Origin of the sequence: Paenibacillus sp. FSL H8-0175, assembly GCF_045040615.1 — a bacterium.
GTDB lineage: Bacteria > Bacillota > Bacilli > Paenibacillales > Paenibacillaceae > Paenibacillus_AQ > Paenibacillus_AQ odorifer.
Genome location: NZ_CP150299.1, coordinates 1038089 through 1095759, shown reverse-complemented (window position 1 = coordinate 1095759; position 57671 = coordinate 1038089). Strand labels below are relative to the sequence as shown.

The window sequence follows — 57671 nt, the reverse complement described above, 5'->3', positions numbered from 1 at the left end:
TTTTGCCATATACGGCTGAGAATAAATAATGAATGAAGTTACGTACTGTTCTTTTATCAAAAAGCGGCACACGCTGGAACGGCTGGCGCTCCACGCTTTCTGCGTAAAGGTCCTCAAGCTCCTCCTGCATGGAGAGAATCGCGGAACGCAGGCCTGCCATATGCTGACGTAAAAGATGGAGCACACTTCCGGCTTCATCACGATCTGCCGTCCACTCCGCAAGCTGATAAAAGCTTACCGCTGGCGTAGATGTTTCCTGTGCCGCCAGCATAGTGCGCCATTGGCGTAATGGATTCATTCCCTCTACTCTCCGGTTTGACTCTGCCACAAAGTTATTGCGGAAATAAGCTTCGCCCCCGTCACCGAACAACTGCCGTTCAGCTTCACGAAGTGACAGCTGCTTCAGTTCATTATAGGAAGGGCGTCCGTGACTCATTAACCCCGTCATTTCATTCAGGCCGTCTTTCTCCGGAAGTAGCTGTACCGCGTGTTCCCGCAAGCTGTCAGGGTCCAGCCCTAACAAAGCCTGCCGCTCACGTATAGTCCACGAACTGCCCTCACGCATATCGGAGACAAGCCGCCGAAACGCATGATACAGCACCGCCAAAGCAATTTGAACATTAGGTCTTCTTACCCCGGAAAAGCCAGCAGAGGCGTAGCCTTGTCTTCCAGTGCTGCCCCTGATGCCGCTTTTAAAGGTCATATTGTTATATCCGCCATGACCAGTAGCCTGATCAGAAGCCGGGCGGACCCGATTTTTGAGCAGACTAATATGAGAAATAATCTCGTAGTTGTCATCCATACCGTGTGCAGACATCATACCGCGCTCATTCTTATCGGAGAGCAGATACACAAGGTCAAATAATGCGGAAGGACCATGGGCAACTGGAATCGACAGACCGTCTTCCGTCACAAGTAGCGGCGCATTAAACTTATAGTCCGTAGCTTGCATTCTGTCCAATTCACGCAGAAAAGCCAGCCCTACTGAGCTGGAATACCCAAAATTATCCCCTTGCTCCCGCTCATTGATCAGAGCGTAGAGATCTGTCTGTACGGACTTAAAGGACTGGCCAAGTACTGCACGAGCCAGCAGTGTAATTTCCGGCAGCAATACATTAAGCGGATCATCAACCCGCGTAATGATAGAGAGATGGATGACGTCAAAAGATGAATATAGACGTCCATAATCCGCTATACTGTTGCTCAGCCGCCGGATAACTTTATTCATTTCAGCAAGATAACGTGTATCCTCATGAAACTTGCGGTAAAGTTCATGGCGCACAGTGCGTGGATCTGACCCTGCCGTTTCCGGCAAGGCCATGGCCAGCACCCGGTCTTTTCCTCCCGCAACAGATCCACTTATACTTCCGTCTATTCCCTCTTTTGCCGCACCTGACACAGCATGTAATGCCATAACACCGCCGGCGTTATCCCATTTTCGTTCGCAGCTATCCAGCACCGGACCGATGGCCGGAGCAACCTTGTCGCCTACGAACAGAAACAGGGCAGGGTAATGGATGCTGCTGCGTCCATCCCCTTTGCTGCGCTGTGCCTCTTCCTGTACCGCATATTGTTCACCATAAGATAATGCCTGTGTTTTGATCATAGGCCTATTTCAACTTTCTGCGGATACTGCCGAGCTTGCTAGTCATGCTCTTGTAGAATCCGTACATCTCATCGCCGCTCTCATACTCTACCCGTTCGTACTCCAAGCTATCGCGTGCTTCCAGGAATGATACATACAGTCCTTCCAGCTTATAAAGCAGCGGGGTAACGTCTTCAGCGGCAGTCATTTCACCTGCACGACGTGCTGCCTTACGCAGCAGTACGCTGCGGCTCTTCTCATCCAGCTCCCGGAAGTGCCGATACACGGCATACTCTACGTAGCTGCGCTCTTTCATCAAATTAGCAAACGGCTCCCAAGCGTCCTCTTCTTCATCACGGTCATAAACGTAGAGTGCGCCTTTTTTGATAATGCTGTCCGTATACAAAGCTTCAATGAACTGATCCATCCACTTATCTTCGTCCAGATATTGATGAAGCACACCTTCAAGCTCAGCTGCTTTGGCAGTCAGTTCAGCATATTTAGCCAGCTCCACACGAACACGTGAAATCAGCTGCGGTGAACGAATGAGATTCTCCTGCGCCATGTCCTTGTTGATGCTGCCAAAGATATCTTTAATGCCTTCCCGCTCCAAGCCCTTCTCACGCAGGCTCTTCAGCTCATCAACCGCCTTCTTCACTTCACCGAGATTTGGGCGTGTGGATTGCAGCTGCATATCGAAACCGTTCAAAATGGCGTCCAGATCAAAAGGTTTGGTGAACACAACAGAATATCTGTTACTTGTGTTCTCATCTACACCTTTTTCAATAATGACTCCACTTGCCAGCGCTTTTGCAAAGTCTGCACGCACTCTAGCGTTATAATCACGTACACGAGAATTGACGTAAGTGTCGCCCCATGATTTTTCTGGAATCGGAGAAGGCAGGTACGTCCAGTTGTTCTTATCCGTCATCACGAGATGGCGACCGATCCCTTCCTTGTCGAGAATGGTCCGCTCATAGTTCTCTTCAAACACCCGCAGCGGCGTGTATACGAAAAGTGGCACACCATTACGTGTATTAAGCCAGAAAATACGATTTTTCACTTGGCTTTCCTTGATCGTAAATTGCGATTTGCCAAGCGCATTATTCTGATAATTACGAATCCCTTTTAGGATACCCGGCGCTTTAACAGGCACGGAAACGAAACCCCATGATGGGAAATGTAAGCTACCCGAGCTATTGCTAAGGTGGAAGGTAGGCACAGCCTCTTCGTCCAATTTACCGGCAATAATCCGCTCAACGAATTTATCCAGCGGCTCTTCATGGCCGAATTTCATCACAAGGAAATCCTCCATCGAACGGGTAATCAGATCCCCAAACTTATCGCTAAGGAATTCCGAAATTGAGCGAACGATATCAATCTCCTGCTCTTTGACCCAACGTCCGGAATGCTTCAGCATTTCACGGGTGAAGTCACGAATCAGGTCGTCGCCGTCCTTCTGATCCATGATCTTGGAGATAGTCGCCGAAATATCCGGCACGTTCACAATGTTCCAATAATAAGTTTTGTTTCCTTTATAGTCTGCCTGCTCTTCGCCATTGATAAGGATGTCCCCGTTCTTGGCAAAAATCGAGCTAAGCGCACTAAGAATCTCTGTAAACACACCGTAAATCCGGCTGTTCTCATCGTTTAAGAGCTCATATAAGTCCTCGTAAAATTGAATCATTTGCTCAGTGCGTTCTACATCGGCGTGCAGCCAATACTCATTGATTTTAGCCTCAATATAGGCATTTTTCTTCTTCTCTTTGGAGACAAAAGCACTGCGGGCATCGCTCAGCTTCTCATCCGCACTGTCCTGCGCTGTCTCAATATCACGTGGCAAACGCAACAAGCTTTCACGTAAAGCCTCAATATAAGACTGAATCAGCTTCAAAATACAGAAGCCCTTCTCGGTATACAGCAAGCGGGAAACGTAGAACGGCCCTTGCTCTGGATGCAGGAAGATGCGCTCCAGCTCTTCACTGAAACGTCCCACAATTTCGCCAGGCAGCTGCTTTTTCGATTTGATATATTCTTCACGGGCACGAGCCAGGAAGTTCTGCTCCAGCTCTGTATCCATGCTTACCACTTGATTCTTAACAACATTGGCATGGCTCAAGCGTTCGCTGTTCTCGTAGCCTGGCAACGGCTCAGGCACACGGGATTCAAACGTCTTGATCATACTGTCGAGATCAATTCCAAGCTTACGTGCGAATTTCTCTACATCCTCTTGACCTGGCGCCTGCTGGAACATTTTTTCCATTTTATCAAACAAGCGGAAAGCCAGGTAAGTCGTCATTTCCTCAATCGGAAGCACAGCGGACGAGGCACCGATAATGTTGTATTCATAGTTAGCTGGGTAGGTCTTGTTCATCTGCGCAATGTTGGTGCGGATATTACTGATATAGTCATGGATGGCGAATTCTTCACCAGACTGTTTTTCTTCACTCGCCATAAAGTTCGTGATGTTCTCCGCCGTTACGTTCATACAGTAATCGTACGCATTCTCCAGCAGCTTACCCTCGGTATTCGTTGCAGAGATCAAATGACATAGATTAAATGGAGGCAGCGGTGAATTTACCGTCAAAATATTACCGTATTGCTGCTGGAACCGCTCACCACGACTGTCCACATTCATCCAGTAATCCAGCTCTTTTAGCGCTGCATAACCGTTCTTGCGAATATATTCACGCGTGTGCTCGCTTAGACTTTTATTAGACAGGTTCACGTCAGGTGTAAAGAGATAACCCAGTGTGTTCACACGGTCAATACCGGCTGATCCGTAGTCACGTTCAATAATACCGCGTACGATATAGGCAATATCCAAGAAAGCCCCACTGCCTGTACCGCCCGACAGACCTGTCAGCAGAAAGACCATCAGCTTTTTGTTAGTGCCTACGGATAACGTCTTGATCTTCTTATCAATCGCTCCTACAACCTGATTAATCTTGGTGAACAAAAGCAGACGTCCAGCCTGCCGCACACCAGCAGCACCATTCATACCATCTGTAATACTCAGCTCAGGTGACAGCCAATCCGTAATATAGGAATCGAGGATACTGCGGTTCTGCAACAATCCACCGATTTCGGCATTCGCCAACAGTACAAATTCATTTTGCGGGTCCAGCCCAATGCCTTTGTATTTTTTTCCACGATCCTGTTCATTCGTCTCAAAAGCTAGAAATTCCACATTATCCGGCTTGTCCCGTTTCTTCTTGGATATCGGATCCTCCGGCAGCTTAAAGCGGCGGTTAATCTGATATTTAAGACGCAGCAGAGCATCAATGCCCGTGCCGCCTAGTCCAATGATCAGGATCGGATTATCAATCGTATCCACCCTGATCTTATCGCTGACAATCCCGCCGCCTAGTGATACATCCAATTGCTGTATATGCTCTCTTACTACTGGTTTCATATGCTTATCCTCCTAAAAGTTTTGCGGAAGCTGTACTTCAGATATCTTGCAGCAAAACTGTTTCTGCGGCATACATTGCCATTGCCTACTATACTAAATATTCCAGATAAATCGTCTTATCTACCGTCTGTAGAGATACTGAAACGCGGTCCCCACTCTTCAGTTCAAGACCACGCGAAGCATCCGCAGCACGTCCGGATCTCTCCACAGTAACACCTTCTCCGCTGCGTAACAGCAATCGGTCATTCTTGGCCGGTGTGAAAATAACAGTTTCGCTCTCCTTCAGTTCAGGCGCCAATTGCAGCAGCTGATGAAGGGTGAACTTGCCCTTGAAGCCTGCAAGCTTCTTATATTGTGGGTAGGTCTTCTCACCCGTATTGCTGTCTTTAACCTCTACTACCAGCTGTCCAACAAAACCACGTGCCGATTTCTTATTCAGCACATACCATGCTGCACCCGCTGCCAGCACTAAAAGAATGCCCCCTATAATGTAATACAGGGTATTGGATGAGGCTTCCTTCAGGGGTTCTTCGTTGCCAGTCCCTGTAGAAGGTGCTGTTGTTGCTGCTCCGCCTGTCTTCGCGCTGATCTGGACAGGTGCACTTTCCCGATAAAAGCTGCTTTCCTCTGCCCGTACCTTCAACTCGTAGTTATGGCTTTCTTTTACCTCAAAGGTACCCTTGAAGACAGCTCCGGAGTTATCCAGTTCGATTTCTTGCACATCACCTGTATCAATATCTGTAGCAAGCAGTACCGCCTTCATATCTTGATACAAATTACTGAGTGTTACCTGAGTACCGTTGCTGAACAGATGCGAGGTGATGTCGATTTTATCACCCTTTTTATAGGTTGCTGATGGCAGCGCATCGATCTTAAGCTCCAGGTCATAGTTAAAGACTAGATTAATATCAATCTTATCCTTTGGCACACCTTTAACCTGAAGTTTCCAATCTCCTTCCTCCGGTGACAGTAGCTTAATCAAGCTATAAGTAGAAGACTTGGACAGCAGGACATTGTTTGAGGGGATCGCAACTTCTTTCCCTGACGGGTCCGTTAATTTCGCTGTCACAGGCTGTGAAGACATAATTGAGATATTGGCTTCCAAAACACTGCCGTTAGGCACGTTGACGGTCACGTCCTGATAATCGCCATTTGCAGTAATCGACTGCACAGGCACTACCTTCAGCTTCAAATGGCTGGCAAAAATCTCACTCAGGATTTGCGGCAGATCGTCTGCTGAGTCCGTCGAAAATGCTTTACCACCCGTCTCGTTGGACAGGTCGGCGAGGCTTTGTTTATTCAGCTTGCCATCTGCATTAAGTCCAATGGTATAGATGGGATAGCCATTCTTTTTGGCAACCTCTACGGCCGCCTTCAGCTCTTTATCTGATTCACTTTGCGTCCGGCCTGTCGCTTTGTTGAAATCGTTATTGCCGTCAGCGAGCATTACAATGATAGGCTCATGGGAAGGGTCACTTCCATTCTGCAGAACCTTTACAGCTTCCTCTACGCCAATAGCGATATCGGTGTAAGCTCCTCGGTCCAAACCATCAATAAAATCCTTCAAATCCTGCTTATCGCTCTCCGAGCTAATTTGCAGCAGGGCCTTTTCCCGTTGCACCTTGTCGGTATAGGCAACAATACCTACTTTATCACCTTGGGTGGATAACATATCTATGAACATTTTCATCGCTTCGTTGGCGATTTTGTTCTTGTCACTAGTCTTCATGGAGTTGCTGACATCAATAAGAAGCACAGCGTCAATGTGAGATTGCGCCGACGTTGCCGCATAGGCCTTAACAGCTGCAAAAGGCGAGGCAGCTAGACAAAGAGCCAGGAGCAATGCCGGAAAGATACGTAGAAAGAGAGTCTTGGTTGTTCTAATACTTTGATATTTACGAAGCATAAATAGGGCTCCTCTTGTGTTATATTAGGCACATATGACAGGTTCAGCACTATCGCTAAAATCTGTAAATAGCATGCCATTATGATATAATTAAACCTTGTAAACTTCAACTTTAGGACCGCCGGACCCAGTGCATTGATGCATAGAAGATTATCATTCTAAAAGCCATCTGGACTGCAGAGCGTCCATGAGAAAGGATTGTTCCATGATTTCATACGTCATTCTTGGGATTACGTTCCTAATTGCCGTAATTCAGATTTCCATTTATGCCGCACATCAGCGCAAACCACTGACACGTGATGATATTAACGATCGACTGCTAGCCGCTTTGAACGGAGGCGATAAAGGCCGTGAATAAGAAAAGACCCGTTACCTTCCGGCCTTTCAAGGCCCCGCGTTACGCTTATGACAAGCTGCGCATCTGTCGCCAATGCGGGCGGTATACCGCTCTTGGCGAAGACCGCTGTAGCAAATGTGGCAGAGCCTCACTTATTGCTGTAGAGCAGCACGCAGCATCACTAGCCAGACGGAAGATGCATACCCGCCTACTATTCATCTTACTGCTCACACTAGCCTCTGTCTATTTTGGAAATAGCATCCAACAAATGATATTGTGTGGTGCCGGGGGTCTTGTGCTTGCTGGACTATTGTACTATACGCAGCGAAAAGTAAGGCAGAACGAGAATCTTCGTTCTCTCAATGAGCTGCTTGGTCGTGGGATCGGCATCATCAAGGAAGGGCTGGAGGTCAACCGTCAGGAAGCTGTCTCCGTACTCCGTGAGGATGATGTTCTTGCCTATGAGAAGCTGCGGGAGCTCTCCATCCTGCTTCGCGGCGACCGGATCGCGCGGCAGCGAGTGGCTTTGCTGCATGGATTTTTACTCCGCAAGGATATGGATCTAGAACTGGAGCAGCTTCTTCTAAAAGACTTCGAACCACTGCTAGCCGAATATATCGGCGAGATCGCTAAAGTCCGTCCCGATCTCATTAAGGATCGTACACTACGCTACGTGAAGAACTATGAAGTGGAGATTCGCCAGATGGCTAACGGCTTAACCATCCTTACGAGCGTTGCAGGAGCGGCGGTAAGAATGAAGCGTTATGCCCTGCTCTACTCCAATATGATTGGCCGATACGTGCAAGATCTGCCCAAGGACCGTTTCTTGCGGTTGTCCAAACTCATTGCTGCGAATCCCCATGAACCTTGGAACGGCTTAGACCTCAGGGTAGCTGACATTCGTGAAGCCAAATATCGCTGGGACCCGGAGGTCCAATAGACCTGAAAGCTAAGATGAACCAATATAAAGCAAACATCCTTATTGATGACAACCAACCGTTTCTCAAAGAAATATAAGGATGATGTATACCGTAAAACTTATACTTTCTTAGGCTTTCTTATATTTTGAAAAAAGAGGCTACTCTATATGACGTTCAAACAATTAATAACCCTGCGAAACTTTATGATCATTTTGTGTATATGCATGCTTGTGCTGCTTGGACAGAAGGTTTTTCTCATCGCAGATAAAATACAAATCACCAAAGAAGCCGACCGTCTCTACGCTGCCGGGGATCTGATTAATGCAGAGGATCAGTACCGTCAAGCAGCGGCCAACTATTCCATTGATTACCAGGAAGAAAGAGTCGCAAAACGTCTGGATGAATTAGCTCCAATCACAGACATCCGCAAAGTTCTGAATGATTTGGTAGCCTCTACTAAGGAGGAAGCAGCGACTAAGGATTTTGCCGGATTTATGAAAAGCTATCAAGCTCTGCTCAGTTTAAAAGCTACATATATGAAGCCAGGCGGTCCCTATGAATCCTATTATCGCCAGTTATCGTCGGCCTCAGGCATTTCAGACCAGTTCACCTCTTATTTCCGTCAGTTTAAGGAGCAGTTCCTTGCCGATCTTGCCCAGAACCAGAGCGGAGGGGTGAGTAATGAAGAGAACTTCAAATGGAATCTTTTGCAGATTCCCGATGCTTATTATGGAAGTGCAGCTTCCAAAGAGGATTTACTAGCCTCAAAGTTTAAAAGCCATGACACAGCTATATTAAAATCCTTAGCAGGAGCAGGAAACTATACCGGCATGTTGGAAAGCACCCTGTCCCTAGTGAGTGCTTATAGCCAGCATAATTACGAAGCTCCTTGGGTACTTCAACAAGCAGAAAGCAGCGGGAAGATCATCCTGAACAAGGATCTTGAAGGTGACAATATCACAGCTTTTGCTGGGCATGCTGTAGCCTATCGTAATTTTGCAGGATCGGCAGGCATCACGTCATCCAAGGTGCTGACTTTGATCGATACTAGTAAGGCTAAGCTACTAAAAAATGCCAACCGTCTGACTACTAAAGGTCAATATGCTGAAGCGATACAATTATACGGAGATCTTGCCCCGCTAGAAGATACTTCGACAAACATTGCCGCTACTAGGCTGGCTTGGAATATCGCAGAGCCTGTTCGCCTCCTTCCTGGCGGTGAAGAGCAAGACAAATACAACAACGTCATCTCCCGCAAAGGACTATTGGGCACAAAAGTGATCGTTGCCGGGACGGATAATAGTGGCGTGCTCTATTATGCCGCGATGAATAACGACGACAATGTGGTCACATTAACCGGAAACAGCTTGCCACGCTTCGAGAGTCTGCGCAGTCTTACTTTTAATGAACAGTTGGCAACCTCTTCAGGTGTACCTGTAGTTTTAGCCCAATCTGAGGTTGAAGGTGGACGCACCCTTTTCACAGCGTATGAGATGAAATCGAATGGTATTTCGCAGTTATTTTCTTTAGCTGGTGATAGTTATGAACTGCAGCCGGATGACTCTATTCTCGTGCCTAATGCGGATCTTGGAGACGGTGTTGACGGGCAAACGGCACTTTACCGTAAAGTAGACGGCAGCTATCAATTCGCGGAGATTGTTCAGGAGTATGCTGTAATCTCAGCTGCGGATCTTACCACTCATCCTTTTGAAAAGGTCTCTTTTCATTGTGAGATCATCGTAGATAACTTCGGCAATAGTCTTGCTTACTCGGATGGGATTTATATTTTGCTCCAAGGAGAAGTGGGTTCCGTTACAGGTAACGCGTTAGTTAGTGGCCAATATCAGAATGGCTATGAGCTCGTTGGAACAGACATGGGCGAGCAATATGTGCCTGTGTTTATAGTGGAATCCGTAGGTAGCATGAGCTTTGGGCGGTAGGGATTTGGGATACAGGATACGGGATACGGCATACGGGATAACCTTGTCTTTGTGTCGGCTCGACGATCCTGTAAGCTCCACCACTTATAGCAACTAGCGTTGGACAGCGCTTCGATGGTTAATAGGTAGGTAATGCCATGAAGATCACATAGCTCGTTAATCATTCGTAATTATCCTGTAGTCTAAGTCTCGTTAATTTACCTATTGTGGATGTTTTTAACAATCCATTGAACTTTCAAGTAATCTGCTCTAGACGCTTTCACACCATTGGTTACGCATCATCCCTTATGTGATCTACGTTTGATGTAACATCTTCAAGCAAATTTGCCATTGTTAGCAGTACCTGTTGCTAGACAAAAAGACACTAACCGGGGGTTGGTGTCTTTTTTTCCATGTACTAGCAGTCTATGGATAGCTGAAAAAAATCAAAAAGTAACCTGTTACGGGATAATGTCGTATTGCATTAAGCACGGTGACTTTTACTCAGCTACTCAATTGGCACTTTTAATTTCTAAAGCACTTCTATATAGGTCCCACAAACACTCCAAGGAAATAAAATTGTGAACCGTAGTAACAGATATCTTAACCATTTTTTTGATGAAATCAAATTCAAAGGTTTAAATCGGTGTTCTCGTTTACATAGAGCTCGCTGGGTTCAATTCGATGTTGGTGAGTATGCAACAGCTCTGGCAAACGCCCCATCCGCTCAGCCAAACGGGATAGCTTTTGCTCATGAAAATTAGATAATCCCGTATGAATCCGGTCTTGGAAAGGCTCAAGCCATCTTGTTTCCAGGCTGTCAGAACCGAAATAAACCCCGAGCAGAGAGCCTGCTGTTGCTCCAAAGCTATCCGTATCGTTGCCTTGCATCACCTGCTTGCATATCCCGTCACCGACATTGTCTGCAAATCGAAATGTATTAATTAAGGTACCTATTTCCTGATAAACCTGACAGTGACCATAATTTGCATACTTATGGTTAATGCTCTGATAAGCTTCCAGCCAGTTATCTGCATTCGCTACCCTCTGCAGGCAATCCTGAGTAATCTCATAGAATCGGCTCCTTCTAGGTACGAATTGCAGTGCAGTACTTATTATTTTAATAGGATCGCGCAGTACTTGCGCAACTGCAATCGCAGCGGCGATGAACATCGTGGCGTAGATCCCCGTCCGGCGATGTGTAAAACTTGCATCACGCCAAGCTAGCTCAGCGGCAAGAGCGGGTTGACCGGGGCAGGCATAACCGTAAGCATCTGCGCGAATCGCTGCTCCGCATAGTTCTGTATCTTGCACCATGAAGTCGGGCCAAGCCTCTATTTCAGAATGATTGAATAGTTCTCTATCATGCTCCAGATAGCTAATCCCCGATCGAAGCAAGATGGCCCTCTCCGGCCCCCAAGTAGTACTTATCGGAAGATGATTTATCCATAAATCTCTTAAATTTCTTTTCGTAAAACCATCGCCAAATTGTTCTAACGCCATCATTCCCATTAATGTGTAATTGATATCATCATCAGGTGCCACATAACGAATTCGCCCCCGCGTCGTCTCAAACCAAGACCAATGTCGACGATCTAAAGCATGGAGAACTTCATCAGAAATGTAATCATTCAGTGGCCATTCCCCTACAGAAGTTAAAGCTTTACGCAATTCCGACAAGCTGGGGTTTACCTCAATCGGTTTGCCTAGCATTGAACCACAGACTGAAGCGAGGAATCCCGCCTCCACACGCTTGGAGCTATCCTTAAGATTCAAGATGCCGACCTGGCCTAAAGGTCGTGCCGGATCGCATTCCTGCCATATCTCTTGTAAATCGTTTGGTTCATAGTAAGGCCAATCTTCCCTCATTGGGATGGCAACCAAGCTATGAGCGAATTCCAGATAGGCATCATAGCTTGCGGGAAGCTGTTCCAGCTTGGCTAAATAACCCGAGGTTTGATGCCCCTGTGCAAATTTATTGCGTAAAATTCCCTCTAATTGACGATTAAGAAATGTGAGTGATGGCAGCATGCTGTATCTCCTTTGTCCGTTTATTAATCTACGTAAAATAACTTCTACATGAGAATGTAAACGATGATAGATGGAAAAGCAGCCCATCCCATCGCCTTCATTATAAGTTTAAATAAACGAGCATGCGATGATAGAAATAACAGTAAAAGCAATAAGTTTAATAGACTATTAAATAGGGAAAGACACTCTAAAAAACCCTCCAATGGGATGCCAAATGAATCGTCACCCTTATGTCCTTCATTTTTTTGATTACGGGATTACAGGATTACGGATTAAGGAATTACTTGTCGCGTTCAATTAGCTTATTACTTTGCCTAATGAGATCGAATGTAATGGTTTATAGCATACACTGTATCCACCTAGTGAACATTTATAATGGTAGTCAAGCAACTATAGCGACTTGGGTGTACATATACGAAGCAGACAACTTTGAACGACTTGGGTAAACAATCCCTACGGATAGTACGCTCCTTCTGCTGACCATGAGAATGGGAACTCCTGTCTGGTCAGTTTTTTTGTCCAAGAGGTGTGGGTAGCCCGTCTATACTCTTTGTGTTTTTCTCTTGTCTATATTCTCTCAGCCCTGCCTCACCCTTTTGGATAGACCAACGCTGCAACGTATCCCGCTCACCCTCATAACTCATGAATGGGACCGAAAATCCGCAGGAAGTCTGTACTTTATGAACATCTATCAAAATGATCTGTCTAGCTCCAGGCAGAGATGTAAACAATGGGGACAGTGTTTCCCATTCTGCTGATTCAGGCAAAATCACAGCCCCTGTTCCATACAGTCTTAAAATATTAGGCGGCCCCTCAAACGCACAAAACATAACCGTCACTCTTCCATTTTCCAGCAGATGCGCGCTCGTCTCATTACCGCTGCCAGTCATGTCTAGATAAGCCACCTGATTAGGAGACAATATCCGAAAACAATCATGTCCCTTCGGCGAAAGGTTAACATGCCCATCTTCTGAAAGCGGCGCCGACCCTACGAAAAAAAGATGCTGCCGAAGAATAAACTCTTCATGTACAGGTAGTATAGCGGTAAATTGTATTCCCATTTGGCATTCTCCATTTCTGTATATTTGTGTGTTGGCTAATTGGTCATCTCTACTCAACTCTATCGGATCCGCCGACTCAATGAGTTCCATGAACTACATGAACTACATGAACTACATGAACTACATGAACTACATGAACTACATGAACTACAGCAGCTTCACCAATTATCTCAGTTCCATCAACCACATTTGCTTAACTAACTAGCTTTGCCGACTACATTAACTTCTATAGTTACATTAGCTCTATCAACTCCGTTAGTTTCACCAACTGGATCAGTTCCAAAAGTGCATTAACTCCATTAACAATACCCACTCCAATAGCTCCTCCATCAAACTAACTTTGACTAGGTCCAAGCGGCGTTTGCCGCTAATGTAGGGCATTTTTGTCTCTCTTTATTGCTACTTTGGCTCGGGGCGGCTAATGTAGAGCAATTTCGCCTCTCTTTCTTGCTACTTTAGCTCGGGGCGGCTAATGTAGAGCACTTTTGCCTCTCTTTCTTGCTACTTTAGCTCGGGGCGGCTAATGTAAGGCATTTTTGCTCCTATTTCTGACTAATTCGACGCTATGCAGCTGATGTAGAGTATTTTTACCATTCATCGCGCCACTTGAGCCCAATCTAGCAAATCTACGGGATTTTTACCGTTCATTCGCGCCACTTGAGCCCAATCCAGCAAATCTACGGGATTTCCCCGTACATCCCTGCCACTTCTGCCCAATCCAGCAAATCTACGGGATTTTTACCGTACATCCCCGCCACTTTGGCTCAACCCAGCAATTCTACGGGATTTTTACCGTTCATTCTCGCCACTTGAGCCCAATCCAGCAAATCTACGGGATTTTTACCGTACATCCCCGCCACTTCTGCCCAATCCAGCAAATATACGGGATTTTTACCGTATATTTTTCCGCAGACACATTAGTTAAGTATATATACTCTAGGGCTTCTCTTATGTCTCCCCCCGTCTGCCTAAATGCAAGCCTCAGCAAAGATTAACAACACATCCCGATAATTTTAAGCTGTTTATATTCTCTTCCACTGTCAAGTAACCCTTCTCCCCGATACCTAGCCGTCAGCAAAAATAGGGACTGCCTCTCGGCAGCCCCCCTTTCTCTCGCAAGCTGCTTGATACTACTATCAGAAGCAACTCCCTTAAATCCCTTTTTCCCTTTAAAACACATCCCTTTAAACACTTTTCTATAACACTTCCTATAACACTTTTCCCTAAAAAATCTCCCGCTTAAGCACTTAACCCACTAAGCACACAAAACCATCCTTCCCCTATCTATTCAATCGCAATATAAATCTCAACCTGCGTGTCAGCAGGGTCGAAATTCCGTGAATCATAAATCTCAAAATCCCCCGTGTAAGTTCTTACCTCCCCAGACTCCTTAAAGTACGCCCAAATCTCCCCCCACGCTTGCGCGACTACTTCAAATACCGGACCTTTTTTCGTCTTAAAAACCATGTATTTGCTCTCCGGTACAGCCGCATAGGTGAACTGGTTTTCCACTAGTTCGCTTTCCTCTAGCTCGTTTTCCTCTAGCTTGCTTTCCTCTAGCTCGTTTTCCTCTAGCTCGCCTTCCTCTAGCTGCCTTCCCTCTAAATGTCTCTCCTCAGCTACTTCATGCCCGATCACAACGGTATACGCTCCGCTCGCATCACTCTCATAATCCGTATACAAAGCATAGATGTACTCAGGATTTACCGTAGCTTTCTGCCCCGCAATATTACTCTGAAAATAAGTTTCCCACAGCTGCGACAAACCTCCATCAGGTCCCATTTCTGCTTCATTAGTTGTGCGTATGCTAACCCCCGCCAAGGTCATTTTTGCTTTCTCTACAAAATAAGTATTCATCCATTCTCCCTCATTTCCTGTGATTGAACTTAGTATACACAGGCAAAGTGGACATCTGTCTGTCCAGTTCGAATAGATTGATTTCATTCTGGGTTATAAAGACACCATTAGGGTAATTAATAGTATGGAACTACACTCGAAGGGAATGACTACAGCATGCCAAAAATCAAATTAGCTGTCATCTACTACAGTGCCACAGGAACTAACTACCAGCTAGCACAATGGGCCGCGGAAAGCGCAGAAAAAGCAGGAGCTGAGGTAAAACTTCTGAAGGTGCAGGAACTCGTCCCCGAGGACAAAATTCAAGCAAATCCAGCCATGAAAGCCCTAGCTGAGAAAACAAAAGATATCCCAGTTGCCACACCCGACGATATAGTCGAAGCGGATGCGATTATTTTCAGTTCCCCAACCCGTTACGGTAACATTGCTTCCCAGATGAAGCAGTTCATTGATACAACCGGTGGCATTTGGGGCAAAGGACTAACAGTAAACAAAGTCGTCAGCGCCATGAGCTCAGCACAGAACCCGCATGGTGGACAAGAAGCTACGATTTTGGCACTCTATACGTCGATGTATCACTGGGGAGCCATTGTTGCAGCACCCGGTTATACCGATCCAGTCACATTTGGTGCGGGAGGCAACCCTTACGGAACAAGTGTCAGTGTAGATGGAGACGGTAAAATGATCGAAGATCAGGATCGGATCCGTGACGCTGTTTTTCATCAAGCGAAGCGTACCGTTGAAGTGGCCGGCTGGGTTCAGGCAGGCAAAAACGCCAATAATCAGAACTAGCGCAGCTTAGTTAATATAACAACACCCCTCGGAGCTACTTGTGTAGCACTGCACCGAGGGGTGTTTAATTTATATTTTAATTACTCTCCAGGGTATTTAAGCCCCCACTGTGCACGCACTTGATCCAGCAGTTTCAGAATCGCTAACGATTCATCCAATGTCATCACCGGACTCTCTGTAAGCCCCGCCTGAAGACAACGTCCTACTTCCTCCGCTTCAAAACAATATCCAATAGAAGCACGGTCGTCCACAAAGCTCTCTACCTTCTCATCTCCTATATAAAGCGCAGCCGATTTCGGGTTCACTAATGTACCCTCTACAATAATACGGCCTTCTGTGCCAAACACATGCGCTTCCTCCAACATGTTAAGACGAATACCACCGTTCAACGAAGCGGTTTTCCCGTTACCATATGACAACAGCATCGAGAAATGCTCGTCCACTCCAGTCTCACCTATGTGCACTGTGCTGGAAATAGACTCAGGATGAGGTCCAAACAACATGGAGGCAAAAGAAACCGGATAAATCCCCACATCCAGCAGCGCACCCCCGCCCAGCTGCGGATTCAGCAATCTGCCTTCCGGATTCCAGTCGGTACGAAACCCTAGGTCTGCCTTCACCAAACGAACATCACCGATTCTACCCTCAGCAATCCATTCTCTAACCTTCACAATCGCCGGGATGTAGCGACTCCACATTGCCTCCATCAGGAATAGCTTATGTGCTCTAGCATAGGCCACAACTTCTTCCAATTCACCGCTGTTTACGGTAAAAGGTTTCTCACACAGGACAGCTTTGCCTGCACGCAGCGCCATTAAAGCATTTTCTTTGTGAAAAGGATGCGGCGTTCCAATATATACCGCGTCTACATTCGGGTCATTCAGCAATTCCTCATAGGTTGCATAGGCATGCGGAATCCCATGATTTTCAGCAAATTCATCGGCACTTTCCTGAGATCTTGACCCAACGGCATAAGCCACACCATTACTGGCATGCGCCAAATCAGTAACAAATTGATGAGCAATCCAGCCTGTGCTAATAATTCCCCATCTCACCTTGTAAGCGTTGTCCATTTTCATTTGCATGTTCCTCCTAATCCTTCTGCTAAGTCTCTTTAATTCTATCAGACCATTCTAATGAATGTATAGGAACTGATGCCAGCAAACACCACCGTCACCACCAAAATAGCAATATTCCAGATCTTGCTCAAGGCCGCTGAGTGCTCGTTAGAGCTTTGAATAAACGCTTTTTGCAAAAGGAACTGTAAAAGCTTCATGATTATGAATCCCAAACAACCCAGCCCGCTTTGCAAAATAACCTCCAGACTAGCTTTACTTACAAATCGATCAGCCATGTTCCCATCATAATGAATCGGCACGGTATCCGGCATTTTGGAATAAAGGAATAAATAAATAGCTACAGGAATCAAGGCCACCACACTGCTTAAGATCATCGTCAGTTTGGTTTTGAACAACGTTTTACCCTCCTTGTGCGGAAAAATAATCTCCCCGTTATTCTCCTTCCACTTCAATCAGATATATCCCCTTCTTAAATCCACCGCGACGTTTAGCTTTCTCTGCACGTTGCTTCTCCAGCTCCACGCTATTGCTCCCGTGTGTCTCCGCCAGAGCCTGAATCACTTCCATCATATCGGCAAGCTCCTCCAGAGCTTCTTCATCACTTGCTGCCTGAAAATATTCCTTCGACTCTTCTTGCAATTTTTTACGTAGTTCAGTTATGTATTCTTTGGACTCTAATATCCTTGTGTTAAAATCTTTACCTTGAGAAGCTATCAAATCGGGGATGCCGTCACGCACTAGCTTTTCATATACAGGCATTTAAGCTCTTCCTTTCTTCTATATTATATTATATCTCCCTTCAATCCGGCTTTGATTCCATCACTAGACGTTCTACAAAAGGAAGATCTGCCGGAGCAAACATGAACTGATCCAGTTCAGCCGGAAGCACCCACCTATGTTCGTCGTGATCCACCAGATCAATTACACCTCCCTGATACCGCGCTTTCCAAGCAATCAATTGGATCTTTATCTCTCCATAGTTATGCTCGTTCATGCCAAAGCTCTCATAGGGAAGGATTGTGATCCCCATCTCTTCCTGAAGCTCTCTTTGCAGACACTCTGCGATGCTCTCATCCTGCTCTATTTTGCCACCAGGAAATTCCCACAGACCTGCCTGCGATTTACCTTGCCGCCGCCGGGCAATAAGAATCTGCCCTTCTTCATTATGTATAATTGCTGCCGCCACCTTGATCACAAAGAACACCTCCACTATTGCTAGTTATTCGACAGATACTACTATTAAAACATACAATTCATTCCAAACCAAAGAGACTCTCCCAAAAGCCAACACGGCCTGGGAAAATCTCTTCAGTACAGTCTCTCTATAAATTTCACAGCAGCGTTATCCTTACGAAAGAGCTACTATTTTGTCAGCACAAGCTCCAAGCGAACCTCAAGATTATTTTCTGTATCCAGCACAACGGTGTGGGGATTGCTTAGACCAAAGTCAGAAAAGGCCACTGTTGTCGTTCCCGACAGCATCAACTGTCCCCCGCTATACGCCGCTTGCGACTGAAAGGTGACGTCCTTTTCTACTCCTTTTACGGTAAGCGTCCCCTGCATTTCAACAGGCACAGTTGCTCCTTCAGTCCATTCTGCCGGCAGCTCCGAAAATGACTTCACTACAAACGTGGATTGTGGAAATTCCGTAACGGATAGAAAATCCTCTCCTTTTACATGCTCGTCCCGTTGGCTATTGCCAGAATCCAGAGCGCTCATATCCACTGTCCCTTCCCCGGCCATCGAAGTAGAATCCTCTATATTTACCTTCCAGGTACCCTGAACTTTGTTGTCTACGAAGTTTACTGTTTCTTTAGAGGTCGTCACTGACCAATAGACTTTAGAGGTTTCCCCAAGGGTCCAATCCCCGTTTAATTGTTCGGCTGTGACCGCCACCCCTGCTGATGCTCCAGTGTTATTTGTTGTCTCTCCAGCATCTGCTGTGGTTGCTTGATTTGGAATCACGGACTCGATCTCTACATTATTGCCCAGCGATTTATCCAGTAATGTATAACCTGTGACTACTCCTACGATAATAACTCCTGCAGCGATCAAGGCTATTCTTTTTCTCTTCATCCTGTTCCCTCCAATATTCATAATTTCTGTATGCTTTCAAGCTCGTCCCTCATTCTAACAAAGCAATATGTCGGGAAGAAGTCAGAGCAGAACGGGCTATGATGTGTTAAACTTGTCGTAAATTTTATGGACTGGAGGTACTCCAATTTGACGAAATCCATTCTTGTTGTAGAAGATGAAGAAGCCATCTCTAGGGTCCTCAGTGCTTATCTGAAAAAAGCAGGCTTTCAAGTCACCCGTGTAGCTGATGGACGCGCTGCGCTGGAGTCTTTTGCTATATCTCCTCCTTCATTAGTATTACTAGACATCATGCTGCCAAACATGGACGGCTTTGAACTGCTTAAGCTCATCCGTGAAAAAAGCAGCTGCCCTGTGATCATGCTGACGGCAAGAGATGGGATCAATGACCGGCTAGCCGGTCTCGACGGTGGTGCGGATGATTATATGTCTAAACCTTTTATTCCCGAGGAGGTGGTAGCACGCGTGAACGCTGTCTTACGCCGTCCCTCGCAGTGGTCTGATGGCAGCCGTAAACGGCATTATGGCAGTTTGTTTATCGACTTCACAGCACGTGCTGTCTTTTTAAATGGGGCTGAGCTGAGTCTTAGTCCTCGGGATATGTCAGTGCTGTTATTTCTCGCTGAAAGGCCTAATCAGATTTGTACGCGTGAGCAATTAATAGAATTTGTATGGGAAATGGATTATGAAGGAAGCGACCGGGCGGTAGATTTGTCGATCAAAAGACTACGCCAAGCGTTGTCGCACTGGCCTACTAGTGAGGGGGAAATCCGTACCCTAAGGGGGACGGGATATCAATTATGGACAACTTAAAGAGAAACAACCCCAAACGCACCTCTATCCTTTCTTACTGGACGATACGTTATCTGCTCATTATTAGTGTAGGCCTGCTCCTCACAGCTTTAGCTACATTATGGTGGATCCGTCAGGAGGCTATGAGCAATCGTCTGCAGACTGCGGGGCTTTTGGCACAGGAGATTGCAGATCGCAGCTTAAATATGGAAGGCTCCATTGAAATCAGCCAAAATCTCGAAAAACTGATCGAAGACCGGAAGCGGTTTTTCAAGTTAACCATAGAGATGTGCGTGATCATTACTGATCAACAAGGTCAAATGCTATTCTCCCTGCCACCTCTAACTGACAAGGAAATGAGATATAAGCTAAATGATAGCTTGAACGACTCCCGCAGTCCGGAGTTCAAAGCTGCTGTGGCTCCCATAAATTCGGATGACAAAACACTGGGACAGGTTATTGTCCTGCAATCCAAAAAATCGCTGCGGCATATTCCACAGGAGGAGATCATATTTTTCTCCATACTGCTGCTGTTTCTAATCATCTTAAGTTGGCTAACCATTTACCTCTTATCTCGTAAACTGGCAAAACCCATTCAGAAGGTAGTCGAGGCTGCGGCTCAAATCAGCCATGGCCGTTATGATATCGTTCTAGATAAGGATGCTAAAGAGCGGGAAATTCATGAGCTGATGATGTCTTTTGAAGAGATGGCAGGCAAGTTACAGCAATTTGAGCAGTCTCGAGCCGTAATGCTGGCCGGAGTCTCCCATGAGTTGAAAACACCCGTAACTTCTATTAAAGGCTTGGTGCATGCTGTACGCGAAGGGGTCGTTGAAGGTGATGAAGCTGCGGAATTTCTGGATATTGCCCTGCTGGAGGCTGGACGGTTGCAGCGAATGGTAGCCGACCTTCTGGATTACAATGCCCTGACTGCAGGAATGGTTTCTGTTCGTCACGACCGACTGGATGCCGTACCACTACTATCAGAAATCGTATATCAATGGAAACTGACACAGGCGGAAGATGTTGCTGAACCCGTGCTTCATATGCCGATTAATCCCTTATTTTTGCGTGGGGACTCCCTTCGTATCCAGCAGATAATCGTCAATCTACTTAATAACAGTGTACAAGCCAAAGCTCCGGATCGAAAGGTGCAGCTTACAATAGAACTGCTGGATCAGCAAGGTCATGGCTTTGCCGAAATCCGTGTTCAAGATAATGGGCTTGGCATCTCATCCAATCATAGTGAGCATGTCTTCGAAGCCTTCTTCCGGGGCAGCGATAAGCAGAGCACACTGCGTGGTCTAGGACTCGGCCTAACCTTCAGCCGTCTGTTGGCCGAATCTATGAATGGAAGCCTCGTGCTTGAGGCGCACTCAGACAAAGGCTGCACCTTCGTGCTGTCTCTGCCGCTTGATGATTAAAAAATAGTCTGCGATCCATCGACATGGTATAATCATGTGCACAATCACACCGAAAACCGGAGGCTGTATATGCTTACTTTTGAACAAAAATTAGCGATTCTCGACTCTTACCCCCAGCTGGAACGCAAAAATGTATCCCTTGGGCGCGTGAACTATCACTACGAGGAAAGCCAGCATGATAAGAAAACCGTGGCTTTTCACCTGCATCCAAATGGTAATGGCTATGTGTTCGCAGGCTTACTGCGGGGCTACGAGACAGACGATAAGGGCTTCGTGAATATTCGCGACTACTCGGAATCCGAGCTGCGTAGTTTGCTGGATGCCTCCATCACCTCACTGTCTATTTACATTCCTGATGCTCCTGTAGCCAGCAAAAGAAAGAAAAAGGCTGCGGCAACTGCCGATACACTCTGGACTAATGATGAGGGCCAAACCCTAACCCTAAAGCTTGAGGATGATTTATGGTATGTCTATGCCGACCTCAATCTGGAGATGGCGTTTGAAACGCTTGAGGAAGCTAAAGAATATTTAGCGGAAGAGGGATTTACAGCAGCGCAGGAGTAATTGTCAGACTTTAATCTACACACTCACAACAAAAGAGGTGTCTGAGCAGCCATTTATTTTGGCCGTTCGGACACCTCTTTTCTAATAAAACGATCCTTAATATACAGGTTCCGTATATATGTAACTATAAATACCCAAATCGAGCTCAGAAACCACTTCATAATCTAGTTGGAATTCTATAGTCTTATTTGATAGACCTCCTACAAAATAACTGCCCTCCACAACCAACCTATCCTTCCCTCCAACTGGGGCGACCAAGATCAGCTGTTCAGCTTTATTGGCTGGGATCACAAAGTTTTGCAGCCCACCCGTCTGATCTTGAATATATTTACGGACAGACACGAGGTTACTGCCTAATTCCGAGAGGCCGGAATTGTTGTTCCGCCATACATCAAGCGCATCTTGTTGGGATTGGTTGGAACTGACACACGCCTGATTAACTGAAAATTCCGGGATTTTATATATATTCCCGCCAATATTATCGATAACTACTTTATGGGTTACTTCCGTACAATTTTCAATTTTCAGAGTCGGCATGGGGTCCTTTTCCTTTGAGAATGTCTTTATGATTTTTTGATCACCGGACTTAAAATTTATTGAGATGTCTTTATTATCCATGTTAGAAAATTCGAGCAAGCTATACAACTGATTATTTTTAATTCCGTAGTGCTTTACGATTATAACAAACCTGTTTCTCTCATCTGATAACGATTTTGATTGCTCTTGGCTTCCTACTGAAATTGTTCTGTTGACCGGGGCAATAATCTTCTCCTCGGCAACTGGTGAGGTTATGTAAATAGATTTTGTACCTTCATCCCAAGTGACACTACTACCCAACACTCCGCTAATAAATCTTAAAGGAACTAGTGTATTATTTTGAAAATTGATACCCTTTAAGACTTGCTCATGCTCTTTGGCGTTTACAATTACTCTTCCTTCCTTGACCAGATAAAAAATGTTAATATCCCCTTTAATCGCTGAGACCGACTTCGCATGATTATCCCATTTAATAGTTGCGCCTAAAGCTTCAAAGATCGCCCGCATAGGTACGTATGTAACTCCATCTTTCAGTATAGGACTTACATTAAAATGTAATTGCTTACCGTCCAAATAACATTTGAGATCACTGTCTTCCGCAAAGGCTTGACTTGAAGATAAAACAGCAAAACTTATCATCACCACAAAAAAAGTGATAATTTTTGAAGCAAAGTTGTGGTTTTTCATGTTCTTAATTTAGCTCCTAATCTAGAAAAATAAAAAAATTACAATGCAGACCTGAATATATCAAATGGCCAATCAAAATGTAAGTCTAAAAAGAAAACTACCAACGACACCCAAATTATGGTTAGATGAAGGAGAAGCCATATCCTAGAGGGAAAGAAGCGTGAACGCATATGAGTTTTGAAATCGTAGAGGCCACCATACCGGACATCCAAGCCGCATTAGAAGCCGGAGAAATTACGTCAAAACAACTAGTTCTCATGTATTATGAACGCATTGCTGATCACGACAAAAACGGCCTGACGATTAACTCTGTACTGGAGATTAATCCTGATGCGTTGTTTATCGCAGAATCTCTGGATGTGGAACGGGCAATTAATGGCCCACGCGGCCCCCTGCACGGGATACCTGTGTTATTGAAAGATAATATCAATACTGGGGACAAAATGCATACAAGTGCGGGTTCGCTGGCTTTGGCGAATTCTTTTGCCGGGGAAGATGCGTTTATAGTTACCAAGCTGCGTGAAGCCGGCGCCATTATTATGGGTAAAGCCAATATGACCGAATTCGCCAATTTTATGACGAACGGCATGCCCTCCGGTTACAGCTCCCGCGGCGGGCAAGTCCTTAACCCCTACAATATTTCTACGCCAACCGGCGGCTCTAGTGCGGGTTCAGCAGTAGCTGTCGCTTGTAATTTCTGTACGGTCTCTGTTGGCACAGAAACTTCGGGATCGATTCTTAATCCCGGTAATTTGGGCTCCATCATCGGCATTAAGCCCACCGTGGGGCTGCTCAGCCGTTCAGGAATCCTGCCGCTCTCCAATACACAAGACACCGCAGGCCCTATGGCTAGAACCGTTCATGATGCCGTGTTACTGCTAAACGCCATGCTGGGCAAGGATCAACGCGATGCAGCTATGGGAACAAATACAGGTAGAATCCACGAGGATTATACTGTATTCCTTGATCCGAATGGTTTGCAGGGCGCTCGAATTGGGATACCACGTGATTATTATTTTGAGGAGCTCACAGATGAGCAGCTTGCTTTGTTCAACGCTTCCGTCGACAGGATGAGAGAGCTTGGAGCGACCATCATTGATCCTGCGGATATTAAGACCGCCCGCAAAATTAGTTACTCTTCGGTGGTATTAAACGAATTCAAAACAGCACTGAATGCTTATTTATCTCATTTGGGCCCCGGAGCACCTATGCGAACCTTGAAGGATATTATTGATTTTAATCATGCACACCCTGTGGAGACTTTGAGATTTGGTCAAGCTACATTAATAGATGCGGAATATACCTCCTCCGGCACACAAAGCGAAGCTCAATATTTACGCCATCGTGCGACTGACCTGAAGCTGTGCAAGGAAGAAGGGATCGATGCCACTATGAAAGAATACAATCTGGATGCCCTGCTGTTCCCTGCCGATTTTGGCGCCAGAATTACTTCCAGAGCAGGATATCCGTCCATCGTCGTTCCTTCTGGATACACGTCGGCCGGCGCTCCCTTTGGTGTAACCTTCTCAGCAAAAGCTTATCAGGAGCCTACGCTTATCAAGCTAGCCTATGCCTATGAGCAGCATTACAAAGTGCGAAAAGCACCTTCGCTAAAAAGCTTCATTGATTAAACCTATTCCTGGAGCGGAACAATACCTAAATGCCTGTTTCCCTCATGGGACAGACTCCATGTACGCACTTCATAGCTACGAATGCCAGACAGCACGTAAGGATCTTTTTCGGCAAGGAGAACGGCTTCTTCGCGTGAGTTCGCTCTTACAATAACCATACCGCCAGGACAATCACTAAAGGGACCACACAGCACTAATTGTCCTTTACGGTCCAGCTCTTGTAAATGCTTAACATGACCACGAATAATCTCCATGTCTCTACGGTCTTGATTCGTCGGGCTAAGCAAAATAACATAACAAATATCTGCTTGATTGACCTCACTCATCCTATTCTCCGCCTCTCGTTCAAATAGAAACTAAAGCCCGTAACGGTGATTTCCCAATGCCGATTCGGGCTTTTTTATTTCGCGATGTCTTCGTTCGTAGCTTTATTCATAATCTCGCTGATTTTCTTCATCGGCAATATTTTGAATCTCATCAGAATGAATAAGAAACAGCTCGTAGTCCCCCTCTGCATGCAGCTTCAGCGCTCGTTCTTTAAAAAACTTCGGGCTGCCTTCCGCCGCATCCTCATCATAAAAGAGCAATATCCCGTCACTTTTGCGGAACAACAAGTCATCTCTGGCCCTGAACTGCCAGCTGCCGTCATAAGGGGCATTACTGACCGCCCTGCAAAAGTCCGCACCCGCAATAATACGTCGGTATTCCTCCTGCTTCTCTTCCTTCCACTTCTCTTCCTGTCCAGTATGCGCCGTAATGATCCCCAATTTCAATTCAGGATATTGAGTCTTGAGTTCACATACCACCTCACAAGCCCAAAGATCGACACCATACTGGCCGGGGGTAATAATCCATTCGACGCCTTCTTCAATTAGCGGCTTTAATCTGTTAGACAGCGCCTTTTTGATATAAGGAATTCCCGGATGCTTATTGTCAAAAATACCGAGCTCATGCGCACGGTAGCCTGTTACGAGTAAATTCTTCATGTACTGCCTCTTTCCTGAACGTTGGTTATGTCTTACAATGACTTATCTTTGTAGAGTTTTATCCCACTTATATGATTATTATATAGCATTTACATGATCTATTTCTTTAGGCAAACTTTCAGCTGATCTTAAGCAACCTTTCAGAACCGTCTGATATATTTCTCCTAATCAATCTAAAACTATTAAGGAGAGAAAATAAATGAAGAAATTAATACCGATTATGATCTCAGGAAGTCTACTCGCTTCTCTACTATTGGCTGGCTGCAGCACCAATTCGGAGTCCGAAGGAACAGCTGTTACTAATAACCAAGCGAACACGGCACCCGCAGATAACACTGAGGCACAGCAATCTCAAGGAAACGGCAATCAACAAAACGGCAGACCCGACATGTCCATGAATTTCGGCAAGATTAAGAGTATTAGCGACAACACAATTACAATCTATACGTCAGAAATGCCTTCCCCGCCCGCACAAGGCACTGGAGATACGGCTGGAGCCGATATGCAGAACGGCCAGGCTGGTACTCCGCCGGAAAGACCCGAAGGTGATCAAGGCTCAGAAAACGGTACACCTCCAGAGGGGGGAATACCGGAAGGTGGAGCCCCTGACGGCGGTGGACAAGGTGGTGGACCACAGGGCGGCGGGATGCAGCAAACCTTCTCCGAGGAAACCACAGATATTACAATTGATGCTGATACCAAAATTGTAACGGTTACCTTCGACAATGGCACGCGTCAGGAGAACACGATCAGCTTAGCTGACCTGAAAGCTGATGACATTATCCAATATACACTTAAATCAGATTCCACTGTGGCGGAGAGCATTACCTTAAGCAGCGGAAACCCCGGCGGATCCGCTCCAGACGGTAGCACGGGCAGCAGCAGCTAATCAGTTTCTTCACAACAAAAAAACTTTCCGGGGACAAGCTATGCCCGGAAAGTTTTTTAAAAATCGTATACTATAAACTATTTTTTATCCGACAAAATCAATACTCCACGACCCGGTACAACTGCTGAACCACTGATTACATTACCTGTCAGTAGATCAGTACGCTCAGCTGCCCCAATATCCGCGCTTAAATCCCCGGCAGTGTGGTTCAGTAAGAACAAGTAAGATACGCCATCCTTCACACGTTGAACAGATTCGATACCTTCCGGTGCAGTTACCAGCGGCTGAATGTTCTTTTCGGCACATAGATTCGCTAGGAATCCTTGTAGGAATCCAGCTTCTGGGCTAGTCGCCACATAATAAGCTTTACCTTCGCCAAATTTATTCACAGTCAACGCAGGCATTCCTTTATAGAAATCAGAACCGTACTCTGCCAAAACTTCTGCCCCTTCGGCATGGATCAGATCGCAGAGCAGATCACATTTATAAGAACCACTCAAGCTACCCCACGTTTTATCCAGCACGAGCTCATTGCTCATACCTGGCAGTAATGCATCGATTTCCTCTGCCCAAATTCCAAGCACTTTACGCAACTCGCCTGGATAACCTCCAACCGTCACGAGGTCGTTCTCATTAACAACACCGCTGAAATAAGTTGTAATGAATGTGCCGCCCGCTTTTACAAAAGCTTCAACCTTCTCTGCAAAACCTGGCTTGACCATGTACATTACGGGTGCGATAACAATTTCATACTTGGACAGGTTCTCTTCGACCCCGATCATGTCGGCTTCGATATTTTGCTGATACAGCGCATCATAATATTTGTGGACTTCATTCACGTAATCCAAGGCAACCGACGGACCGCTTGAGAGATCAAGCGCCCAACGATTTTCCCAATCGTAGATGATCCCTACTTTAGCTGCACTGCGCGCATCCAGTAGTTGATCTCCAAGCTGCTCCAGCTCTTTACCCAGCTCAGCACATTCACGGAATACCCGTGTGTGTTCATGACCCACATGCTCAATTACCGCTCCATGATACTTTTCACAAGCCCCTATCGAACGACGCAGTTGGAAGAACAACACAGTATCTGCACCACGCGCCACAGCCTGATAACTCCATAGACGCATAACGCCTGGACGTTTCAAAGAGTTGTACGGTTGCCAGTTCTGCTGGCTCGGTGTTTGCTCCATCAGCATGAACGGTTGGCCATTTTTTAATCCACGCATAAGATCATGTGTCATTGCTGTAAAGCTGACCGGTGTGTCCAGTGAAGGATAGTTGTCCCAAGAAATTACATCCATATGCTTGGCCCACTCAAAATAATCCAGCTCCGGATAAAAGCCCATCAGGTTCGTTGTAACAGGTACGTTGGTGCTGTGTTCTTTGATCGCTTCGTATTCGATTTTGTAACATTCGAGCAAGCTATAAGACATAAAACGGCGATAGTCCAACGAGATTCCTTGGAAGTTAGTACGGTTACCGTTCCATTCTTCACTCAGCTCATTTGGCACCACAATTTCTTCCCAATCATAAAACGTATGTCCCCAAAAGCGTGTATTCCAAGCCTTGTTCAAAGCATCCAGCGAACCATAACGCTCCTTCAACCAGACACGGAAGGCAGCAGCGGACTGTTCGGAATAATCATAGCCACCATATTCATTAGAAATATGCCAAGCTACCAGTGCCGGATGATCCTTGTAGCGTTCTGCCAGCTTACCAGCCAGCTTCGCTGCATACTTGCGGTAAACTGAACTGTTCGGATTGGAGTTATGACGTCCGCCGAACTTACGTTTTCTGCCCTGCACATCGACACGGGTCACTTCAGGATAACGATGAGCCATCCAAGCTGGATGTGCTCCTGTTCCTGTAGCTAGACATACATAAGTTCCATTTTTATATAGTCTATCCATTAATTCATCCAATGAGGAGAAATCATAAGTATCTTCGGAAGGTTGGATTAAAGCCCAGGAAAACACATTAATTGTGGCAACATCAATTCCCGCCAGCTTGAACATGCGTTCATCCTCAGCCCATACTGGCGCATCCCATTGCTCCGGATTGTAGTCTCCACCGTACCAAATTTTAGGTAATTTATCGTTAATCACACTTCGCACACCCTTTATAGTATAATTATATATCTATTGTAAATGGTTAAGGTTGCCCTTTAAATATAAAATAATATCTCATACATATAAGAATATAGAACTAACAGGAGAGGATAACATTGTCCGAAATCATGCATCGCAGGATCGTATTCGTCCATGAAGGTGGACAGCACTTGCCAATCACTTTAGACAGTATGGGGCACAATCATGATCAGGAAAAAGTATCCCGCCCCGATGGCTATGACACGTATCATTGGCTTCAAACCTCAGAAGGTGAAGGGATCATCCATTTTGACAATAAAACCTTTTCCCTGCCCGAAGGCAGCGGCGTATTACTACTTCCTTATACACCCCATCGTTATGAGGCTTCCACCAAAAACTGGGGTACCTATTATCTAACGTTTGGTGGCGATTCGGCACACTCTATTTTGGAGACGCTTGGGATGAATAGTAATTCTTTTTACCGTTGGGAAAATGAAGCGCCTCTCCCAAATCTGCTGAAGGAAATGCTGGATCGTCATGATGCCTATCAGGATATGTTTGGTCTCGGCGCCTCCACAGATGCTTATCGTTTTTTGCTTACTTTGAGTAAATATGGCCAGCTTCAAAATAATACGGCGATTTCCCGCAATGTAGATAAGCTGCAGCCACTGCTAAAATGGATGGACAGCCATTATGGCGATCCTGATCTTGGACTGAACGATCTAGCCGATGAACTAGGCGTATCTGGGCGCTATCTTAACAACCTATTCGTCCAAACTTTCGGACTCTCGCCTTATGCCTATTTCGTACGGTTACGCATCCGGAAAAGCAAAGAAATGCTCGTAAGCCAACCCGATCTTACGGTAAAAGCTATCTCCCAGCTAGTCGGCTTCCGCGATGTCAGCCATTATGTAGCCACATTTCGCAAGCAATCCGGGACTACGCCGGAGCAATTTAGACGCCTGCATTAAACATGCCCCGCCTGCTGTGGAGAAATTGCTCGCTGGGAATATGCGGCTAGAACGTAGTAAGAGTATGGTATGCGCTACTATTGTGTAGAATTGGGGGGTACGGTGAAGTCGGTGCGGTACGGTACGGTGGCTGGGTGCATTTGGCTGCGAGTGTACGGCACCTGTGAGATGGATCGTGCAGATCTGCACATGGTGGAGTCCTTGTGAAAATCTGCTATGTTGGGGTGCAGCTCTCTTCAGTCAGTATGAGTAAGTCAGACGAAATAATTGCACTTTGTACACTTAAAATAGCCTGCACGGCAGAAATTATCCATATAAGTGTATTCTGTGCAACTATATTCTCGGAATATGGCCTTGCAGCGGGATAAGCCAATTTTCAGCTGCACAAAGTGCAACTAAAACCAATTAAATACTCCAACACTTCAAATAAGTGTACGAAGTGCAACTATTTTCTGTTGTGCTTCTGTTGAAGTTTCTGCATGCCCTACTCCACTCATTTTTTACTCCACACTTCCACTTACTTCACTATTCCTACTCCACACATCCCTCACTCCATCTTCACCAACCTTCACTTCACCCTACTCCACACATCCCTCACTCCATCTTCACCAACCTCACTTCACCCTACTCCACACATCCCCCACTCCATCTTCACCAACCTTCACTTCACCCTACTCCACACATTTCCCACTCCACTTTCCCCTCTCCTGCCACACTCCCAAACCCACTCCAAAATCTCTTTACTCAAAACCACTCAAATCTCCAGCACCTCAACACCATACGGCTCGAGCTGGAGCTCTCCCGATCGAATCTTATTATCCAGCAGGCTGCTGTATTCTCGTGGCAACGGAACGATCACCGACTCGCGGCTCAGATTAAGCAGGAACAAGAAGCTTCCCTGATCTCCAGTCCGCACGGAGGCATGTACTCCGTTTGGCAATCCTTCATAGTATAACAACCCTTTTTCCTTAGCCAGGTTCTCCAATAGAACTGACCAGTATTGCTCTTCCGCATGGGTTCCAAAGTAATAAACCTGACCTTTGCCGAAGGAATTAACAGTAACAGCGGGTGTGCCGCGATAGAAATCATCACCATACCAGGCAATTGGCTGGGCCACTACAGGTCGGAGGATGTCGCACCACTGCGTACATTCATATGGGTTACCCTCCGCATCCACGATGACATGTGTTTCAACGCCAATCGGATCATACTCCAGCACTTCAACGCCGGTACAATAGCTCAGCTGCCCAGGCAGCGGTTGCATGACTGCGATGTTGTTTATATTTTTGACGCCACTACGGTTGGTGATCAGTAAGGTCCCGCCAGCGAGGGCAAAATCCTCCAGATTACGTACGATCTCCTCATCCAGCAAATATAAATTTGGAGCGATTACTACTTTGTATCCATCAAGCGGTTGTCTGAGGTCGATAACATCGCAGCCCATGCCAAGCTTGGTCACCGCCCGGTGAATCTGCTTAATGTTCTCATAATAATCAAAGCCCTCTGCCTGCGGCTGAATATCCAGCGCAGCCTTCTCTTCATGAGAATGGAGGATAGCCACTTCGTTTTTCAGCTTCGTTCCTTGGAGCTTGCCGCTCAGCCCATTAACCTCATGACATAGCTGCGTGAACTCCGCTAATCTGCGTCCGGGAACATTGCTGTGATCAATCAGCCCGTGCCAGAATTGTTCTGCTCCTGAAGTTGCACTTCTCCAGCGAAAATGAACAACAGTATCCGCACCTCTAGCAATCGCCTGCCATGCATAGGCACGAATCAGTCCCGGATAAGGGGTTCGCCACATCGGCATCCAACAACCCGGAGATCCACTCAGCTGCTCCATGATCCAGAAGTTTTGGCGTTTGATGCCACGGGTTACGTCCAATGAAAGTGCTCCGCTATAAGGCGTTGTCTCTTGTTTGGTTGGCGAAGTATTCGGATAATAATCAAACGCAGCCACGTCCAGATCTGCACCCACTGCGTACATATCGAGACGCTGCGGATAGCTGTGAAAGTTATGGGTTATGAAATGCTCTGGACAAATCATACGCAAAATATTGATCTGCGCTGTCTGAAACGCTACCACCGAATCCCACTGAAACCGCTGAAAGTCCAGCAGAAAAGATGGATTCTGATGAGGTGATCCGCCCAACGGCACGGTAAGCTCATTCCAATCGCTGTACTCCCCGCTCCAAACAACGGTTCCCCATTCTGCATTGACCTCAGCCAGTGTTCCGTATTTAGCTTGTACCCATGCTCGAAAAGCAGTATTACAAGCGTCACAATGACAATCCAACATGCCAAATTCATTATCAGTCTGCCAGCCTATGACGGCCGGGTGTTCACTGTAACGTTCGGCAAGACGCAGAATAATACGGCTGCCATACTCACGCAGCGATGTGCTGTTATAGCAGCGGTGTCCACGTACCCCCGGGTGAAAAATCTCTCCATTAGCAAACACCGGAAGCACATCCGGAAATTTCGTCGTTAACCATCTTGGCGGTGTAGCTGTTGGCGTACCCATCACAACCTGCAGATCATATTGATGAAAAAGGTCCAGCGCACGGTCCAGCCACTCAAACTGGTAATTCCCCTCAGTTGGCTCCAGTCGGCTCCATGCGAACTCAGCAACCCGGACTACTTTAACACCTGTTTCTTTCATCAACTTGATATCTGGTTCCCACATGGATTCATCCCAATGCTCCGGGTAATAGTCCACACCCATCTGAACATGATCATATCGTTTCATTGGCGCTTCTCCCCATCCCTTGATAATCAGCCCTGTTTCCCAAAAAAAGCGCTCCCCGTCTCAAATTGATGAGGTATACGGAGAGCGCTTCTGTTAACCACTAATATCCATTAAATCTTCTCTATAATGTGCTTTACTTATTTTTTAAGCTTGTCCCATGCAGCTTGCATACCAGTCATCCAACCGTTAACGTCAACCTTGTCAGCAATGAACTGTTGAATCACGCTGGCAAATTCTTGCGTTACACCATCAGGGAATTTAGAGGATTGCAGGCCATAAACTTTGTTTTCTTTTACGTAGTTCCATACGTCTGCTCCAAGCATACCGATGTCTTCAGGTGTTGCTTCGATTGTGGACAAAGCAGGGATGAATTTCCATTTTTTAACGATGTACTCTTTACCCATATCGGAAGTTACCAACCAGTTCAAGAAAGTTTTGGCTTCTTCTTTAGAACCGGATTCTTTGTTGACTACAAGGTTCGCAGGGATACCAACAGTCATTTTGTCATTCTTCTCAGCATCTTCATTGATTGGCATAGGGAACATACCAATGTTCATATCAGGAGTGATGTTATCAACAAGAGTTTGTGCCCAGTTACCTTCTTGCATCATTGCAGTTTCGCCTTTTGCGAACATTGCCAGGTGAGTGTTAGCATCTGTGGTCAAAGGATTCTTTTGTCCGTATTGTAAAGTCAGTTTGAGATACTTGCTCCACTCTTCAAACGTTTTATTGCCTACAATTGTACCAGTTCCTTCATTCAAACCTTTGATGAATTCATCTACATTATCTTGTTGTGCAAAGGCTACGCTGATCCCTTGGTTACCTAGCAGCCACCATTCCTGATATGCATTACCAAAAGGAGTTACGTCGATAGCTTGCAGCTTTTTAGCTGCTTCTTCAAGCTGTGACAATGTTTTTGGAGTTTCAGTGATTCCCGCTTTAGCGAACAAGTCCTTGTTATACACAATACCGATACCCTCAAGGTTCATTGCCATACCGTATACTTTGCCATCTTTAGTCATAGGCTCTGCAGCCATAGGAATCAGATCTTTTACCCAAGGTTGGTCGGACAGATCTTCCATCTTGTCTCCCCAAAGTTCCATTTCTGCATATCCACCATTGGAGAAAATATCAGGCGCATCGCCGGAAGCGAATTTAGTTTTCAATGCTGCTGCGTAGTCCGCACCACCACCAACTGTTTGGATATCCAGCTTGATGTTAGGGTATTCTTTTTCGAATTCTACCTTAAGCTCATTGAGGCCTTCTACGATTTCAGTTTTGAATTGGAAGATCTTAACGGTCTTCACTTCACCTGAATTTGTGCCAGCGCTTCCATTTTGTGAGTTACTAGAAGCGTTATTATTACCACCACATGCCGTTAGAGCTAAACTCATTGCCATTACTGCTGATAGAGCAACTGCGGAGTGTTTCTTCTTCATTATATATTCCCCCTTAAAATAGTGGACTGCTTAAAAAATATTTGGAACGGAGGGCTCGGTGTTAACCTTTCACCGAGCCAGCCGCTATTCCCTCAACAATGTAACGTTGCATAAACAGGTAGAAAATGATAATTGGTGCGACCCCGATTACGAGAGCCGGAAGTGCCATATCCCATTGTTTGGTGTATTGACCAAAGAAGGAGAAAGTCGCTAGTGGAATGGTCCGAAGCTCTGGTGCCTGAAGAATCAAGGATGGCAACAGATAGTCATTCCATATTCCAAGTGCGTTTAGCACGATTGTTGTCATCACCATTGGCTTCAGCAAAGGAAGCACAATACGGAAGAACACGGTAATAGGATTACATCCATCTACTGTAGCCGCCTCTTCAATTTCAAGAGGAACGGACTTGATAAAGCCATGGAACAGGAAGATCGCCATCGGAACACTGATTCCTAGATTCGTGATAATCAAACCAAGGAAAGAGTTGTTTACTCCAATAACATTTACGACCTTCAGAATAGGAATCATAATCGTTTGGAACGGAACTACCATTGCAGCTACGAAGATAAGCAGCAAGAACTGATTGAATTTCGTATTCGCCCGAACCATACGATAAGATGCCATCGCACTGAACAGAGAGATTAGAATAACACTGATCACTGTGATAATAACCGAGTTTCGGAATGCTTCACCGAAACGGGCTAATTTCCAGGCGGTTGAATAGTTCGACCACATAAATACTTTTGGCCAGCTTGCCGCATCACTCAGAATTTCACCGAAGGATTTCACCGAGTTTGCGAGCAAGAAATAGAATGGAGAGAGAAAGAGCAGGGCCAGAAGGATCATTATTACTTCCGTGCCAATATTCCATCTCTTTTTTTCTGTAGGTTTCATTACGCTTCAACCTCCTTGCTCTTCGTGATACGGACCTGAATCAGAGTAATGATGGCTACAATTACAAAGAACAGCAGCGCTTTTGCAGTACCCAGCCCGTAACGATTGTTCAGGAAGGCTTCATTGTAAATATTCATAGCAACGGATTCCGTAGATTTGAACGGTCCGCCCTTCGTCAAGGACAAGTTAAGGTCAAACATTTTGAATGACCAGGAAATGGCCAAGAATAATCCGATAGTTACAGCAGGCATAATTAGCGGAACTACGATATTGCGTAGCACCTGCCAACGGGAAGCACCATCAATATCAGCCGCTTCTAGTACTTCTTTAGATACGTTACTCAACGAGGCAATGTAGATAACCATTAGATAACCGGAAGACTGCCAAACAAAGACCATTACAATCGCCCAGAATCCTGTTGTGGCATCACCGAGCCAAGGAAGATTAAAGAAGGACCATCCTGTGAGGTCGCCCATAGTGGCGAACCCTTTGATGAAGATAAATTGCCAGATGAAACCAAGCAACAATCCCCCGATAACGTTCGGCATAAAGAAAATAGTCCGAAGCATGTTACGTGTCTTTAAAGGTTTAGTTAACAGATAAGCTAAGAAGAAGCCTACCACGTTAGTCAAAATCACACCTAACACCGTAAATCTTACCGTGAACCAAAAGGAAGACCAGAAGTCAGGGTCATTTGAGAAAATAGTGGAAAAGTTTTGAAATCCGACCCAACTTACATTACCGGATACACCGTTCCAATCTGTGAAAGAGTAATACATCCCCATCAAAAATGGGATAATCGTTATTAAGGTAAAAAACAAAACTGCCGGACCAACGAAAAAAAGCTGTTGACCTAACTGGGACAACTTAGTGCCGCGCATTTATTGCCCCCCCCTTTCTTTTGCTCACTTACTTGTTTATGCTTTATACACATATTATCTGTTTTTTTCAGGGTACCTCACACCTACTAAAGTGATCTTTCAGGTGTAAAATATTGATCGGATGTGACAAATTTCGATGAAATGGAACACGATTCGCACAAAATTGATCGTTTTTATCCTACTGCCAACGTTAATCTGTATTATGGCCACCATGTTTATTAGCTATCACTATAGCACTCAATCCCTAAGAACAAGGGCAGTAGATGAGAATACGAACCTCCTCTTTCAAGGCAATAGAAACATCGAAAGTCTGATTCAGGAGATCAATCGTCTCTCCCTTATCGTCTATTCAGATTCAGATTTCTACAGACTGCTCGAAGCGGGATACGAGGATATGGCAGCAAATACACGAATTTATTCTTCTCTAAATTACATTTCTTCATCCATGCCAGATATATCCCAGGTGTATCTTTACGGTGTAAAGGATAGAAAAGCCACTTTGCTCACCCAAAATACACCCAAACGTTGGCAGGGTATCCCCCCTTATGCCGACTCAGAGATCACTAGCAGTTCTCCTGTGTTTATACAAAGTACACATATAAGTCACAGCTATGGCCTAACTTCACCTATCCCGCAACTCATACCGGAGCCTGTGTTCACATTGCATAGACGAATTGAAAGGATTCCCACTACCACCCCACTCGGCTTCCTGTCGATCGATGTTAAGCTAACGGCTCTTACCGACATCGTCAGCCAGTTATATGATCAGAAGCAGGAGAACATTTGGCTGCTGGATGGCGATGGCAGGATTGTATACGGAAGCAACAGTGAGGAATACGGCAAGCGCCTACACGCTTCTTGGTACAACAAGCAAATCGCCACGAATCAAAGCTCGCAAGGGTATTTTGAAGAGGAAGATGCTGTGTTTATTTACCAAAGAATCGAAACCCAAGGTTTAAATTGGACCCTCGTGAAGCAGATTCCTACGTCCTATCTTTTCCGGGAAGCTAACGAGGCGGCAGCGATCAATATATTCCTCCTTGTTCTACTTTTGATTACAATTGCCACGTTAACGACCCTGATCTCTTTTCGAATCACGGCTCCTATCAAGCAGTTGACTCGTTACATGAATCAGGTGCAGACCGGTAATCTTGATGTTGAAATTCAACCTATGGGCAAAGATGAGATTGGCGTGGTTACCGAGCGATTCCGCAGTATGATGGACACGATCAACAACCTGATTTTAAGAGAGTACAAGCTGGAATTGTCCAATAAGACCAATGAACTGCGGGCACTGCAGGCACAAATCAACCCGCATTTTCTGAATAACACGTTACAGATCATTGGCACGCTGGCCTTAGAGCTTAAAGTGCCCCAAATTTACTCACTTCTTTCAGCTCTAGCCAAAATGATGCGCTACAGCATGTACAATGAGGAGAAGATCGTAACTGTTAAGGATGAGCTGGATCATGTCAAAGCCTACATTGAACTGCAAAAGGAACGTTTTGAAAATAAGTTCAGTTTCCGCTACGATATGGAGGAATCACTTTTAGAGACGTTTATGCCGAAAATGATTTTACAGCCTATTGTAGAAAATTATTTCAAACACGGCTTTAATCTTTCCCGCAGTGACGGATTCATTGAAATCACCGCAGCAAGAGTGGATGACAACCGGATGGAAATCTGTATCCAAAATAACGGAAATGCGATCCCTTCAGCGAAGTTAGATCTTTTAAAGCAGAAGCTACAGCATCCTACTAGAACAGATATAGATTTATTAAGAAATACAGAGCAAACCAAGGAAGCTACAGGATCAGGTATTGGTCTGCCGAACGTTCTGGCTCGACTCAAGTTTGTGTGCGGAGATAGTGCCACTTTAACTGTGGATAACCTTAGAGCAGGCGGAGTAGTAGTGAAATTGGAAATTGAAATTATAGCGGAGCGTGAAAAGATATGAAGGCGTTGATTGTTGATGACGAGGCAAGAGTTAGAAAGGCAGTCAGACTGCTTGTCGACTGGGACGCCCATCAAATAGATGAAATTCTGGAAGCCGGAAATGGAAATGAAGCCATCGAGATCATCCGGCAGGCTAAACCAGCATTAGTCATTATGGATATGATGATGGAATCAGGTAATGGGATAGAGTTAATGACCTGGGTGAACGAATTCGCCGGCAACACTAAGTTTATTGTAGTCAGCGGACATAATGATTTTGAGTTCGTACGGCAGACTGTGCGGCATGGGGGTATTGATTATATCCTGAAACCTATCGAAGCCGAGGCAATCAATGTAGCGGTAGCTAAAGCAGTTGCAGCCTGGCGCTCAGAAGAAGACGACCGAAGCGAACGGCAGAAACAGAGTATTCAGCTTAATGAGTTCAAGCCCATTTATGGGGAAAAGCTATTATCTGCACTAATTGATGATCCGATCAATTCTGATTTATCTTTGCGGAGGTTATGCAGTGATGGTATCATTCCGGAAAACATCCATTCCGCTCGGTTAATATTGGTGCAGACAGATGCGGGTAACAATCCGTTGATTAAACGTTTTGGCGGAGACACCGAGCTAATGAACTACGCTATCGTCAATATTTGTAATGAATTTTTGCACAGTCCGCTTAAGGGTGTTGCTTTTCGTTATTGGGGAGGTCCTCCGGAGATTGCGATTATTCTGTGGGATATTCAACCCTCTGTGGTCGAGCTAATAGGCAGAATCAATCATGGCATCTACTCTACCTTGCAGGTCCGAATGCATTTTGGAATCAGCAGCATCGGCAACTTACCTAAGCAGTTACCTTATCAGCGTGCAGAGGTGGCAGAGGCCTTACAACGCCGAAACTTATTAATTCATGAGGATTACTGCCATTTCTCCTCTTCCTCCGAAGAATTCAGAGATCGTAAAGAGATCGCCAAAGCAGAGGTTCGCGGTAATGTATCAACAACGAACTTTGCTGACGTCAAGGAAGATTGGAAAATGGCAGTCATCAGCGGAAGTCCAGAGATATTATCAACAGCTGCGCAGCACTGGGTAGATGAGCTTAGCCGAGGAGGAGTTGTGACACCAGAAATCCTAAACTCATGGAAAAATGATGCTCTACTATTTCGTTCCCAGCTGGTACGGGAAATGTTAGGCCCTGAAGCTGAAGGCGCACTGGCCGAGCTTGAACAGGCCGACCAGCTTCACCCAGCTCCTTATACGAACGGTTACTCGTTCTCCTTATTCGCTTGGCGTGACTGGTCGTATACCCTAATGCAGGAGCTGGCCGAAGTAATCGCCCTGAAACAAGCTAAAGAACGTAATCCGATGCATGATATCGTCAAATACATCGAGCTTAATTACGCTTCCGACCTGTCCTTACAGGAAGTGGCCGGAAAGTTTTTTGTTAGCCGTGAATATATTTCCCGCCGATTCAAACAGGAATACGGGATTAACTTCTCCGACTTTATTGTTAATATCCGAATAGATAAAGCTAAACTACTATTGCAGAATCCTCGTCTGAAGCTGGCCCAAATCTCCGAAATGGTCGGTTTTCATGATGTTAAATATTTCAGCAAAGTGTTTAAGAAGCAGGTTGGATCTTCACCTAAGGACTACCGGGACACATTTAAGAGTTAATCAATACCAGTTTAAAAAGGCGTCCGCAACCGTCTTACCGGCTATGCCGTTCGGATGCGGGTCGTCTTGTCCACTCATATATTCCGGTCTGATCCGGTGATCGTCTGGTGCAGGCAACGATAATAGGCTTGCTATATCAAACACACGGTCTACTCCAGCGGGTGGGTTAGTCAGGATTTCATGATTCACTCTACGCCAAGTCTCTTCTCTTGCCTCCTGAAAATTAAACGGCGGCACCGTACTTAGAATAATACTAGCATCAGCATTTGCTGTTTTGATCTTAGCAATAATAGTTGTCAGATCACCAAGTAACTCATCTGCAGAGCGGCAGCCAATATCAATATCATTTACGCCGAGGACAATCATCAGTTCATCACTCTGTTTAGCTTTGTGAAGCCAAGGGCCATCCGCAGCCACATCATACGCTCTAGCCCAGCCTGAGCCGAGATTCCATACACCAATCTCTGCACCAAGACCATCCGCAATTCTCGCTGCCCAATATTCGTATCCGTCCTTTAATGTCCGCACACCTTGAGTAATCGAATCTCCCAAAAATACTAGCTTCTTATTCACAGCTTTCTTATATCCGATATAGCTTGGCAGTACCAAAAGCTTGTCAGATTCTGTAAACCCATCGGCTGATTCCTGTGCAGCCAGATTTCCGGGCGCATCATAAGCGGTTGCCAGCATCCCTTCTACGTTGAAAGGAATGGATTTACCCGCAGTAGTTGTCTTAATCGTCCATGTAAACGCTAAGTAATGGCCATCAGGTAGGTTGATGCTTGTCTCATCACTCCAGAAGCATTCACCGGCCGCTACTGACTTGGAGACATTGCCTTCAAAAGTGACAGCATGTTGTGTATGCTCAATAATAGCTCCGTTTGGCTCAGTGCCCCCATCCGCGATAAATGCCGATTCGATCACCCAACTGCCCCCAGGTTCACTGCCCGAAGCTTCAAGCCCTTGGTCCCAGGTGGAATCCACCGCATTGCTATGCCAAAATTTCAGCTGCACCGGGCCGTTTTCCCGTAAACGAATATAAGTCCGGAAGGTATGTGTAAAAGGTTCTTGCCTATTCATAATAAAATTAGCGGCGGTTGAAAGAACCGTAGCAGAGGTATAGTCCGTCTGATTCAAAACTCCACTTCCCTTAATTAAATTAGTATTCATAACGTTTCCCCCGTTATTAGTTAAGATTGTAACACTAAAACCTCTCCTATAAACCAGGGAACGGATCGTTCACCCAGTCTACAAGAGAGGTTATGGCTATATCAATATGCTTTAAGAAATCATCTTATTTCAGTGTAATGGTAAACGATACAGATTTTGCACCTGCGTTTACTTTCACTGTAGTCTCATCCACTTGCTCTGCACCTTCTACGGAAGCGATAGCTCCCAGATCTTTAAGGGAAAGCGAAAATTCTTTACCGCTGCCTTCTGCAGTAACTGTTACGCTGTTGCCTTTGCGGGCAGCCTTCACAGTCAATTCAGGAGCACCTTTAAGATCACGTACGGTTGCAGAAGTAGTAGTACCTTCTTCAAGTGAATACAGGCCAAATTTCACGCCATCCGCAAAGTCATAATCCGGTTTGTTGTCGATGCTGCCGATTGCCAGCAAGGAGTTCTGACGAACGAACAGTGGCAGGCTGAAGAAATCATATTTCTCTTTGCGCCATGATCCGCCTTGTACAGTTTCACCAGATAACAGGTGAGTCCAGCGACCTGCTGGCAGATAGTATTTCACTTCGCCGTTTTCTTGGAAAATAGGCGCTACGAGCAAGGAATCACCCAGCATGTATTGGCGATCGAGCACTTCGCATGTTGGATCTTCCGGGAATTCCATAACCATCGCCCGCATAGAAGCCCAGCCATGCTCTGCAGCCTGCCCAGCCACATCATACAGGTAAGGCATCAAGCTGCATTTAAGCTTCGTGAAGAAGCGGGTAACATCACAAGCTTCATCATCGTACGCCCAAGGCACACGGTACGAAGTGCTGCCGTGCAGACGGCTGTGGCTGGACAACAGTCCAAAAGCTAACCAGCGTTTAAATACATGTGCCGGAGCAGTGTTCTCGAAACCACCGATATCGTGACTCCAGAAACCGAAACCGGACAAGCCCAGAGACAAACCGCCGCGAAGGCTTTCTGCCATGGATTCATAATCTGCGTAGCAATCTCCGCCCCAGTGAACTGGGAATTGTTGGCCGCCAGCAGTTGCAGAACGTGCGAACAATGCTGCCTCATTCTTACCAAGCTTCTCTTCCAATACTTCAAATACAACTTTGTTGTACAGTTGAGTGTAGTAGTTGTGCATTTTCATCGGATCAGATCCGTCGAAATAAACTACATCTGTAGGAATCCGCTCACCGAAGTCTGTCTTGAAGCTGTCTACGCCCATATCTACCAAATCACGCAGGTAGCCGGCATACCATTCACAAGCCGCAGGGTTAGTGAAATCCACCAGTCCCATACCCGCTTGCCACAGGTCACATTGATAAACATCGCCGTTAGGCTTTTTGATCAGGTAGCCGTTTTTCTTGCCTTCTTCAAACAAGCGTGAACGTTGACCAATATAAGAGTTGATCCATACGCAGATCTTCAGACCTTTTTCCTTCAGGCGTTTCAGCATGCCCTCTGGATCTGGGAATACACGTTTATCCCATTCAAAATCAGTCCATTGATACTCACGCATCCAGAAGCAGTCAAAGTGGAATACATGCAGCGGCAGATCACGTTCTGCCATACCTTCTACGAAGGAATTTACAGTCTCTTCATCATAGTTGGTAGTGAACGAAGTTGTCAGCCACAAGCCAAAAGTCCATGCTGGTGGAAGCGCTGGTTTACCAGTAAGAGCAGTATAGTTGCTAATAACGTCTTTAATGGTAGGTCCATCAATCACAAAGTATTCCAAGCTTTCTCCAGCTACGCTGAATTGGGCTTTTTTCACTTTTTCTGAAGCGATTTCATAGGAAACCAATTCCGGATGATTCACGAATACGCCATAACCTTTGCTTGATACGTAGAAAGGAATGTTTTTGTAAGCTTGCTCAGAGCTAGTGCCGCCGTCTTTGTTCCAGATATCAACGGTTTGTCCATTTTTCACGAAAGCGGTAAAACGTTCGCCCAGACCATATACGAATTCGCCTACGCCGAGATCCAGCTCATCACGCATGTACGTGTTACCGTCTTGGTCGGTGATGTAAGCCATGGATTTAAAGCCACTGCCTGTAATACGTTCTTCGCCGCGATAGAAATCCACCGCCCATTGTTCGCCTTTGCGAATCACTACACGAAGTCCGCCGCTGATCAGCACGGTTTCGAGATCCGTTTCTTCAATCTTCACATGATCGCCAGTACCTTTAGTCAGTTCGAAAACCGGACCACGTTCCTGTACACCATCATGATGAATAATTTTAATGCCTACCACGCCTGGAAGCGGAGAATGGAATTTTACAGTAAGCAGGGTTGAATTCAGCGTTGCTGCGCGCCCTGTGATTGGAGTCGTTTGTGTAATTGCTGTTAATCCTTCGGGAGTCTTTTCTACAACATAATTTTGAACTGCGCCGTTAATCGTGATACCTTCACGAACCAGCCAGAGACCATCAGTAAATTTCATTGTGTACTTGCCACCTTTCAATTTGGTGTTTATAGTTGCATTATACCGATAAAAAATGAACAAAACTAATACTATATAGCTCATTTATAACACTATTTTGATGTTTTTCTAAGAAAAGAGGCCTTTATATGGACCGTACAACTCAGAGTTTGCTAAAAGAAAACAGAGTTCATGGAGATAGTATGTTTCCACTCGCAGCTTATTGGATAGAACTTCCATCCGGAACGCATGTACTCGATACACATTGGCATGAAGAAGCGGAGTTCTTTATGCTGCTAGAAGGAGAAATTCTGTTCCAAGTAGACACAGAATATTTTCCACTCCGCGCGGGCGAAGCGGTATTTATCGAATCTGGCGATATACACGCCGCCTATGTGCTGAACGAAGACACCCCCTGCAAATTCTGTGCGCTTGTATTTCTGCCTGATCTTTTGGCTAGCGCCCAGTACGATACGATCCAGCAAAACGCGATTTTGCCACTGCAAGAGAAGCGCCAGAGCTTTCCGAGACATATTACACCCGATGTCCCTTGGCAGCAGGAGCTGCTTCATCATCTGGAGCAAATGATGGAGGCATACGCTAATAAAATGCCCGGATTTGAGACCTTTATGAAAGGAACTTTGCTAATCATGCTTTCCAAGATTACCGCAGAGGGCCGATTTGAGAACCGCAGCCAATCGGATGATGCTGATACCACCAAAATTAACCGCCTTAAAAAGGTGATCCTTTATATCCAAGATAACTATCAGGAACCGATACGTACCCGTGATCTATCAGAGCTTATTCCCATGAGCGAGGGGCAATTCTGCCGCTTCTTCAAAATGATGACTCGTAAAACGCCAGTCGATTACATCAACTCATACCGGATTCGCCAGGCTGCCGATCTGCTGCAACAAAGTGAAAGAAAAATATCCGACATCGCATTCGAGGTCGGATTTGATAATGTAAGCTATTTCATAAAGGTTTTCCGTAAAGCGATGAAATGCTCGCCTTCGGAGTTCAGGAAAGGTGCAGGCTAGTTTCATCTACATCATAAAAAAACGATGGATTCCAAACTGATTTTTAGGAAATACAACCTTTTGGAGGCTCGCGATGAACTCACCGATTCTTAGCTTTATCACACCGCCTATTCCTTATTTCATAGACTGTGGCCGTGCTCACTACAATGCTGGAGACTATCATATCAGTCGTAATTGCATCGGCGTATTTGATCTAATCATTGTTAAAAAGGGGATGTTGCCCATCGCCGAGAACGAGGTGCACTGGGAGCTAAAGGAAGGAGAATTCCTCATCCTTCGTCCAGATGCCCATCACTATGGCTTTGCCCCTTGTCCTATCGAAACAGAAATCATCTGGATTCATTTCCAAACCTTCGGCAGCTGGATCGAGTGTCAGGATATGAACGAATGTCTGGAAAATCAGAGCGAGCTCATCGAAAGCCATAAACAAAAAGCTTATTTAAATCACTGCGATGTATGCTCGATCTTTATTCCGAAGTATACGGAAATATCAGAGAAGGCAATGGAGGTATTAGAGTTCTTTTTCCATCTGGAACAAGAACCCCAGTCGATGCGCAACTGGAAGCGCCAAGCCTCCTTTCAACAGTTCCTGCAATTCTTGGACCGCGATCTGGCCGAGGCATCCGATGCAACCGCCATTCATCTTGCCGAGAAGATTGAATTGTTCATTCGGCAAAATTATACTCGTGATGTCTCTAACTCCTTACTTCAAAAAGAACTTAACTATCATCCCAACTATCTCGCCAAAAACATGCTAAAAATATACGGTGTGACCCCTATGGCCTATCTCCTGTCCTATCGTCTAGAACAATCCAAACGGCTGTTAATTCAAACTTCCTGGTCCATTGCCCGCATCGCTGAAGAGGTTGGCTTCCATCATATTACTTACTACTCTTCCTGCTTCTCCAAGAAAGAAGGCATTTCTCCCTCTAACTTTCGACAAAAATTCACCGGCAAATAGACATAACAAAGCCTGGAATCGAAAATATCTTCCTCTTCCGGGATAGTTTGGACAAAAAAGCTGTTAAGCGTCCATCAAACAACGCTGCGGCTAACAGCTCTCTTTATTAAATATTACTGCTGATTTGCCGATATATTATAGATAGATCTTATCGTCGTAGGAGGATAATGAACCATGCATATAACGAATATGACCTCATCTATGGGAACGAGGTTTAATGTATCTGTTAGTCACCAAACTAATGATAAAACTATGAAATCAAACAGCAATACTAGTGGTAATGGTAATGGAGATAAATTATCAATAAGTAAATCTGCAAAGGCTGCTTTTCAAAATCAATCCAAAATGGACGGAATGGTTAACTCCCTGCTTAAACAAAAACAAAATATCATCGACAGTAAGAACAGTCTGATTGAAAGAACTACCAAAAGTTCACATAATCTCGAATCTATTCAAGATCAACTTAAGGAGTTCGACAAGCAGCTCCAAACGATTGACCAACAAATTGCAAAATACAGCTTCGAAGAGCAACAAAAGAACTTAGAAGATGCTCAAAAAGCTAATCCCAAGGATGAACCTAAAACCGAGCAAGAGATACAGAACGAAAGATTGAATACGATTGTTTCTGTAAGCCAAGATGTTAGCCAAATGGAGGTAGTTTCTTCTACCCACACTAAGATGCGTGGCGAGGCAAAAGTTCTGACCAAGGAAATAGAGCTGGATGAGGCTCGTTCTACTCATTCCGCAACAGCCAAACGGGAACAGTTATCCAAAATCGAAACTAAACTATCGGAAATGAACGAAACGTTAGGCGATGCCATGAAAGACACGGGAGATAAAATTAAAGATCAGATCGATAAAGCAGGTTCAACAGAAATTAAACCTTCTGAAGAGAACACCAATGAGCGGACAGAACAATTAGCTACCTATCAAGAAATTCAACGTTTAGCCGAAGAATCTGATAAGTCGCAGCTAGAAGTACTACTCTAACAAGGGCAAGAATCTCTATATAAAAAAGCAATCGGATCTCCTCCGCATCAGAGGGTCTGCCGATTGCTTTTTTAGATGCAGCTGATGTATTTTTCGGCTATTCCTTCCGAATCACAATAAAGCAGGTGCTGTCCGGCAGCGCCACTTCCTGTCCGCTCTCATCCATGAACCTTACTCTATCACGCAAAGCTTCGGTATAACCTTCTTGCAAGTAATGCCGCAAGACCTCAATCTTTGCCTGCTCTCCTAAAATCTGTTCAATAAATGAAGCAAACTCCGTAGGGGTGAAATAACCAAACTGTTCTTGGACTTCGTGAATATAAGCCTCTTCGCCCCAGGTATAAGTATATAAAAATTCCATGGCATCATTAACGGGCATGAGCACTTCTTGTTCCCCTAATCTCTGAAACTGAATCTGACGTCCAGCAAAATCCTTCGCATAACGCTCCAGCCACACCAGACCATCCTCTTCCAGAAAGCGAACTCTCCGCAGCAATGATGCAGGTTCAGTCATGATCCCATCGCGGATAATGATAACCCCGCCAGCTGACAATACAGCAAAGGCACTTCGCAGAGCTGCGGAGACGGTGTCGTGATTGAACTTATTACCATTTAGCGGCACATAAGAATATAGCTCATGCAAAATCGAAGAGAAAATTACCGTGTCCACCGTTCCGGCCTCCACGAAATCTTTAAGGTTCAACGCATCTCCCTGCAGCACCTCCCAGTGGCGACCTTCCCGCTGCTTGCGTTGCCGCAAGGCTTCCACTACATTGCTTGATATATCAATGCCGATAGGAGTAACCTCGGGCATACGCTCTTCCAGTAAATCCAGCAGCACACCGCCGCCCGGACCGATATCCAACACTTTTTGTCCAGTGACATGATCTAGAATTACAGCTTTATAATCTGCTGTATTATTCATTTGGCTTAAGTAGGTATCTTCATTATGAAAACGGTCAAAAGCATCCCTGCGCAGCTCGAATAGATCGAATAACAGCAATACAGCACGTTCATACAAGGGTGATTTTTCAGCTTCCATACAGAATTCGATCAGCTTCTCTGCCGCTGCCGAGAATTGGAATTGAAAAAATACCGTGTCTGGCAGATGTTCCTTAGAATATTGCCGCAAGAGTAGGTGAGGGTTCTCAGCAGGCAAAGTCCCTTGCTCGATATCCTTCCATGTAAGCTCCGCTAAATATTTTTCGATAATCCGCTTCTTATAAACATTGGTCTTCTTAACACCCTTGTAATCGTAGTAAATGCTGTTCATGACATGCTCGAAGCTGATATGGCTTAAGGATTGATTCTGCGCCCTCTGGGCAGCAAGCACCATCACCTTCAGAAATTGCTCCAGCGAAAAGGTCTGTAGTGCAGATTCCACATACCAGAAGGTAATCTTACTTAATGACTCCAAGCGTTCAGCATGGAAACCTTCCTGCGTCAGCTTAGCCCATTCCGTAGTGAAATCCTCTCCTCTAGAGATCGGACCCAGCCGCATTCTGCGCAGTCGTTCCTTCATCGGCATAGGACTAGCAAGATTGCCTGAAGAAATCAGCTCAATAAGCTGCTTCACTTCATGCTGCACATTCTGCCATAACTCGGGAGACACAGCTCCGATGATGCAATGATTGAGCACGGTCAGCAGGCGTTCCAGTTCCTCCGCGGTCAGCAGTTGATCTTCCACTATATCATGGAGTGGCTTATTGACTTCCGGCGGCACTTCTCCGCGAATTTGCTGTCCTATAAGTCCATGAGTCTCAATAAGCCGCTGAATCATCGCACCTTTCTCGGAGACAGCCCTCCCTAAATATCTCTCATATAACTGTGCGGAACCTAAATTATGTACAAAACAATTGATCCCTTCCTTCTGCCAAACCAGCCGCTCCTTTGCTGTACCTCCCTTAGCCGTTTCTGACCAAATTAACGTTTCTTCCACCAGCTCTTTTATCCAAATAGAACGGGGAAGTTGGTCCAGAATCTGCAAGCTACGTTCCACATAGTCCAGTACGGGATTCCTGCGATCCAGCTCCTCCAGAGATTCCACACGTTCCAAATTTACAATCTGCTCCTCCGCTTGGACAATAAGCTTCAGCCAGAGGTGATCCTCCAAATGATCTTGCACACCTTCACGGTATAAGGCGATGGCTTCCAGTGATTTCAGCATATGCTCCTCCTTCGCTCCAAAGTGGAGACTATAAAGACCTATTATTATATATATACAATCCCGTTAATTAAAAAACAGAACCAGGACTCATGAAATAGCCATGTCCCGGTTCTGTTTGCATTCCAATCATTAGGTTCCGAACCGCTGCCGATACCCACATTTGCGGCACAGCTCCTCCACCGCTTCTCTACGTGAGAAGCCATAGAATAAATTGTTCGCCCGCTCCCCCTCTACAATCTCTGAGAACGGAGTTTCATGGATGTTGCCTAGGTTAATTACTCCTTCACCATCCAGACAGCATGGCACAACCGTGCCATCCACAAGGATTGCCGCTTGGCTCCGCAGGGCATGACAGAACCCTTTTCCGTCATCTTCCGGCTCATTCAGCGCTGGCCAACGGAACTCATGATCCTGATTAAGGTAGATGCGTGGGGCAATCTTGACACCACTGCCAGGCACAACCTTTTCTTCGATCTTGAAATCCAAGTTGTAGGCTTCCTCCAGCAGGGCAAGGGTTTCACGGTTACGGTTTCTCTCCAGATTCGTCAGATTATCCTCCGTCAAATTCCACAAGCGGAAAGAAATAATGACCCCTTGCGCTGAGGCTTCCCGTACAAAAGAAATTATCTCTGAAAGATAGCCTTCACGGTTCTCTGACCCTTCATGCCCATCAAAGCTGTGCAGAGAAAAGTTCATCTGACGCAGTGCGGGCTTACCAAGAATTTTAGGTCCGGCTTTATGAATTAACGTGCCATTGGTTGTAATATTAACCTTGAACCCTTTGGCATGAGCAGCATCCAACAGTTCACCGATCTTGGGATGCAGCAACGGCTCCCCTTTGACGTGAAGATAAATATGATTGCTGTGTGGTTTAATTTCATCCAATATCGTATTAAACGTATCAAGCTTCATGAAATTTTTCGTCCGGGCGGTTTGTGGACAAAAGCTGCAGGCGAGGTTGCAGACGCTTGTTATCTCAATATAAACCTTTTTAAAAGTCTTCAAGTCCTGCTCCCCATTCTATTTATTATAAATCTGAGGCATAGCGGAGACCGATCTGTGCTCTGGCTTCCTCCATAATCTCTGCTGCGGCCATGGAGTTCTCATGAGTATTAATTCTGCTCTCCCGTTCACCATTCTTAATCAAGTTGATGAATTCTTCCACCTCATAATACATAGGTTCAAACACCTGAGGCAACGTAAGCTCCTCAACTGTACCATCACGATAGTAAATTTTCACCTGATAAGGCTCATTGATTTTGTCGATCACCATCGTACCGTTCTCTCCATGAATCTCAGCTGGCAGATAGGAGTCGGAAATCTTGGAGTGCATAACTACCGCATCCATATCGTCATACTTCATAATGAGACTTCCTTCACCATCCACACCTGACGAGAGCATGACACCCACTGCCTGTACTGATTGAGGCTTGCCAAAGAGCACTACCATTGGATACAAACAGTACACTCCAAGATCCATTAACGAGCCATTGGAAAAAGCGGGATTAAACGCATTTAACACAGTCCCCTGCCGGTAGGCATCATATCTGGAGGAGTACTTACAGTAACTTGCAAAATAACGGCGAACTTGGCCGAGTTTATACAAATTATCACGAATCACTCCAAAGTTCGGCATAAAGGTCGATTTCATCGCCTCTACCAGTAGCACATCATTTGTGCGCGCAGCTTCAATCATAGCTTTAAGCTCCGTACTGTTGGATGCAGCCGGTTTCTCGCAGAGCACATGCTTGCCGTGATTTAAGCACATAATCGCTTGTTCTGCATGCATAGAATTTGGGCTGGCAATATATATAGCATCTACATCTTTGCTTTTCACCATATCTTCCAAATTCGTATAAATTGTAGCTCCCGCATATTTAGCAGCAAAGGCCTGACCTTTCTCCATTGTGCGAGAGTACACGGCTGTCAGGATAAACTCCTCATTCTCCAAGCCGGCTTGCACGAAGCGGTCTGTAATAAAGTTTGTTCCAATGACCCCGAAACGAATTGTCATGATGTTATCCCGTCCTTTTTAGTTATTACTAACTCTACATGCTATTTTCTCACTCATAGGTAGTCATGTCTACTTTTTAAGGCAAATTAACGACAATTTCTGATAAATTCAGCAATTCTCTTGTTACTGGCGGAGCACCGCTCATCGTACAACGCAAAAAAAGGCGTATCCCAGCCACCCTTTCATGGCTTTTGAGATACCCTTTTTTTGGAGTTACAATCATTCCCCGAGCTTACAGAACCAGATGAACTCTATATAATTGTCCAGCCGCCATCTACAAACAAGGTCTGACCTGTAGTGTAGCTGGAAGCATCTGAAGCAAAGTAGAGCACGGCGCCGTTTAATTCTCCCGGATTACCAGGGCGCCCCATCGGACACACTGCGTTGTACATTTTTAGCGCTTTTTCTGCAAATAACGTATTCTCAGTCATTTCAGTTTTGAACAAGCTTGGTCCAATCGCATTAACAGTAATACCATGCTTAGCATAAGTTGCCGCCACCCCTCTTGTCAGATGGATCACTCCACCTTTAGCAGCATTGTAAGAATGCGTAGGAACCGAAGCAGAAGCTGTAAGGCCTAGCATTGAGGCTGTATTGACGATTTTGCCGTAATTCCGTTCCTTCATATGCCGGATCACATGTTTTGACATCAGGAAAACACCTTTTAAATCCGTATCCAGTACCCGATCCCAAGCTTCTTCTTCCAGCGCCTCAATCGGAACCGCATCCACCACACCAGCATTATTCAACAGAATATCAATTTTGCCAAAGGCTTCCATAACCTTTTGAACAGCCACAATAATCTGGTCCTCTTTTCTTACATCACACTCGATAGGAATTATTCTGCGTTCAGGGTATTTAGCCCGGATATCCTCGGCTACTGCTACAAGCTTGTCATATCTTCTGGCCAAAATAGCAATGTCTGCTCCTTGCTCAGCAAGCATCTCTGCGAATTGTACCCCGATCCCACTGGATGCTCCTGCGATAATAGCTGTCTTACCCGTCAAATCAAAAAGGTTAGTCATTCTAATTCCTCCTAATGTTTGGTTAGCCGATCCTTCTTCGGTTTCATTTCGTACAAACTCACTTCAAACACGTAGGCTTATACTGAGGAAACAGGTTGCAAATTGTTCTCCCACCAGTCCCAGCGGAGATAGCAGTATGGAAGATACTCCATTGGATTCAGAGGCTCCAGAATTTTACCTTTTTCAAGCACATTTGTACTGACGGTGTAAACCGCGCCCAGCATATTCACAACTTCAAGCTCACTCCAAGGATCATGCGGGGAGTCTTGGAAGGTGATAGAGGCTTCAGCCGCTTTATAGACTTTAACCTCACTTACTAAACGCTGTGTGACCAAGGATGGCATCAGATCGAAGCCGTTTCCGTCAATTGCATTGGCATATTTGATGTTATACAAAGGGATATCTTTGCCGTAATATTCCTCCAGAATCTTCTCGGCCCCATTGTCATTGAAGTGTCCATCCATAGTGGCTTTTACGTTGAAAAAGTCAATGCCATGCCGGCCGATTGCCCCATCAATGCCATCTTCTGAGGTGTTCATACGCACATCGGCCATTTTCTTAGGCAGCCCACATACTTCCCGGCCCATAGCCATCCCGATATCGCTTGTAATAGGCATCGACAGGCAGTAGTTGCCTAATTGTCCGTTATAGTCCGCTAGAACGAACAATCCAGCTTCACGATAAGGTGGACAAAAGTTCGTAGCTGGGTAATTGGCGATAAAAGCATTTACCAGCGGCCGGCTTGTTGGCTTCAGTGGCTTCGGCAACAAACGCTCGATAATCTCTGGTTTGGTCTCCCAATACACCGTCAGCATCTCTGCATCATAAAAGGTGGTTGGCTTGCCTCCGTATTTCTGCATATCTGCGAAACTTTTCACAAAACTCACCATGAATGAACCCTCCTTAGATTAGTAACCCTTTAGTTCAGCACAAAAGCCGTTTCGAATCCAGATTGAATGGCCTGTCCGATTCGGCCTGGCTTGCCTGCATCGCCGATCACCTTCACATTAGGCAGTACCTGCTTCAACTCATCAACAAATGAGCGATCGGGTGTAACACCAATGGATAATACAACAGCATCCGTCTTTTTCAGCGAAGTTTCCCCCGTGGACGTATTCTCAAGCACAATCGCGCCATCCTGCACTTCTACCAGCTTGGTTGATGCTAAGAGCTCCACGCCGTTCTTTTTCAGTCTAGTCACAATGTCGATCAGATTTGGCAGATAGGCATCTGGACCAACCCGCGGCTGCATTTCCACCACCGTGACCTGATTTCCCATATCGGCTAAATATTCAGCCGTTTCCAGCCCTGTCATGCCGGAGCCGATGACCACAGCCTGCTTGTTCTTAATCACAACTGACCCACTAAGTACGTCAACAACGGTGCAGACCGCTGCCTTCTTTACTCCCGGTATAACAGGCACTATAGGCTGTGCCCCAGCAGCAACAAATACCGCATAAGGGTTCAGTTGCTTCAGTTGTTCCAGCGTAGGTTTCGTAGAGAGACGGACATCAACATCCAGATCCTCTAACTGATGCTGCATATTATCAATAAACCAGTTGAGCTTCTCCTTCAATGGTGGCCGGCTTCCCAGCTCCACGCTGCCGCCTAGCACATCTCTGGCTTCGAACAATACAGGTTTAAAATCTCTGAGCGCCAGAATCCGTGCTGCTTCCATACCTGCTGGACCCCCGCCGATCACAGCTACTACTTTGCCATCGCCATCCTTGGTTGGTTCTGCAAATTCAAGCTCCCGGCCCACTCTGGCATTGACAGCACACTTGATTACCTTGCACTCCATCACTTCCTGAATACAGTACAGGCAAGAGATACAGGTTCTTATCTCTGCTTCTTTGCCTGCTGCCGCTTTGTTACCCCACTCCGGATCGGCCAGTTGGGCTCTTCCAAGGGCTACAAAATCCGTATTTCCTTCCTGTAGCAGACTCTCAGCAAATTCAGGCTTACGGATCACATCACAAGCAATCACTGGAATTTGCACCGCTTGCTTAATGGCTGCGGAGAGATGTTTTTTCCAGCCTTGCGGGTAGGATATCGGCTCAATGATTGTATTGGATGATTCATAAGTGCCGGAGCTTACATTTATGCAATCCACTCCGATGCTTTCCAGATGTTTCGCAGTCTGGATAGCCTCATCCAGTGTAATCCCGCCTGAGACAAATTCATCGCCGTCGATTCGCACCGATACAGGGAATCCTGCGCCACAGGTCTTTTTGATGCCAAGCACAATTTCGTTCAGGAATGACATTCTACCTTCCAGTGAACCGCCATATTTATCAGTTCTCAGATTGGTAAGTGGGCTCAGAAACTGTCCTACGAGATAGCCGTGGGCACCATGGATCTCCACACCATCAATACCTGCTGTTTTAGCTATATAAGCTCCGAACACAAATTTACGAACTAACTCTTCTACCTCTTCAGTAGACAGCTCCCGGGGCATTTCCCCAATCGCTGAAGACATCACTGCGCTAGGAGCAACAATTTGTTTGCCTCCAATAAGCCGTCCGTGATTTTGCCGGCCCGGATGCTGGAGCTGAAGGAATATTTTGCTGTCATGACGATGCACAGCTCTTGCCAGTTTCTCCAGACGCGGCACAAACAGCAAGTCACTTGCATTCAGCTGGTTCGGTGTACCTACTCCGGTCTCATTATCCACACGCGTAATTTCCGTAATGATTAGACCACAGCCACCTGCGGCACGTTCCTCATAAAAAGCAATCATTTCATCCGATGCTTCACCACTGGCCGCAGCCAGTGACGTTCCCATAGCCGGCAATACAATTCTATTCTTAAGTTCAAGGCGTCCAATTTTACCTGCTGCAAACAGTTTTTCATATTTCATCTGCTTAGCACCTCCACCTTTAGTTTAAGGCGTCCAATACTTTGTGAATATATTTACAAGCACCAAAAATCACTTCTTTATAGTGCATATTGCACTATTATTGAAACAGGGGGCGATATGAATGGATGTTTCCTTAAATGAGCAAGTATCAGGTAAAATCGAAATGGAGCATTATACCGCATCTTTGTTTACTGCATACATTTCAGGTGCAGGCCTTTCAGCTATCGTACAGACAGCTGCCGAGCTACTGCAGAATCCCGTCATTGTATTTGATTGCAGCTTCAAAATTGTAGCTCACTCTGACCTTTCCGATATCGACGATTACATATGGAGTGATAATATCCGCAAAGGTTATTGCTCTTACGACTTCATTGCGGCTGTGAGCAAAATGAACAGTGTCCAGCGTGGGAAACAAAGCGATGAATCTTATGAGGTAACCTGCGAGGAAACATCAAACTCCAAACTGATCTCCAAAATAAAAGTAGCCGGCAAACAAATCGGCAATGTATTGCTTCTAGGATGCACAAATCCTTTTCGCGCCAGAGATAACGAGCTGCTGTCCATCACCGCTACCATACTTGCCGAAGAGATGGGCAAAAATAGCTACTATCGCAACGCCAAAAATATAAAAGTTGAAGATTTTATCTGCGCATTGCTAGAGGAACAGCTTCAGGACAACCGGATTATTCAGGACAGGATGCGGAGTGCAGGACTAAAGTTCGGGAATCAGCTGCTTGTGCTGCTGTTCGATCTTACCTGGTATGAAGGTTCAGGCCGTTATGATGATTATTTAAGAGAACGTTTGCAACAGCTTTTTCCGGGCAGTCCTTCCACCTATTATGACGGGCAGATTGTAATGATCCATGATGGAAATCTCTCCAAAGAGCTTGTAAATAAGCAGCTGCAGGAATTTCTAGCCCAAACCGGCATCTCGCTTGGCATCAGCAATATGTTCACTAATCTTACGCAATGTAGGAGACACTATCTTCACTCCCGAAACGCTATTCGGATCGGTACCATTCTCAGCCCGCAGCAGCAGCTGACTTACTATTCAGATATCCAGCTCTATGAGATGCTCTCTGCTGATGTTGTGTTTAACGAGGATAATAACTACTACCATCCAGAGCTGCTCAAGCTTCAAGAATACGATACTGTGCACCAGTCCAATCTATATCATACCTTTTACGTTTATCTCAAAAATAACCGGAACATGCAGATTACCTCAGACGAGCTGTACATTCACCGGAATACACTCAGATATAAGCTCGATCTTATCAGCAGACTGCTGGACACCGACTTTACCGATTCTGAAAAAATGCTGTCGTACTATGTCTCTTACAAGGTCGCTGCTTTTTGTGAAAAAGCTAGGGAGCAGACCCGTACGCCGCAACGTTAATGTTAGAAGCTACTATAAACACACAAACAGCCCCCGTTCTTATCCCAAGAACGGGGGCTGTGCTGTGAAGTAGAACAGTATATGATATTACAATCCGTAAAAAGCTTGCAGCTGACGCACGATTTCATCCTTGTCATGATCCACTACGGTTTGATGTTGTGGCATCTCGAACAATGCTTTAATCTGTGCCGGGAATTCCTGCTTAATATCAATCAAAGTAATTGCCTCATCGAACTTAGCTGGATGTGCAGTCGCAAAGGTAATGCCAATCTCATCCGGGCCATTAAAAGCTTCGTAAGCCGCGATTCCACATGCTGTATGTGGATCAAGCAGGTAGCCGTGTTCTTTTTGATACTTAGCGATCGTATTCAAGCATTGATCATTCTTAACACCCAGCGCTGCAAAATCCTTCTGCACCTGCTGAAGCGCCTCGCCTTCAACCGTAATCTTGCCTTCGGTTTGCAGCTTGGACATATACGCGGATAACTTCTCAGAATCCTCGCCTACCAGATAATACAGATACCGTTCGAAATTACTTGCCACTTGGATGTCCATCGAAGGGCTGTAAGTGCTTGTGAAATTACCTGGTTTGTATTCGCCAGTATTCACGAAACGCTCCAAAATATTATTTTCATTCGTAGCAATGATTAGCTTGTTAATAGGAAGCCCCATTTGCTTAGCCAAATAACCCGAGAAAATATTACCGAAGTTACCGGAAGGCACGCTGATATTAATCTTCTTCTCGTTGCTGCCATCGACATGCAGATATGCATAGAAATAATAAACAGTCTGCGCCAGAATCCGCACAAAGTTAATGGAATTAATTGCACGCAGATGATACCGACCTTTAAAGTCCAGATCTGCGAACAGATCCTTAATCACCTTCTGGCAATCATCAAAGTTACCATGAACAGACAGATTCAGTACATTGCTGTCGTCCACCGTAGTCATCTGCAGCTCCTGCACTTTACTTACCTTGCCATGTGGATGGAGAATACAGATCTTGATGCCTTCTTTGCCGCGTACACCTTGAATGGCCGCCGCTCCAGTATCCCCAGAGGTTGCACCGAGGATGTGGATGATTTTGTTTTGTTTTTTGGAAATATATGAATACAACTCACCCATAAACTGCAGCGCTACATCCTTGAAAGCAAAAGTAGGCCCATGGAACAATTCAAGGACATATAAAGAATCATCCACTTGGTGTATAGGCGTTACTTCAGGTGTGCGGAAATTGGCATAACTGGTGTTGACCATTTCCTGCAAATCCTCGTAAGGAATCTCATCATTGGTGTAATAGGCAACAATCTTCAGGAACAACTCCTGATAGCTGAGACTTCTCCACTCTTCCAACGTTGCTGCTGAAACCACTGGAATCTCGGATGGAACCATCAGCCCACCGTCGTCCGCAAGTCCCATCAACACCGTATCAATAAAACCTTTAGGTTCCACATTACCTCTTGTGCTTATAAACTTCATGCTCATCCTCCTGAACCCCTCGTTAATATATGACAAGAATATATGATAAGAAGAAACAACGTTGTCGTCCAATATAGAAGACAACTGTTTCTCGCAGAAATATAAGGCTATTATAGTTGCACCACTTATAAATTCTTATAATTAACTATAAGTTTCACCCTAAACGTTATCCTTAAGCTAGTTAGGGATGATAAAGCTATTTCTGCTTGTTTTCCCTATATACTACCACGTTTACGCGCTAAAGTCCGTTAATTCTTTGTCTTATTTTGCAGCTCTCTCCAGACCGTTTTGTTGCTGTACTGCCGTTCTGTACTAACATCTTTACCGAACCATTCCGGCTCTTTAAAGCTTTCCGCTTCCTCCAGAGATTCAAATTCAACCTCCAATACGGACAATTTCAGCTGGGAATATACGTCGATCTCAACCGTTGTGCCATTCCACACCGCTGTAATTCGCTCTTTGACCAAAGCTACCGCATTTACCGCTTCGATCATCTGATTATATAAACCCTCTGAGATAAAATATTCGATCTCTTCGCGTTTGATCCCTTTGCCATCCTTAAACGTATGCGTGTAGGTTACCTCACCTGAGTCCAGATCCGTAATTTTACGCACACGAAGCTCTTGACCACCATCTATTGCCAGATATGTCTGATCGATATTATGACGGGTAACAATCTTCAATTCTCCCTTTTGAATCAGCTGCTCCGGAAATTCCGGCAGCAGAAACTTGCGTTCGATCTCCAAAGCCATGATGTTTCGCTCCTCTTCGTGTCATATATTTTTATATTAATAATCATCATAGGGGTGTGACAAACCCAAGTCAATGTGGATTATAGGGAAATAGGACATGCTCTAGCTTAAAAAAGGCTACCGTGGTGTTCTTTGTGGGATTTATGGAGGTTGTGGAAAGATAGGGCTCACCATAGATTACTGGAAACTACGGATAATTAGCGAGTCAGCCGGCGATCATTGGAAAGCACCATTCGATGAGTTGCTCCG

The 57671-nt window shown here is 45.5% G+C and carries 45 protein-coding genes (1 of these 45 cut by a window edge); 16 read left to right on the top strand and 29 right to left on the bottom strand.

Going from position 1 to position 57671, the window contains the following annotated elements:
• The 3 genes from MHH46_RS04715 to MHH46_RS04705 form a co-directional block, all read right to left on the bottom strand.
• A protein-coding gene (locus tag MHH46_RS04715) for a transcription initiation factor TFIID (RefSeq protein ID WP_081387959.1) crosses the window boundary here: on the bottom strand, positions 1-1606 show its 5' portion. Its footprint begins 797 nt before the window's first position; only the first 1606 of its 2403 coding nucleotides appear in the window; the start codon lies at positions 1604-1606; the stop codon falls past the left edge of the window.
• Positions 1607-1610: 4 nt separating this feature from the next.
• The gene (locus MHH46_RS04710; protein WP_076194441.1) at positions 1611-5000 is read right to left on the bottom strand and encodes a tubulin-like doman-containing protein; all 3390 of its coding nucleotides are present in this window, start codon (positions 4998-5000) and stop codon (positions 1611-1613) included.
• 88 nt (positions 5001-5088) lie between these two features.
• Entirely contained in the window at positions 5089-6906 is a 1818-nt protein-coding gene (locus MHH46_RS04705; RefSeq protein ID WP_076129590.1) for a VWA domain-containing protein, read from the bottom strand.
• Between the two features lie 205 nt (positions 6907-7111).
• On the opposite strand from MHH46_RS04705, the gene MHH46_RS04700 reads away from it, so the two are divergent.
• The 3 genes from MHH46_RS04700 to MHH46_RS04690 all read left to right on the top strand — a co-directional run bounded on the left by MHH46_RS04700 (position 7112) and on the right by MHH46_RS04690 (position 10103).
• Positions 7112-7264 carry a hypothetical protein gene (locus MHH46_RS04700; RefSeq protein ID WP_155986556.1) on the top strand — a complete coding sequence of 51 codons (153 nt, stop codon included), beginning with the start codon at positions 7112-7114 and terminating at the stop codon, positions 7262-7264.
• Entirely contained in the window at positions 7257-8183 is a 927-nt protein-coding gene (locus tag MHH46_RS04695) for a hypothetical protein (RefSeq protein ID WP_076194438.1), read from the top strand. The genes MHH46_RS04700 and MHH46_RS04695 overlap by 8 nt, the downstream gene beginning before the upstream one ends.
• A 147-nt stretch (positions 8184-8330) precedes the next feature.
• Positions 8331-10103 carry a hypothetical protein gene (locus tag MHH46_RS04690; RefSeq protein WP_076194435.1) on the top strand — a complete coding sequence of 591 codons (1773 nt, stop codon included), beginning with the start codon at positions 8331-8333 and terminating at the stop codon, positions 10101-10103.
• A gap of 609 nt (positions 10104-10712) precedes the next feature.
• Here the strand turns inward: MHH46_RS04690 and MHH46_RS04685 are convergent.
• The 3 genes from MHH46_RS04685 to MHH46_RS04675 form a co-directional block, all read right to left on the bottom strand.
• On the bottom strand, positions 10713-12113 hold the full coding sequence (locus MHH46_RS04685; protein WP_076194432.1) for an ADP-ribosylglycohydrolase family protein: 1401 nt from the start codon (positions 12111-12113) through the stop codon (positions 10713-10715).
• 506 nt (positions 12114-12619) lie between these two features.
• Complete coding sequence (locus tag MHH46_RS04680) at positions 12620-13174, bottom strand: pyridoxamine 5'-phosphate oxidase family protein (protein ID WP_076194429.1); 555 nt, start codon at positions 13172-13174, stop codon at positions 12620-12622.
• Positions 13175-14458: 1284 nt separating this feature from the next.
• Entirely contained in the window at positions 14459-15031 is a 573-nt protein-coding gene (locus MHH46_RS04675) for a GyrI-like domain-containing protein (RefSeq protein WP_076194424.1), read from the bottom strand.
• Positions 15032-15187: 156 nt separating this feature from the next.
• On the opposite strand from MHH46_RS04675, the gene wrbA reads away from it, so the two are divergent.
• Positions 15188-15823, top strand: a complete 636-nt coding sequence (wrbA, locus tag MHH46_RS04670; RefSeq protein WP_076129597.1) for an NAD(P)H:quinone oxidoreductase type IV — start codon at positions 15188-15190, stop codon at positions 15821-15823.
• An 80-nt stretch (positions 15824-15903) separates the two neighbouring features.
• Here wrbA and MHH46_RS04665 read toward each other — a convergent pair whose 3' ends face one another.
• The 5 genes from MHH46_RS04665 to MHH46_RS04645 all read right to left on the bottom strand — a co-directional run bounded on the left by MHH46_RS04665 (position 15904) and on the right by MHH46_RS04645 (position 18978).
• Positions 15904-16902, bottom strand: a complete 999-nt coding sequence (locus tag MHH46_RS04665; protein ID WP_405132573.1) for a Gfo/Idh/MocA family protein — start codon at positions 16900-16902, stop codon at positions 15904-15906.
• A 44-nt stretch (positions 16903-16946) separates the two neighbouring features.
• Positions 16947-17297 (bottom strand): DUF1648 domain-containing protein, encoded by a 351-nt coding sequence (locus MHH46_RS04660; protein WP_081387265.1) that lies wholly within the window; start codon positions 17295-17297, stop codon positions 16947-16949.
• A 37-nt stretch (positions 17298-17334) separates the two neighbouring features.
• Positions 17335-17661, bottom strand: a complete 327-nt coding sequence (locus MHH46_RS04655; RefSeq protein ID WP_076194412.1) for a nucleoside triphosphate pyrophosphohydrolase — start codon at positions 17659-17661, stop codon at positions 17335-17337.
• Positions 17662-17701: 40 nt separating this feature from the next.
• Positions 17702-18097, bottom strand: coding sequence for an 8-oxo-dGTP diphosphatase MutT (gene mutT / locus MHH46_RS04650; RefSeq protein ID WP_076185009.1), 396 nt, complete (start codon positions 18095-18097; stop codon positions 17702-17704).
• Between the two features lie 167 nt (positions 18098-18264).
• On the bottom strand, positions 18265-18978 hold the full coding sequence (locus MHH46_RS04645; protein WP_076194409.1) for a YceI family protein: 714 nt from the start codon (positions 18976-18978) through the stop codon (positions 18265-18267).
• Positions 18979-19125: 147 nt separating this feature from the next.
• Here MHH46_RS04645 and MHH46_RS04640 point away from each other — a divergent pair, with 147 nt between their 5' ends.
• The 3 genes from MHH46_RS04640 (at position 19126) to MHH46_RS04630 (ending at position 21776) form a co-directional block, all read left to right on the top strand.
• Positions 19126-19809 carry a response regulator transcription factor gene (locus MHH46_RS04640; RefSeq protein WP_232061150.1) on the top strand — a complete coding sequence of 228 codons (684 nt, stop codon included), beginning with the start codon at positions 19126-19128 and terminating at the stop codon, positions 19807-19809.
• Positions 19797-21212, top strand: a complete 1416-nt coding sequence (locus MHH46_RS04635) for a HAMP domain-containing sensor histidine kinase (RefSeq protein WP_076194407.1) — start codon at positions 19797-19799, stop codon at positions 21210-21212. The genes MHH46_RS04640 and MHH46_RS04635 overlap by 13 nt, the downstream gene beginning before the upstream one ends.
• Positions 21213-21281: 69 nt before the next feature.
• On the top strand, positions 21282-21776 hold the full coding sequence (locus MHH46_RS04630; RefSeq protein ID WP_076099543.1) for a hypothetical protein: 495 nt from the start codon (positions 21282-21284) through the stop codon (positions 21774-21776).
• Positions 21777-21872: 96 nt separating this feature from the next.
• Here MHH46_RS04630 and MHH46_RS04625 read toward each other — a convergent pair whose 3' ends face one another.
• Complete coding sequence (locus MHH46_RS04625) at positions 21873-23000, bottom strand: copper amine oxidase N-terminal domain-containing protein (protein WP_076194405.1); 1128 nt, start codon at positions 22998-23000, stop codon at positions 21873-21875.
• Between the two features lie 170 nt (positions 23001-23170).
• Between MHH46_RS04625 and MHH46_RS04620 the strand changes: the two genes are divergently transcribed.
• A complete protein-coding gene (locus MHH46_RS04620; protein WP_076194402.1) occupies positions 23171-24631 on the top strand; it encodes an amidase family protein in 1461 nt (486 codons plus the stop codon).
• 2 nt (positions 24632-24633) lie between these two features.
• Here MHH46_RS04620 and MHH46_RS04615 read toward each other — a convergent pair whose 3' ends face one another.
• The gene (locus MHH46_RS04615; RefSeq protein WP_051491142.1) at positions 24634-24957 is read right to left on the bottom strand and encodes a YciI family protein; all 324 of its coding nucleotides are present in this window, start codon (positions 24955-24957) and stop codon (positions 24634-24636) included.
• Between the two features lie 102 nt (positions 24958-25059).
• Positions 25060-25617 (bottom strand): DUF1273 domain-containing protein, encoded by a 558-nt coding sequence (locus MHH46_RS04610; RefSeq protein WP_036680784.1) that lies wholly within the window; start codon positions 25615-25617, stop codon positions 25060-25062.
• A gap of 199 nt (positions 25618-25816) precedes the next feature.
• Here MHH46_RS04610 and MHH46_RS04605 point away from each other — a divergent pair, with 199 nt between their 5' ends.
• A complete protein-coding gene (locus tag MHH46_RS04605; protein ID WP_076194399.1) occupies positions 25817-26506 on the top strand; it encodes a hypothetical protein in 690 nt (229 codons plus the stop codon).
• A 77-nt stretch (positions 26507-26583) separates the two neighbouring features.
• Here the strand turns inward: MHH46_RS04605 and MHH46_RS04600 are convergent, their stop codons facing one another.
• Complete coding sequence (locus tag MHH46_RS04600; RefSeq protein WP_076194396.1) at positions 26584-28614, bottom strand: beta-galactosidase; 2031 nt, start codon at positions 28612-28614, stop codon at positions 26584-26586.
• A 119-nt stretch (positions 28615-28733) separates the two neighbouring features.
• Here MHH46_RS04600 and MHH46_RS04595 point away from each other — a divergent pair, with 119 nt between their 5' ends.
• Positions 28734-29567 carry an AraC family transcriptional regulator gene (locus MHH46_RS04595; protein ID WP_254848824.1) on the top strand — a complete coding sequence of 278 codons (834 nt, stop codon included), beginning with the start codon at positions 28734-28736 and terminating at the stop codon, positions 29565-29567.
• Between the two features lie 754 nt (positions 29568-30321).
• Here MHH46_RS04595 and MHH46_RS04590 read toward each other — a convergent pair.
• The 4 genes from MHH46_RS04590 to MHH46_RS04575 form a co-directional block, all read right to left on the bottom strand.
• Complete coding sequence (locus tag MHH46_RS04590) at positions 30322-32313, bottom strand: beta-galactosidase (RefSeq protein WP_076194394.1); 1992 nt, start codon at positions 32311-32313, stop codon at positions 30322-30324.
• 137 nt (positions 32314-32450) lie between these two features.
• Positions 32451-33752, bottom strand: coding sequence for an ABC transporter substrate-binding protein (locus MHH46_RS04585; protein WP_094902687.1), 1302 nt, complete (start codon positions 33750-33752; stop codon positions 32451-32453).
• Positions 33753-33813: 61 nt separating this feature from the next.
• On the bottom strand, positions 33814-34647 hold the full coding sequence (locus tag MHH46_RS04580) for a carbohydrate ABC transporter permease (RefSeq protein ID WP_036680774.1): 834 nt from the start codon (positions 34645-34647) through the stop codon (positions 33814-33816).
• Positions 34647-35528, bottom strand: coding sequence for a carbohydrate ABC transporter permease (locus MHH46_RS04575; RefSeq protein ID WP_036680772.1), 882 nt, complete (start codon positions 35526-35528; stop codon positions 34647-34649). The genes MHH46_RS04580 and MHH46_RS04575 overlap by 1 nt, the downstream gene beginning before the upstream one ends.
• A gap of 136 nt (positions 35529-35664) precedes the next feature.
• Here MHH46_RS04575 and MHH46_RS04570 point away from each other — a divergent pair, with 136 nt between their 5' ends.
• Together MHH46_RS04570 and MHH46_RS04565 are read left to right on the top strand one after the other, a co-directional pair.
• Positions 35665-37485 (top strand): sensor histidine kinase, encoded by a 1821-nt coding sequence (locus MHH46_RS04570; protein WP_076194393.1) that lies wholly within the window; start codon positions 35665-35667, stop codon positions 37483-37485.
• Positions 37482-39143, top strand: coding sequence for a helix-turn-helix domain-containing protein (locus tag MHH46_RS04565; protein WP_076194392.1), 1662 nt, complete (start codon positions 37482-37484; stop codon positions 39141-39143). Before MHH46_RS04570 ends, MHH46_RS04565 begins: the two co-directional genes overlap by 4 nt.
• On the opposite strand, the gene MHH46_RS04560 is transcribed toward MHH46_RS04565, so the two are convergent.
• Complete coding sequence (locus MHH46_RS04560) at positions 39144-40313, bottom strand: GDSL-type esterase/lipase family protein (RefSeq protein WP_076129609.1); 1170 nt, start codon at positions 40311-40313, stop codon at positions 39144-39146.
• A gap of 124 nt (positions 40314-40437) precedes the next feature.
• The gene (gene yicI / locus MHH46_RS04555; protein ID WP_076129610.1) at positions 40438-42759 is read right to left on the bottom strand and encodes an alpha-xylosidase; all 2322 of its coding nucleotides are present in this window, start codon (positions 42757-42759) and stop codon (positions 40438-40440) included.
• A 128-nt stretch (positions 42760-42887) separates the two neighbouring features.
• On the opposite strand from yicI, the gene MHH46_RS04550 reads away from it, so the two are divergent.
• The 3 genes from MHH46_RS04550 (at position 42888) to MHH46_RS04540 (ending at position 45729) form a co-directional block, all read left to right on the top strand.
• Entirely contained in the window at positions 42888-43778 is an 891-nt protein-coding gene (locus MHH46_RS04550; RefSeq protein ID WP_076129611.1) for an AraC family transcriptional regulator, read from the top strand.
• 73 nt (positions 43779-43851) lie between these two features.
• Positions 43852-44739 carry a helix-turn-helix transcriptional regulator gene (locus MHH46_RS04545; RefSeq protein ID WP_076129612.1) on the top strand — a complete coding sequence of 296 codons (888 nt, stop codon included), beginning with the start codon at positions 43852-43854 and terminating at the stop codon, positions 44737-44739.
• 174 nt (positions 44740-44913) lie between these two features.
• Positions 44914-45729 (top strand): hypothetical protein, encoded by an 816-nt coding sequence (locus MHH46_RS04540; protein WP_076184997.1) that lies wholly within the window; start codon positions 44914-44916, stop codon positions 45727-45729.
• A gap of 97 nt (positions 45730-45826) precedes the next feature.
• Here MHH46_RS04540 and MHH46_RS04535 read toward each other — a convergent pair whose 3' ends face one another.
• From MHH46_RS04535 to MHH46_RS04510, 6 genes are all read right to left on the bottom strand, one after another.
• On the bottom strand, positions 45827-47896 hold the full coding sequence (locus MHH46_RS04535; RefSeq protein ID WP_076194391.1) for a class I SAM-dependent methyltransferase: 2070 nt from the start codon (positions 47894-47896) through the stop codon (positions 45827-45829).
• A gap of 129 nt (positions 47897-48025) precedes the next feature.
• Entirely contained in the window at positions 48026-48901 is an 876-nt protein-coding gene (locus MHH46_RS04530) for a radical SAM/SPASM domain-containing protein (RefSeq protein WP_076194390.1), read from the bottom strand.
• Between the two features lie 22 nt (positions 48902-48923).
• The gene (locus MHH46_RS04525; RefSeq protein WP_038568824.1) at positions 48924-49910 is read right to left on the bottom strand and encodes a Gfo/Idh/MocA family protein; all 987 of its coding nucleotides are present in this window, start codon (positions 49908-49910) and stop codon (positions 48924-48926) included.
• Between the two features lie 251 nt (positions 49911-50161).
• Positions 50162-50935: an SDR family NAD(P)-dependent oxidoreductase gene (locus MHH46_RS04520; RefSeq protein ID WP_036680744.1), complete on the bottom strand. Its 774-nt coding sequence runs from the start codon at positions 50933-50935 to the stop codon at positions 50162-50164.
• 77 nt (positions 50936-51012) lie between these two features.
• Positions 51013-51825 carry an acetoacetate decarboxylase family protein gene (locus MHH46_RS04515; RefSeq protein ID WP_081383412.1) on the bottom strand — a complete coding sequence of 271 codons (813 nt, stop codon included), beginning with the start codon at positions 51823-51825 and terminating at the stop codon, positions 51013-51015.
• A gap of 29 nt (positions 51826-51854) precedes the next feature.
• Positions 51855-53795, bottom strand: coding sequence for an NAD(P)/FAD-dependent oxidoreductase (locus MHH46_RS04510; protein WP_076194389.1), 1941 nt, complete (start codon positions 53793-53795; stop codon positions 51855-51857).
• Between the two features lie 121 nt (positions 53796-53916).
• Here MHH46_RS04510 and MHH46_RS04505 point away from each other — a divergent pair, with 121 nt between their 5' ends.
• Entirely contained in the window at positions 53917-55191 is a 1275-nt protein-coding gene (locus MHH46_RS04505) for a CdaR family transcriptional regulator (RefSeq protein ID WP_076194388.1), read from the top strand.
• 87 nt (positions 55192-55278) lie between these two features.
• Here MHH46_RS04505 and thrC read toward each other — a convergent pair whose 3' ends face one another.
• On the bottom strand, positions 55279-56670 hold the full coding sequence (thrC, locus tag MHH46_RS04500) for a threonine synthase (RefSeq protein WP_076184992.1): 1392 nt from the start codon (positions 56668-56670) through the stop codon (positions 55279-55281).
• 248 nt (positions 56671-56918) lie between these two features.
• Complete coding sequence (locus MHH46_RS04495; RefSeq protein WP_036680734.1) at positions 56919-57422, bottom strand: CYTH domain-containing protein; 504 nt, start codon at positions 57420-57422, stop codon at positions 56919-56921.
• Between the last annotated feature and the right edge of the window lie 249 nt (positions 57423-57671).

Excerpts from the sequence above, each read along its gene's own strand:
- MHH46_RS04560 (WP_076129609.1), bottom strand. The coding sequence starts at position 40,313 with ATGAATACTAATTTAATTAAGGGAAGTGGAGTTTTGAATCAGACGGAC.
- MHH46_RS04580 (WP_036680774.1), bottom strand. The coding sequence starts at position 34,647 with ATGAAACCTACAGAAAAAAAGAGATGGAATATTGGCACGGAAGTAATA.
- MHH46_RS04505 (WP_076194388.1), top strand. The coding sequence starts at position 53,917 with ATGGATGTTTCCTTAAATGAGCAAGTATCAGGTAAAATCGAAATGGAG.
- MHH46_RS04655 (WP_076194412.1), bottom strand. The coding sequence starts at position 17,661 with ATGCCTGTATATGAAAAGCTAGTGCGTGACGGCATCCCCGATTTGATA.
- MHH46_RS04625 (WP_076194405.1), bottom strand. The coding sequence starts at position 23,000 with ATGAAAAACCACAACTTTGCTTCAAAAATTATCACTTTTTTTGTGGTG.
- MHH46_RS04585 (WP_094902687.1), bottom strand. The coding sequence starts at position 33,752 with ATGAAGAAGAAACACTCCGCAGTTGCTCTATCAGCAGTAATGGCAATG.
- MHH46_RS04495 (WP_036680734.1), bottom strand. The coding sequence starts at position 57,422 with ATGGCTTTGGAGATCGAACGCAAGTTTCTGCTGCCGGAATTTCCGGAG.
- MHH46_RS04635 (WP_076194407.1), top strand. The coding sequence starts at position 19,797 with ATGGACAACTTAAAGAGAAACAACCCCAAACGCACCTCTATCCTTTCT.
- MHH46_RS04540 (WP_076184997.1), top strand. The coding sequence starts at position 44,914 with ATGCATATAACGAATATGACCTCATCTATGGGAACGAGGTTTAATGTA.
- MHH46_RS04565 (WP_076194392.1), top strand. The coding sequence starts at position 37,482 with ATGAAGGCGTTGATTGTTGATGACGAGGCAAGAGTTAGAAAGGCAGTC.
- MHH46_RS04645 (WP_076194409.1), bottom strand. The coding sequence starts at position 18,978 with ATGAAGAGAAAAAGAATAGCCTTGATCGCTGCAGGAGTTATTATCGTA.
- thrC (WP_076184992.1), bottom strand. The coding sequence starts at position 56,670 with ATGAAGTTTATAAGCACAAGAGGTAATGTGGAACCTAAAGGTTTTATT.
- MHH46_RS04590 (WP_076194394.1), bottom strand. The coding sequence starts at position 32,313 with ATGAAACGATATGATCATGTTCAGATGGGTGTGGACTATTACCCGGAG.
- MHH46_RS04690 (WP_076194435.1), top strand. The coding sequence starts at position 8,331 with ATGACGTTCAAACAATTAATAACCCTGCGAAACTTTATGATCATTTTG.
- MHH46_RS04680 (WP_076194429.1), bottom strand. The coding sequence starts at position 13,174 with ATGGGAATACAATTTACCGCTATACTACCTGTACATGAAGAGTTTATT.
- MHH46_RS04535 (WP_076194391.1), bottom strand. The coding sequence starts at position 47,896 with ATGCTGAAATCACTGGAAGCCATCGCCTTATACCGTGAAGGTGTGCAA.
- MHH46_RS04615 (WP_051491142.1), bottom strand. The coding sequence starts at position 24,957 with ATGAGTGAGGTCAATCAAGCAGATATTTGTTATGTTATTTTGCTTAGC.
- MHH46_RS04550 (WP_076129611.1), top strand. The coding sequence starts at position 42,888 with ATGGACCGTACAACTCAGAGTTTGCTAAAAGAAAACAGAGTTCATGGA.
- MHH46_RS04685 (WP_076194432.1), bottom strand. The coding sequence starts at position 12,113 with ATGCTGCCATCACTCACATTTCTTAATCGTCAATTAGAGGGAATTTTA.
- MHH46_RS04510 (WP_076194389.1), bottom strand. The coding sequence starts at position 53,795 with ATGAAATATGAAAAACTGTTTGCAGCAGGTAAAATTGGACGCCTTGAA.
- MHH46_RS04545 (WP_076129612.1), top strand. The coding sequence starts at position 43,852 with ATGAACTCACCGATTCTTAGCTTTATCACACCGCCTATTCCTTATTTC.
- MHH46_RS04620 (WP_076194402.1), top strand. The coding sequence starts at position 23,171 with ATGAGTTTTGAAATCGTAGAGGCCACCATACCGGACATCCAAGCCGCA.
- wrbA (WP_076129597.1), top strand. The coding sequence starts at position 15,188 with ATGCCAAAAATCAAATTAGCTGTCATCTACTACAGTGCCACAGGAACT.
- MHH46_RS04605 (WP_076194399.1), top strand. The coding sequence starts at position 25,817 with ATGAAGAAATTAATACCGATTATGATCTCAGGAAGTCTACTCGCTTCT.
- MHH46_RS04630 (WP_076099543.1), top strand. The coding sequence starts at position 21,282 with ATGCTTACTTTTGAACAAAAATTAGCGATTCTCGACTCTTACCCCCAG.
- MHH46_RS04705 (WP_076129590.1), bottom strand. The coding sequence starts at position 6,906 with ATGCTTCGTAAATATCAAAGTATTAGAACAACCAAGACTCTCTTTCTA.
- MHH46_RS04575 (WP_036680772.1), bottom strand. The coding sequence starts at position 35,528 with ATGCGCGGCACTAAGTTGTCCCAGTTAGGTCAACAGCTTTTTTTCGTT.
- MHH46_RS04520 (WP_036680744.1), bottom strand. The coding sequence starts at position 50,935 with ATGACTAACCTTTTTGATTTGACGGGTAAGACAGCTATTATCGCAGGA.
- MHH46_RS04515 (WP_081383412.1), bottom strand. The coding sequence starts at position 51,825 with ATGGTGAGTTTTGTGAAAAGTTTCGCAGATATGCAGAAATACGGAGGC.
- MHH46_RS04525 (WP_038568824.1), bottom strand. The coding sequence starts at position 49,910 with ATGACAATTCGTTTCGGGGTCATTGGAACAAACTTTATTACAGACCGC.
- yicI (WP_076129610.1), bottom strand. The coding sequence starts at position 42,759 with ATGAAATTTACTGATGGTCTCTGGCTGGTTCGTGAAGGTATCACGATT.
- MHH46_RS04710 (WP_076194441.1), bottom strand. The coding sequence starts at position 5,000 with ATGAAACCAGTAGTAAGAGAGCATATACAGCAATTGGATGTATCACTA.
- MHH46_RS04700 (WP_155986556.1), top strand. The coding sequence starts at position 7,112 with ATGATTTCATACGTCATTCTTGGGATTACGTTCCTAATTGCCGTAATT.
- MHH46_RS04570 (WP_076194393.1), top strand. The coding sequence starts at position 35,665 with ATGAAATGGAACACGATTCGCACAAAATTGATCGTTTTTATCCTACTG.
- MHH46_RS04675 (WP_076194424.1), bottom strand. The coding sequence starts at position 15,031 with ATGAATACTTATTTTGTAGAGAAAGCAAAAATGACCTTGGCGGGGGTT.
- MHH46_RS04610 (WP_036680784.1), bottom strand. The coding sequence starts at position 25,617 with ATGAAGAATTTACTCGTAACAGGCTACCGTGCGCATGAGCTCGGTATT.
- MHH46_RS04665 (WP_405132573.1), bottom strand. The coding sequence starts at position 16,902 with ATGAAAATGGACAACGCTTACAAGGTGAGATGGGGAATTATTAGCACA.